At 60.7% G+C, this 42,361-nt stretch carries 35 protein-coding genes and 2 pseudogenes (1 of these 37 running past the window's edge); 23 read left to right on the top strand and 14 right to left on the bottom strand.

Translation table 11 applies throughout. The features are described 5' to 3' along the window. From FH08_RS0138055 to FH08_RS0138045, 3 genes and pseudogenes are all read right to left on the bottom strand, one after another. Positions 1 to 257: pseudogene (locus FH08_RS0138055) on the bottom strand (hypothetical protein); the annotation flags it as partial. Further along, entirely contained in the window at positions 254 to 829 is a 576-nt protein-coding gene (locus FH08_RS0138050) for an RNA polymerase sigma factor (RefSeq protein ID WP_031363367.1), read from the bottom strand. The gene FH08_RS0138050 and the pseudogene FH08_RS0138055, both read right to left, overlap by 4 nt. 244 nt (positions 830 to 1,073) lie before the next feature. Then, the gene (locus FH08_RS0138045) at positions 1,074 to 1,397 is read right to left on the bottom strand and encodes a YXWGXW repeat-containing protein (RefSeq protein ID WP_031363366.1); all 324 of its coding nucleotides are present in this window, start codon (positions 1,395 to 1,397) and stop codon (positions 1,074 to 1,076) included. Between the two features lie 359 nt (positions 1,398 to 1,756). Between FH08_RS0138045 and fliD the strand changes: the two genes are divergently transcribed. Then, the gene (gene fliD / locus FH08_RS0138040) at positions 1,757 to 3,259 is read left to right on the top strand and encodes a flagellar filament capping protein FliD (RefSeq protein ID WP_051888840.1); all 1,503 of its coding nucleotides are present in this window, start codon (positions 1,757 to 1,759) and stop codon (positions 3,257 to 3,259) included. 116 nt (positions 3,260 to 3,375) lie between these two features. On the opposite strand, the gene FH08_RS0138035 is transcribed toward fliD, so the two are convergent. Together FH08_RS0138035 and FH08_RS0138030 are read right to left on the bottom strand one after the other, a co-directional pair. Further along, positions 3,376 to 4,566, bottom strand: a complete 1,191-nt coding sequence (locus FH08_RS0138035; RefSeq protein WP_031363364.1) for an SDR family oxidoreductase — start codon at positions 4,564 to 4,566, stop codon at positions 3,376 to 3,378. Between the two features lie 108 nt (positions 4,567 to 4,674). After that, positions 4,675 to 5,391, bottom strand: coding sequence for a MipA/OmpV family protein (locus FH08_RS0138030; protein WP_031363363.1), 717 nt, complete (start codon positions 5,389 to 5,391; stop codon positions 4,675 to 4,677). A gap of 244 nt (positions 5,392 to 5,635) precedes the next feature. On the opposite strand from FH08_RS0138030, the gene FH08_RS0138025 reads away from it, so the two are divergent. Together FH08_RS0138025 and FH08_RS0138020 are read left to right on the top strand one after the other, a co-directional pair. Continuing rightward, entirely contained in the window at positions 5,636 to 6,364 is a 729-nt protein-coding gene (locus FH08_RS0138025; protein WP_031363362.1) for a response regulator transcription factor, read from the top strand. Next, the gene (locus FH08_RS0138020; RefSeq protein ID WP_081889703.1) at positions 6,365 to 7,732 is read left to right on the top strand and encodes an ATP-binding protein; all 1,368 of its coding nucleotides are present in this window, start codon (positions 6,365 to 6,367) and stop codon (positions 7,730 to 7,732) included. It begins immediately after the preceding gene. Positions 7,733 to 7,769: 37 nt separating this feature from the next. Here FH08_RS0138020 and FH08_RS53765 read toward each other — a convergent pair. Together FH08_RS53765 and FH08_RS0138010 are read right to left on the bottom strand one after the other, a co-directional pair. Beyond that, positions 7,770 to 7,880: pseudogene (locus FH08_RS53765) on the bottom strand (AraC family transcriptional regulator); the annotation flags it as partial. A 326-nt stretch (positions 7,881 to 8,206) separates the two neighbouring features. After that, positions 8,207 to 9,112 carry a LysR family transcriptional regulator gene (locus tag FH08_RS0138010; RefSeq protein ID WP_031363360.1) on the bottom strand — a complete coding sequence of 302 codons (906 nt, stop codon included), beginning with the start codon at positions 9,110 to 9,112 and terminating at the stop codon, positions 8,207 to 8,209. A 46-nt stretch (positions 9,113 to 9,158) separates the two neighbouring features. Between FH08_RS0138010 and FH08_RS0138005 the strand changes: the two genes are divergently transcribed. Continuing rightward, the gene (locus FH08_RS0138005; RefSeq protein ID WP_031363359.1) at positions 9,159 to 9,374 is read left to right on the top strand and encodes a hypothetical protein; all 216 of its coding nucleotides are present in this window, start codon (positions 9,159 to 9,161) and stop codon (positions 9,372 to 9,374) included. Here the strand turns inward: FH08_RS0138005 and FH08_RS0138000 are convergent. Next, positions 9,337 to 10,626, bottom strand: a complete 1,290-nt coding sequence (locus FH08_RS0138000) for an MFS transporter (protein ID WP_051888839.1) — start codon at positions 10,624 to 10,626, stop codon at positions 9,337 to 9,339. The two genes, FH08_RS0138005 and FH08_RS0138000, sit on opposite strands and share 38 nt — an antisense overlap. Positions 10,627 to 11,227: 601 nt before the next feature. Between FH08_RS0138000 and FH08_RS0137990 the strand changes: the two genes are divergently transcribed. After that, a complete protein-coding gene (locus FH08_RS0137990) occupies positions 11,228 to 12,802 on the top strand; it encodes a methyl-accepting chemotaxis protein (protein WP_051888838.1) in 1,575 nt (524 codons plus the stop codon). Between the two features lie 144 nt (positions 12,803 to 12,946). Here FH08_RS0137990 and FH08_RS0137985 read toward each other — a convergent pair whose 3' ends face one another. Further along, positions 12,947 to 14,419 carry an alkaline phosphatase family protein gene (locus tag FH08_RS0137985; protein ID WP_031363356.1) on the bottom strand — a complete coding sequence of 491 codons (1,473 nt, stop codon included), beginning with the start codon at positions 14,417 to 14,419 and terminating at the stop codon, positions 12,947 to 12,949. Positions 14,420 to 15,848: 1,429 nt separating this feature from the next. Here FH08_RS0137985 and FH08_RS0137980 point away from each other — a divergent pair. Continuing rightward, positions 15,849 to 17,276: a cytochrome P450 gene (locus FH08_RS0137980; RefSeq protein ID WP_035568349.1), complete on the top strand. Its 1,428-nt coding sequence runs from the start codon at positions 15,849 to 15,851 to the stop codon at positions 17,274 to 17,276. Between the two features lie 138 nt (positions 17,277 to 17,414). After that, entirely contained in the window at positions 17,415 to 18,251 is an 837-nt protein-coding gene (locus FH08_RS0137975; protein ID WP_031363354.1) for an alpha/beta fold hydrolase, read from the top strand. A 186-nt stretch (positions 18,252 to 18,437) separates the two neighbouring features. Here the strand turns inward: FH08_RS0137975 and FH08_RS0137970 are convergent, their stop codons facing one another. Together FH08_RS0137970 and FH08_RS0137965 are read right to left on the bottom strand one after the other, a co-directional pair. Further along, a complete protein-coding gene (locus FH08_RS0137970) occupies positions 18,438 to 20,117 on the bottom strand; it encodes an AMP-binding protein (RefSeq protein ID WP_031363353.1) in 1,680 nt (559 codons plus the stop codon). Between the two features lie 1,615 nt (positions 20,118 to 21,732). Further along, the gene (locus tag FH08_RS0137965; protein ID WP_031363352.1) at positions 21,733 to 22,650 is read right to left on the bottom strand and encodes a LysR family transcriptional regulator; all 918 of its coding nucleotides are present in this window, start codon (positions 22,648 to 22,650) and stop codon (positions 21,733 to 21,735) included. Positions 22,651 to 22,745: 95 nt separating this feature from the next. On the opposite strand from FH08_RS0137965, the gene FH08_RS0137960 reads away from it, so the two are divergent. After that, the gene (locus tag FH08_RS0137960; protein WP_051888837.1) at positions 22,746 to 23,939 is read left to right on the top strand and encodes an acyl-CoA dehydrogenase family protein; all 1,194 of its coding nucleotides are present in this window, start codon (positions 22,746 to 22,748) and stop codon (positions 23,937 to 23,939) included. Between the two features lie 13 nt (positions 23,940 to 23,952). Then, entirely contained in the window at positions 23,953 to 24,471 is a 519-nt protein-coding gene (gene hpaC / locus FH08_RS0137955) for a 4-hydroxyphenylacetate 3-monooxygenase, reductase component (protein ID WP_031363350.1), read from the top strand. A gap of 35 nt (positions 24,472 to 24,506) precedes the next feature. On the opposite strand, the gene FH08_RS0137950 is transcribed toward hpaC, so the two are convergent. Continuing rightward, entirely contained in the window at positions 24,507 to 25,211 is a 705-nt protein-coding gene (locus tag FH08_RS0137950) for an EthD family reductase (protein WP_031363349.1), read from the bottom strand. Positions 25,212 to 25,341: 130 nt separating this feature from the next. Between FH08_RS0137950 and FH08_RS0137945 the strand changes: the two genes are divergently transcribed. The 10 genes from FH08_RS0137945 to FH08_RS49795 all read left to right on the top strand — a co-directional run bounded on the left by FH08_RS0137945 (position 25,342) and on the right by FH08_RS49795 (position 35,276). Next, positions 25,342 to 25,818, top strand: a complete 477-nt coding sequence (locus FH08_RS0137945) for a hypothetical protein (RefSeq protein WP_235210632.1) — start codon at positions 25,342 to 25,344, stop codon at positions 25,816 to 25,818. Beyond that, positions 25,815 to 26,753: an NADP-dependent oxidoreductase gene (locus tag FH08_RS0137940; protein ID WP_031363347.1), complete on the top strand. Its 939-nt coding sequence runs from the start codon at positions 25,815 to 25,817 to the stop codon at positions 26,751 to 26,753. The genes FH08_RS0137945 and FH08_RS0137940 overlap by 4 nt, the downstream gene beginning before the upstream one ends. Before the next feature lie 174 nt (positions 26,754 to 26,927). Continuing rightward, positions 26,928 to 27,650, top strand: a complete 723-nt coding sequence (locus FH08_RS48945) for an HpcH/HpaI aldolase family protein (protein ID WP_160172545.1) — start codon at positions 26,928 to 26,930, stop codon at positions 27,648 to 27,650. 7 nt (positions 27,651 to 27,657) lie between these two features. Then, positions 27,658 to 29,094 (top strand): FAD-binding oxidoreductase, encoded by a 1,437-nt coding sequence (locus FH08_RS0137930; protein ID WP_051888835.1) that lies wholly within the window; start codon positions 27,658 to 27,660, stop codon positions 29,092 to 29,094. After that, entirely contained in the window at positions 29,094 to 30,113 is a 1,020-nt protein-coding gene (locus FH08_RS0137925; RefSeq protein WP_031363344.1) for an ABC transporter permease, read from the top strand. The genes FH08_RS0137930 and FH08_RS0137925 overlap by 1 nt, the downstream gene beginning before the upstream one ends. After that, positions 30,110 to 31,093 (top strand): ABC transporter permease, encoded by a 984-nt coding sequence (locus FH08_RS0137920; RefSeq protein WP_235210631.1) that lies wholly within the window; start codon positions 30,110 to 30,112, stop codon positions 31,091 to 31,093. The genes FH08_RS0137925 and FH08_RS0137920 overlap by 4 nt, the downstream gene beginning before the upstream one ends. 2 nt (positions 31,094 to 31,095) lie before the next feature. Then, positions 31,096 to 32,970 (top strand): dipeptide ABC transporter ATP-binding protein, encoded by a 1,875-nt coding sequence (locus FH08_RS0137915; protein WP_051888834.1) that lies wholly within the window; start codon positions 31,096 to 31,098, stop codon positions 32,968 to 32,970. A gap of 141 nt (positions 32,971 to 33,111) precedes the next feature. After that, positions 33,112 to 33,804, top strand: coding sequence for a GntR family transcriptional regulator (locus FH08_RS49800; RefSeq protein WP_051888833.1), 693 nt, complete (start codon positions 33,112 to 33,114; stop codon positions 33,802 to 33,804). A 12-nt stretch (positions 33,805 to 33,816) separates the two neighbouring features. Further along, a complete protein-coding gene (locus FH08_RS0137905) occupies positions 33,817 to 34,983 on the top strand; it encodes a thiolase family protein (protein WP_031363340.1) in 1,167 nt (388 codons plus the stop codon). Then, positions 34,980 to 35,276: a hypothetical protein gene (locus FH08_RS49795; RefSeq protein WP_051888832.1), complete on the top strand. Its 297-nt coding sequence runs from the start codon at positions 34,980 to 34,982 to the stop codon at positions 35,274 to 35,276. The genes FH08_RS0137905 and FH08_RS49795 overlap by 4 nt, the downstream gene beginning before the upstream one ends. Here FH08_RS49795 and FH08_RS0137895 read toward each other — a convergent pair. Next, positions 35,273 to 36,883, bottom strand: coding sequence for an AMP-binding protein (locus FH08_RS0137895; RefSeq protein WP_031363338.1), 1,611 nt, complete (start codon positions 36,881 to 36,883; stop codon positions 35,273 to 35,275). The two genes, FH08_RS49795 and FH08_RS0137895, sit on opposite strands and share 4 nt — an antisense overlap. Positions 36,884 to 36,980: 97 nt before the next feature. Beyond that, positions 36,981 to 38,087, bottom strand: a complete 1,107-nt coding sequence (locus tag FH08_RS0137890; protein ID WP_200878845.1) for an LLM class flavin-dependent oxidoreductase — start codon at positions 38,085 to 38,087, stop codon at positions 36,981 to 36,983. A 630-nt stretch (positions 38,088 to 38,717) separates the two neighbouring features. On the opposite strand from FH08_RS0137890, the gene FH08_RS0137880 reads away from it, so the two are divergent. The 4 genes from FH08_RS0137880 to FH08_RS0137865 form a co-directional block, all read left to right on the top strand. Further along, positions 38,718 to 39,839 carry a porin gene (locus tag FH08_RS0137880; protein WP_031363335.1) on the top strand — a complete coding sequence of 374 codons (1,122 nt, stop codon included), beginning with the start codon at positions 38,718 to 38,720 and terminating at the stop codon, positions 39,837 to 39,839. 95 nt (positions 39,840 to 39,934) lie between these two features. Next, positions 39,935 to 41,488: an ABC transporter substrate-binding protein gene (locus tag FH08_RS0137875; protein WP_035568346.1), complete on the top strand. Its 1,554-nt coding sequence runs from the start codon at positions 39,935 to 39,937 to the stop codon at positions 41,486 to 41,488. 59 nt (positions 41,489 to 41,547) lie between these two features. Beyond that, the gene (locus FH08_RS0137870) at positions 41,548 to 42,264 is read left to right on the top strand and encodes an SDR family oxidoreductase (RefSeq protein ID WP_031363333.1); all 717 of its coding nucleotides are present in this window, start codon (positions 41,548 to 41,550) and stop codon (positions 42,262 to 42,264) included. A gap of 20 nt (positions 42,265 to 42,284) precedes the next feature. Then, positions 42,285 to 42,361, top strand: partial view of a dienelactone hydrolase family protein gene (locus FH08_RS0137865; protein WP_031363332.1) — the 5' portion only. The gene runs 1,162 nt beyond the window's last position; the window shows 77 of its 1,239 coding nt (coding positions 1-77); its start codon is at positions 42,285 to 42,287; its stop codon lies beyond the right edge, outside the window.

The raw sequence follows: 42,361 nt of genomic DNA, 5'->3' as shown, positions 1-42,361 counted from the left end.
CGTTTCCATACGGGTTCCTCACGTGGCGACGTCAACGGTGCGGATGCGAGGATGCGCCGGACCAGATCCGATTCGGGCACGGCAACGCTGTGCCTCGAGAGCACGAGATCGAGCGAGCGGGCGTCGGCTAGCGCGGCCAGTACAGCCGGGTCCCGTTGGTCGAGCAGCGCCTGGGCTTCTGCGCGTTCGGCTGCCGGCCAGTGTTCCGGCATGGCGCCATAAGCCTCGGTGAGGCGGCGAAAGCGTTCGGGGGTCATCGGCGTTCCTTTCCAAAGACTTGCTCGCCGCGCTCGCCGGCAAGACGGCTGCGCAACGTTCGGCGGGCGCGCGAAAGCAGGCTTTCCAGCGCTTCGACGCTGACGCCCATCAAAGCGGCTGCCTCGATGTTCGGCAGTTCCTGGTAGTACTGCAATACCAGTGCTTCGCGCTGGCGTGCCGGCAACGCGGCGAGCGCAGCGGCAATGCGCTCGCTGCGCGCGGATTCGTCGAGTTGATCTTCCGGCAGCGGCGCCTGGTCGACGGGTTCGGGGGCGTCGTCGTCGGAGATGACATCCTGACGGCGCCGCAAACGGTCATAACACAGGTTGAGCGCCACGCGGTGCAGCCAGGTGTCAAAGCGTGCCTGGCCGCGCTGCCAGCGCGACGCCTGCTTCCATATCCGTATGAATGCTTCCTGCGCCACGTCGCTCGCTTCGTCACGGTCTCCCAGCATCCGGGTCGCGAGCGCGAGCAGCCGCGGCAGTTTGCGCGCGACCATCTCGCGAACCGCTCCGGGTACCCTGCCATCGATACGGGCCAGCAACTCCGCGTCCGGGTCTTCTTCGTTCAATGTGTTTGATCTCGCTGATCTCGCAGCACATGTTCAACAGCCTTTCGCCGGGTTGGACTGCGGCCCGGTGCGCCAGCGTGGGGACTGCTCAATACACGACGACCGCCGGCCGATAATAAGCCGGCCGCGCGGGATAAACGACGCACGCAGAAAGTGCCGCGGCCGCAAATGCAATGGCGACTAGAGTTTTAAGCATGGGTGCCTGCCTTTACGTGGAGCTACGGTCAACAAAGCTGGGCCTGATCTAACGGGCCCAGTGACCTTCGATCCAGCGCCAGTTCGGTCCGCGTTGCACCCAGTGACCAGGCACCCAATGTGCGCCGATCCGTACCGGCCGCCAGTGGCCTGGCACCCATTCGTAGCCGCGGCCGGCCCAGCGCCAGTGGCCGCCATCCCACACATAACCGGGACGCGCTACGGGCACGACTTCCGTGCGCATCGGCGGTGGCGCGATGATGATCGTTTGCGCGAATGCCGGTGCGCTGGCTAGCGCGGCCAGGGCAGTGACGACGGCCAAAACGGCTTTTACCGCGAACGTGCGCGAAGCCCGTTCTCTTAGTATTTTCATAACGATTCCCTGGAGTAGATAAGACGCTCGATGCCAATGCTGTCGAGTGCTTAAACGCGGGCTCCCGGGAAATCCGTCGCACGATCTTTGAGTTTTTTACGTGGGCTGAAACAGGCCGTAATACCGCGATGCGCTCGTTAATACGAAGGTGGGTAAGCGCGCGGCTTTCCCTTATCCCTGTTCATTTGGTTCCGAATCGACACGCCATCGAGTCAGGAGTTTTCGAAATCTTCTGACAAATAATTGAAAACATTCCTAAAGTATTGTGTCGGCTTACCGTAATATATAAGTAATTGATCGTAACAATAGCGATGTCGATCAGCCCAACCCGGAGATAACCCAAAGGAGTTCCAGTTTCCATGTCTGACGCAATCAAGTCCGCGGGACAATCTCTAATCAACGGCTCGACCGGCAAGAACACCGACGTACCCGCGCTTGTCGCGGCTATCGTCAACGCGCGGGTGGCCGGATTCAACGCGGCTAACGCCGCAAAACAGAAGACCAGCACCTCCCAGCTGACCGCTGTCGGTTCGTTGAAATCGGTCATGTCGCTGCTGCAAAGCGCGCTGGCGACGCTGTCAGACGGCACCGCGTTATCCGCTGTCACCGCCAAGGCCGACGGCAAGGGCATCACGGCTACGGCAGGCAAGGGCACCACCGCGGGCAGCTATGCGATCCAGGTCACCAACATCGCGGCATCGCAAAGCATCACCTCGGGCGGGTTCGGCGCCAAGGAAGCGCTCGGTACCGGCACGCTGAAACTCTCCGTGGGCGCCTCGGACGTGTCGATCAAGATCGATTCGTCGAACAACACGCTGAGCGGCATTGCCGCCGCGATCAATTCCGCCTCCGGCAATCCGGGCGTGAGCGCGACGGTGATCACCGGTACGGACGGCGCGCATCTCGTGCTGCACTCGTCGACTACGGGTGTGGCGAACGGCATCTCGGTGGAGGTCACGCCGGCCAGCGAGGGCGACAACACCGGCTTGTCGAAGCTCAATGTCAGCTCGTCCACATCGACGGTCGACCCCTCGGACCCGGACAAGACCGTGGCGCCGTACACGACCATAGGGACATCAGCGAACTGGAAGCAAACCGCCGCCGGCAAGGACGCGTTGCTGACGGTGGCCGGCACGGAGGTCAGTAGCCCGGGCAACAGCGTGACATCGGCTATTGCGGGGTTGTCGATCAACCTGACATCGGAGTCCGTGGGCACGACCCAGACGCTGAGCATCAGCTCCGACACGAGCGCTCAGCAGACCTCGATCAAGGCCTTCGTCACGGCGTATAACAACTTCATCGGCATGGCTGCGTCGCTGACTTCGTTCGACAAGTCGCAACCGAAGGGCTCGCAAGGCGGTCCATTGCTCGGCGACTCGATGATGAACACGGTCAGGAATGCGCTTGCAACTGCGATCAGCAAGGGCGTCCCGAGCGCGGCCGACGGGACCAAGGGGATGGTGAACCTGGGGTCTATCGGTATCACGCTGCAAAAGGACAACACGCTGAAGATCGATGAAACCGCGTTGAGCGCGGCGCTGGCCAACAAGCCCGGCACCGTCAACACGCTGTTCAATTCGAAATCCGGTCTTGGCGCGGAGATGAACAAGACCCTCACGACCTTTCTCAAGAAAGACGGCCTGCTCGATACGAGGACAACGTCGCTCAACAAGGACCTCGACAACATCAAGGTACAGGGCACGAAGCTGGATGCATTCGCCACGCAACTGACGAACAGCTACAACGCGCAGTTCACTGCACTCAATACGCTGATGGCGCATATGAGCAGCAATGCGAGCTATCTGACTGCGTTGTTCGGCGGGGCCAACAGTGCGGGCGCACTGGCCGGAAACAAGGGTTGACGAGGAACACGCCGAGCGATGAGCGGCGGTAAAAACGAACCGGGGGCGTCCTGTCAGGACGCCCCGGTTCGTTTTGCGATGAAGAAGAAAACGCGTGCGCTGGTTACTTGCGCTGCTTACTTAAAATCCCAGCGCATCTGCTCGACGATGCCAATGCCGCGCGACGTCCGCACGCATTCGCTGACATAGTCTATAAACGGCAAGGGCTCGAAGCCGATCTCGTCGCGCAGGCGGCGGTTATCGAACTGGTAGTCCAGGTTGGCGAACCCGGCATAGATACCCAGCGCATGTTCGATCAGCCGCGCCGCGCCCGAGTGCTGACGCCCGACCACATCGCACGCGATCCTGCGGAAATCGCGCGGTGCGCAGATGGAGTAGCGTTTCCCCGATATGCCCGTAGCCTCATCCATCGCGCCGATGATCTGGCCAATGGTCGGCGCCTCCGAGCCGGCCGACACGTGGTAGGTGTCGAACGCCAGCTTCGGCTTGACGGCGAGCAAGGCCAGCGCGCGGGCGCAGTCGTCGACCGAGACAACATCGAGCCGGGTCATCGCTTTTGCGCTGAAGCGCCGCGCGTCATGCACCACGCGAAACACCCAGAAGATGCTCGGCGAGGGCAACGTGCCCAGCACCGTATGCCCGACGACAATCGATGGCCGCACCACGACCAGCGGCAGCGACGGGTAGTAGAGGCGCAGGAGCCGCTCGACATCGCGCTTGCTTTGCGTATAGGGCACGAGGTGGTTCGTCTCGCTCTCGTTCTCGCCAAATCCGAATGTGGACTCGGACACGACCGGACTGCATTGCGTACCGCAGGCCATGGCCGTGCTGACGTGCAGGAAACGCCGCAGCACTTTGCTGTCGGCGAAGTGCGATGCAAAACGCAGCGTGTCGCGCACGTTGATATCGAGTACTTGCGAGTTCATCGAGAACGACGCCATGGCGGCGCAGTTGATCACATGCGATGCCTCCGTCAATCGCGCGAGGTCCGCTTCAGTAAAATCGCCGCCCAGGTCGCCCACGATCACGTTCGCCTCGGTCAGCCGTTGCGCGCGAACGTACGGCAGGCCGCAACGTATGGCGGATGCACGCAGGCGGGTCAGTGCCTGCTCCGCATTCGCCGCGCGCACAAGACAGACGAGACGTTCGATCAGGCCGGCATTCATGAGCGTCACCAGCACCGTGCCTCCGATAAAACCGGTAGCACCGGTCAGCACCAGTCGATTGATGCCCACCACATGCATGCGCGTGGACGCCGTGAGGCTGTCTTGCCACGCGGTGGACAGAGGGGTTTGCCATGCAAACATAGCGTTCTCCATGCAGAAGCAAAATGAGTAGCGGGTAACAGGGGCGGGGGAGCGGATGGTGCCGCGCCCGCGATGCCCATGACATCGCCGCGCCTGATATCGCCGGGTCTAATATCGATACGTCACTGCAGTCGTTGCGAAATAAGCGTTCTTCTTCTGCACGATCGGGCTATCCGCGGACGAGCCGAGAATGCGCGTCACGCCGCCCGATGTCCGCAACGACCATTTCGGCGTAAACGAATAGGTCCACGCAGCTGACACTGTTGCCTGATCGATGCCGGCTTTCACCGAGTACGGCCGGAAGGCGCTGCTTGCGGACTGCGCTTCCGTAACGCCGAAGAACGTCTGCGTATACCGCCCGCTGCCCGCGTGCAGGCTGCCCGTGATGCTGATGTCGTTGGTCTCTGTGTGCAGTACCGGCTTCGTCACGTCGAGGTGCCCGCTGACGCCGCGCGTGGTGTGCGTGAGCGGCTGGTCGAGCGTTACGCTGATGGTCGTATCGCCGAACACCGTGGCGCCTACCTGGAAGTGCATCATCAGCGAGCCAGGAATGCGGCCCATGCCCTTCAGGTAGTTGGAGCCGGGCAGGTCGGCGCGATTGCTGTCGCTGCGGCCGAAGTCATAGTCAAGCGCGGTCGCGACAAAGATGCCGTTTGCGAAGGTCTTCTTGTAGCCGGCACCTTCGAACGGGCTGATGAAAAAGCCGTTGGAAAATTCAGCGGAGAAGACCGGAGCGACCAGGCCACGATAGTCCTTGCTGCCGAGGTAACGCGGTGCAACACCGGTGCCCAGTCCGAACGTGTAGAAATTCTCGGCATGAGCCATGGAGGAACACGTCAGGCCAAGCAGCGGGAGACACAAATAGGAGAGGCGTTTGCGCACGGTCAGGTCTTTTTCTAAGAGAGAAGCCGCAGTCTAGGGACGCGGTTGACCGGCGTCTGTTTTGAAGTTTCGCTAAATTGTGCTCAATTGTGTTCAAGTGTCCGCGAGTGTTGCGCACGGCCCTTTCACACGCGCGCGAGGATAGAATCGGCGACTGCTAGTGCTGCCCGATTGCGGAGAAAAACAAATGAACGAGGTCTCACCCAAGTACAACGTGTTGCTGATCGAGGACGACGATCGCCTCGCGCAACTGATCGGGGAGTATCTGGACAGCTATGAATTTGCGGTGACTATCGTGCGGCGAGGCGACACTGCGGTCGCCGCTGTGCGCGAGCACAAGCCGGCGCTGGTGATTCTCGACCTGATGCTGCCGAACATGGACGGTATGGAAGTGTGCCGGCGTATTCGCGGTTTTTCGAGCGTGCCGGTGTTGATCCTGACCGCTCGCGTCGATGTCTTCGACCAGGTTGCGGGACTGGAAACCGGCGCGGACGACTATGTCGTCAAGCCGATCGAACCGCGTGTGCTGGTGGCGCGCGCACGTGCGCTGCTCAGGCGGTCGCAGCCGGCTGAGGAAATCATGACGCCGGCCACGGCTGCCGGCACGCTCACGTTCGGCGAACTGGTGATCTCGCCGCCGAACCGCACCGTGACGTGGCGCGGCCAGGACATCGACCTGAAGACCGCCGAGTTCAACCTCCTCGTGATCCTCGCGCGCGCCGCCGGCACCGTGCTGAGCCGCGACGACATCCTCAAGCAATTGCGCGGCATCGAATTCGACGGGCTCGACCGTACCGTCGACTCGGGAATCTCGCGGCTGCGGCGGCGTTTCGAAGACGCGTCGCCGGAGCCGCACAAGATCAAGACAATCTGGGGCCGCGGTTATCTGTTCAGCCCGTCGGCGTGGGAGGATTGAATGCTGCGTTCACTGATCCGCCTGTATTTGATTGTGCTGCTCGGCGGCGGCGTCGCCATTGTGTTTGTCAATGAATACTTCTCGCAGCTCTTCCATGAGAGGGTTACCGCGAACGAACGCGAGAACGTAAAAGCTTATGCGTTCGTGCTTACCGATTACCTGGAACGTCACCCCGGTGAGCAGCGGGCAGCCGCGCTGGCTGAACTGCAAAAACACGGCGACGAGGGTTTCAGCCTGCTCACGATGAAAGACGTGATCCCGCTGCTCGATCGTGAGCAGTTGCGCGACCTGCGCGACGGCAAGCTGGTGCTCAGCATGGATGGTAAGGATTACTACCTGCCGTTACCCGATGGCACGATCGTCCACGCCCACCCCGATGAGCCCGGCAACCTTGACATCAAGGCACTGGCATACGCTCTGGTCGCACTCGCGACGCTGTTGTCCGTCGTCTTGTGGGTTCACTATCACTGGCGCGACTTGAGGAAGCTCGAGGCCGCCGCGCGCGCGTTTGGACGAGGCCAATTGTCGACCCGCGTGGCGTTATCGAAGAAATCGAATATCTACGATCTTTCGAATCAATTCAACGAAATGGCTGGGCAGATTGAAGCGTCGATCCTGCATCAGCGCGACATGATGCATGGGATCTCGCATGAGCTGAAAACGCCGCTTGCGCGGCTCGAATTCGGCCTCGCGTTGTTGCAGTCGCCCGAATCCCCGGAGCGCCAGCGCGAACGTCAACTTGCGTTGCGCCGTGACGTGCGTGAACTGGATGAACTGGTCACCGAACTGCTCACGTTAAGCCGGCTTGAACAAGGCGCGGCGCATATGGTGCTGATGCAGGTATCGGTGAGCGAACTGCTGGACAGCGTGGCCGCAAGCATGGCCAACGACGTCGCTGACCGTGCGCTGAGCCTGTCTGTTACAACGTCCGGCGCACCCGCGAGCCATGTGTGCGATCCGAAGCTGGTCGCAAGGGCATTGTTGAACCTGATCCGCAACAGCACCCGCTACGCGCAGCGCGCCATTTCGCTGAGCGCATGTTTGGGGCCGGCGGGCGCGCTCGTGCTGATCGTGGACGACGACGGTCCGGGTATCCCGCTTGCAGAGCGGGCGCGTATCTTTGAGCCGTTTCATCGGCTGGATGCAAGCCGCGACCGGCACACCGGCGGCTTCGGGCTTGGGCTGGCGATTGTGCGCCGCGTCGCGTTGGTACATGGCGGCGAGGTGCGGCTGGAAGAGGCTGCTTCCGGCGGCGCACGTTTCCTGATCACGTTGCCATCTATGCCCTTGCCGGCAGCGGGAGCCACTTCAGGCAGTACGACGGGTGCCCGTGACAAGAGAAGGCCGGTGACCAACCCGATGGTCTGATGGTCTATGCTACGTCCAGCAAAACAACATTCGATCATCATGACGATGCCGGAGGTTTGCCCAATGCCTTCTTGAACATGGCGATGAATGCGGTGACCGACTCGTAGCCGAGATTTTCCGCCACTTGCTGAACGCGCGCACCGGTCGACGCTGAAAATCCAGCTTTAACCGTTGCTCGTCTTGTGTGTAGCGCAAGCCATTTGTGAGACCCCTGGCATCGCGAGCAATCCCGCACCTAACCGGCGCGCGAATTCATCGTTTAGCGCGGGGGAGCACCCGATCCAACCCGAATCGTCAAATTTTGTCAAATCTAGGCCGGCATTGTTTCCTTTCGGCGCGAATGCGAAGACACTAGCTTCACCCTTCCGAGGGTGTGTCCCGCGACGATGGTGATCCTCGTCGCGCTTAAGTCCCATCCCGCCTGGGTGGGACTTTTTTTTCGTGCCACTCATTCCACAGCGAACAGTGTGTCGACTAGCGGCTTGTAAAAGCCTGGCTACTGCGAAACAGATCACGTGCGATCGAACAGAAAAGAGCCGTCGTCTGCCCTTCATCCTGAAGGCGGCGGCTCATGATGATCGGCGACGTGGGGCCGGGTTCGGGCAGGTGCCGGTAGACGACGCCATGCACCCTTAACCCGTCGACGCTCTCCGGTACAAGCGACACGCCCACTTGCGCCGCAACGAGCCCAAGCGCTGTCTGCAACTCCCGCACTTCGTGGACGGCGGCAGGTTCAAGCGCATGATCGCGCAACGCCGATAACTGCTGGTCCGCATAACTCGGGCGCGGTGAGCTCGGATACACGATCAGCGTCTCGCGAGCTACATCCGCAAGCGTCAACTCCACCGAAGCGTCCGCTAACGGATGATCTTCCGGCAGCGCGGCAATCATCCGTTCCTCGACCAGCACTTCGCGCGTCAGTTGCACGTCGTCGAAACGCAGTCGTCCAAAGCCGACATCAATCCGTCCGCCCTTTAACGCGCCGAGTTGTTCGAGCGTGAACATTTCGATCAGCGACAATTCGATCTGCGGAGCGGCCTCGCGAAAAGCCCGTATGACCTGTGGCAGTGCACCATAAAGAGTAGACGGCACGAAGCCGATCACGATGCGTTCTGCGAGTTGCGCGAGCCTGCGCGTGAGCGGCACGAGCTCGTCGCTTTCATCGATCAGGCGCTTTGCCTGCGTGTAGAAAACACGGCCCGCTTCGGTCAGGCGCAAGGGCCGCGAACCGTGTTCGAACAGCGCCAACCCGACGTTTTCTTCTATCTGCTGGATCTGCCGGCTAAGCGGCGGCTGCGTCATGTGCAGACGACCGGCCGCGCGCGTGATGTTCATTTCTTCGGCTACCGCGATGAAATAGCGGAGTTGTCGCAGCTCCATGCAGACCTCAAACGGTTAAAGATCCAGCGATATTGCGAAGATTGCAATGGAAGATGTCGGGCGCCCGCGTTTCACAGGCGCACAGGCCGTGATTGTGGCACGGGCAATGAGCGAACCGGCAAACAAGGCGTCTGCCGGCATGAAACCGTTTATGGGCGCGCAGTGGATTCGGGATCTGAAAGCGCAGGGCATTCGCTCACTGTGGCCGCTGGTCAACGCTGCGATCAACGTTCCTTGGCGGCTTGCTGGACCGCAGCGCTAAGCGATGGATTAGGAGCTTTATCGACAATGTTTGTCCTCAGGATCCAGTTATAAATCGCGCCAGCGATCATCAATGCCGAGGTGCCGAAGAACACTTCACGCATGCCGAAATGCCCTCCGACGAAACCGCCGGCAAGCGGTCCGACCACCTGCCCGGTATATTGGGCAGACGTCGAATAACCGAGCATATTGCCTGCAACCGACGCCGGCACGTTGTGCCGGATCACGCTTGCGACGCAAGGCAGCAGCCCGCCAAGCGCCAGGCCCATCAGGAAGCGCAGAACCACCAGTTGCCAGCCCCGCGTGACAAACGCTTGCGGGATGAGCAGGATGCCCGCCACCGCAAGGCAGCCGATAATGACGTTCCAATGCCCGATGCGATCGGCGAGCTTACCCAGGTACGAGGCCGAGAGAATGCTGCCCAACGCCGCCGCCGACATCACCAGCCCGGCGACAAACGTGACCTGGCGGACATCGACTATTTGCGCCACGTAGACCGTGATGATCGGCTCGATCGACATGTTTGCCAGCATCAGGAGCATGCCAGTCACCAGCATGGCGACAGTCGGCCGCTTGTCCGCGATCTCAGCCCAACTGCCACGCCGCTTTCCCTTCTTGTTCAAGCCCGGGTGACGCTCGTTCTTGACGAAGAATACGGTCGCCAGGAACGTAACAAAAATAAGGGCGCCCGAGGCGAGAAATGTCGACCGTATTCCGATCAGCGGCGGCAGCGATCCACCAATGATCGGGCCGACCAGATTGCCGGCCATGATGCCGGAAGACAGGACGCCGAGCGCCCAGCCGCATCGGTCTTTCGGCGTCTGGGTGGCGACCAGCACGGTGGAGCCGGACGCAAAGCCGCCAAGCAAGCCTGCGAGAAGCCTGAGGCCGACGAGTTGCCAGACGTTATGCGCCATCCCCATCAGGGACATGATGATGGCCATGCCGAGGCTGGCGCGGATCAGCATCGGCTTGCGGCCGTAGAGGTCGGCAAGCTTTCCCCAAAGCGGCGCGGTCAACGCGGCAGTAAAAAAGGTCGCGCCGTAAGCGACGCCGGACCACTGGACGATCGCGGCGTGATCCTTGACGCCTAGCTGCTCCACGTAAAGCGGCAAGAACGGCAACATGAGCGTCATGGCCACAATGGTCGTGAACGACCCGAACACGCAGACGATGAGGTTGCGCCGCCAGTGAGTGAACTCCTCCGCTTCCGGAGGATTGTCGTGACGTGCGCTTGCCGTTTGTTTGTCCATCATTGTGTCCGGGTCAGCGTGGGCGGTTGAGTGTTCTCTAGCGGCTCCTTGAGGGCCGGAGCAACCGCCTGGCGCAAAGTGAGGAAGCGAGTGGGCTTCAACCTGGATCCTACGGCGTGAGCGGTGGCGCAGCCAGACCGCTGCCTATACCGGTATCGCGACTACCCGGCACCTTCGCATCGCCTTTCTCAGTGTTTTTTTCAAGTGAGGCAGGTGAGCGATGCGCGTGGACGGCTAAAGATCAGCCGCTATCCGCCGATAAATAGGGGAAGTTTGCGTTTTTCTGCCAACTGTCATTTCGCAAGCAATTCAATGGACGGCGGCCAAGCTGCATCGAGCAGGCAGATGCTTTGACGATTGCTCGAAAGCGCGACTGCCCATCCTCGAATTTGCGCCGCAATCCGCACGCGAACGCATTTTCCAATGCAACGTGAGTCCTCGAAAAGCCGACGGCGTGGCGATTGAGGCTGGCGCCGGCACGTCTGCACGGCACTCGATCACAGGAATTGAAAGACAGCTAGTTGAAAGAATTCCCTGCCGTCATGTGGTCCGCTAAAGCAGAAATCGCGTGTTATAAATTTCAATCTACAAGGTCATTTTGATGAGCCAGTTCAAAGTTGTGACCCGCCTGTCAGTCGCTTTCGGTGCGTTACTAATCCTTCTTGGCGTAGTGTCTGTCGTTGGCTTGTTCGGCATGTCAAGAATCAACGAGGCGCTGACGAGTATTGTCGACCGCTCCACGGAGGAAATGACGCTTGCCCAGACCATGCGCTCCTCCCTCGACCAACGTTCCATCGCGCTGCGCGACATGATGCTGGTCGATAACGACGCCGACATAAAGGCCATCGTGGAGAAAATAAAGCACGAAGAAGGGATCTATGCGGACGCGTCGCGCGCCGTGAATGACATCTTTGTGTCGAGCGGGGCAATCACGGATGCGGAGCAAACACTTCTTGCAAAGCTGAAAGACGATGAAGCCTCCACGCGACCGCTCATGGCCAATGTCGTTCAGCTCATTCTTGCAAATGACAAAGCCTCGGCCGGCAAGGCTTTACTGCAAGATGTCGTACCGAAACAAACTCAATGGCGCGGCACGCTTCGATCGTTGATCGAGCTTGAGAAAACGACGATGCACGACAAGGCAAACCAGGCCGAGAGCAGCTATGCGCAGCTCAGGGTTGCGATGATCGGCGCCGCGTTTGCCGCGTTGATCGTCGGCGTGATCGGCGCGTTGCTGATCACGCGCAGCATCCTGAAGCAACTCGGCGCGGAGCCCAGCGAAGCGCAACGTGTAGCCGGCGAGATCGCGGATGGAAACCTCAGCGTGCCGGTAGTGATTGCACGCGGCGCAAGCGGGAGTTTGATGGCGTCGCTCGAGACAATGCGTGCGCAACTGAGCAGCATCGTCGCGGGGATCAAGACATCGGCCGATTCGATCGCAGTCGCGGCCAATGAAATGGCGCAGGGTAACGTCGATCTGTCGCAACGCACGGAGGAACAAGCGGCTTCGCTTGAACAGACCGCCGCGAGCATGGAAGAGCTGACGTCTACGGTTAAGCAGAATACCGACAACGCGAAACAGGCAAACATGCTTGCCCAGAGCGCGTCTGACGCAGCCACTGCAGGCGGGCAGGTGGTTGAGCGCGTGGTGACCAAGATGCGGGATATATCGGCTAGCGCCTCGAAAGTCGGTGAGATCATCACCTTGATCGAAGGCATTGCGTTTCAAACCAATATCCTTGCGCTGAACGCGGCTGTTGAGGCTGCGCGCGCAGGTGAGCAAGGGCGCGGTTTCGCGGTCGTGGCCGGCGAAGTGCGTACGCTGGCGCAACGCTGCGCGAGCGCAGCCAAGCAAGTGAAGGATCAGATTGGTGAGTCGCTCGATCACGTCGATACGGGTTCGGGTTTAGTAGCTGAAGCCGGCAAGAGCATGAACGAATTGTTGAGCTCGGTTAAACAAGTGACCGACATCATGGGCGAAATCTCGGCCGCATCGTCAGAGCAAAGCACCGGCATCGAGCAAGTCAGCCTTGCTGTTGGACAGATGGACGAAGTCACGCAACAAAACGCAGCGTTGGTCGAACAAGCAACGGCGGCAGCGCAAGCAATGGCCGACCAGGCCAAGAGCTTGCGCGAAGCCGTCGGTGTATTCAGGGTAGGGGTGGCAAGCCACTGAGGCCGCCTGGAAGCTGAGGAGGGGCTGCAAAGGGCCAAAGGGCTATTGGCGAGAGTCAGTTCGCCGTGCGTCGTGAATTAAAACGGCTCTGCAATTTGCTCCGCGGCCCCGACGGCAGATGAACGTCCAGAGAGGCCGTTCAATCTAGCTCGCTGGCCGGGGAAATCCCAGCGTATCCGCTTTCGCTCTCAGGTCGGCAAGGCGGTCAGACGGCGCAGGCGTGACTTGTGCATTGTCTACACCCGACACCGAACTTGATGGGGCAGGGGCCGTTGCACCCGCACACAGGCCACCGAATGGACCTTGAGCCACCGTGATGGCCGGCACATCCGTGCGCGCCGCGCTGCTGAAGTCGAGCGCATAGGCGAGGTTGAAGGTGGCCGGATCTGTGCCGCGAACACCGAGCGGCGCCAACCCGAAACGCCATTGCAACAACTGATGGATCGAACTCGGATCGAACGGAAAGCGCGTCACCGTACCGGCCGGCACCCGCGGGCCAAGCAGCGCGCACGGTACGCGAAAGCCGAGCCGCCCGTCGTTGCCGAGCGCCAGTTCGTCGTTGCTGATGGGCCTGATCGGCGGCGCCGCATGTTCGAGAAAGCCGCCCCACTCGTCATACACGATGATCATCAACGTGCGGCTCCAGTTCGGGCTGCTGGAGAGCGCGTTGTAGATCTGGCCGAGAAGCGCTTCTCCATTACGGATGTCCGCGTGCGGGTGATCGTCGCTCGAAATGCCTTGCGCTTCACCCGTAAAACTTGGATCGACCATGCAGAACGGGGGCAGCGTTCCCGCCGCAGCGTTGGAGAGGAAATCGGAAAACAGATGGGATATGCCGAGATACTTTGCGCCGTAGAGCGCAGTGAAAGGCACGTCGTGATAGTAGTAATTGCACCCGACGTTCGCCGCGCTGAGCCTGTCCCAAATGGTCGGCAGTACCGACGTATCGATGCTGTCGTCCAGCCGGTCCGTCGCGCCGCTGTGCAGGTAGATCCGGTTCGGGTAAGTGCTGGTCAGCACACCGCTGAAATAGAAGTCGCTCACCAGGTAGCTGCTCGCCACGCCGCTAAAGAAGTTCAGGTCGGATTGCGCGTAATAGCCGATTGGCAGCAAATCGCCGCGCACGTCGCTGGTATCGGGCGTCAGCAACCACCCATTCATTGCTCCGGAAGCGAGCTGGGTGCGCCCGCCTTGATAGCTGTGGTTGGGGTCCTCAAAAGCACAAGCCTGATAACCGTAAGACGGGTTGGCCGACAACAGAAAGGGTGTTTGCGCCGCGCCGAAAGCATCCGTGAACTGCTGGCTGGCAGGGCGGCCCTCGGCGCCGGGGACCCAGCCGAGGAAGTGGTCGAACGAGCGGTTCTCCATCGTCACCAGTACGATGAAATCAATCCCGGAGCTTGCCGGGTCAGGCAATGCCGGCCTTGGAAGGCTGTATCGATTACCCCCGTCGGGAGACGGCACATCGACGATCGACGCCGCCTGCGCACTTCCGTTCGGGACGTTCGGGCCGTCTCCACCGCCACAACCGGGAAGCGCAAGGGTTCCGGCAGCCGCGGCAACGCCTGCAAGGAAACTGCGACGGTCAAAACCGCGCCCTCTGGTTCCGTTGCTCATCTCGATCGACTCCCTATGGCTGGCAGATCCGGGCGTGCGCTGCAGGTCGACACTGTCGACGAGGAGGCCGCTCGTGTGCGCCGGACGCTTTTCGACACTTCTGGACAATTGGCTCGGTCCAGAAGCACCGCAGGCGCCGATTCGTCGCAGACTGGAACATCTCGACGAATGCCGTAGCACAATCTGGACCGCGTTTCGGCGTTGGAGTATTCGTGTGCGAGTACTCCGACGCCAGAGTGCAGGAAGACGACGCGTGGGTGGTCCATCGAGGCTCGAGGAATACGGCTGCCGATGACAATCAACTATCCCCGTTTGGGCAACCTCTTCGCGGGCGTCGGCATTTCGCGCAGTCGCTAGCCGCGCGCGCCTGATCAGTTGTGGCCAATGTCTGACAATTTGCAGGAAAACGGAATTAGTTGGACTGCGTGTCATTACGAATCAGAGACTTGAAACGAATTCGGTCACGCGCCAGATGACGCGAGAGCGAATGCATTGGACTTGCCGGATTTGTGACGCAAATTTGTTAGACCAGCCGAAGGGGGGGGCGGCCAGTCTTGCGCCGGTTGGGAACGGCTGCGTGCTGCCCAGGAACCGCCGGTCACCATCGCCATCGGGCCGCTGCTTCGGCCGAGGACTTGCCGTCCGATACGGCTGCTCGAATGGCTGTTCCACTTTCGAAACTGCCGTAGCGCCGGCGCCGGGTTGAAGGACAGATGTGGGTCCGTGAACTGCCTTTAGATCATCGCGTCGAAACCGCTCACAGCACACTCGTTATCGGCATTACATCGCGCTCGAATTTCCCCGACATGTATCGCTGAAAGTCGCAGATGTGGCTGAGCTGTTTTCGGTTTCCCACCAAACCGTGTACCCGACTTCTTGCTCATCAGCCAAAGAAGGCATAGCGCGGCCTCGATAGGTCACTACGCCCCCGAACTCTACGTGAGTCGATTTCGCCGGGCTTAACTGACTTCCCTGTTCCATTGCTCCCCAGACCCCAAGCTGCTCGTGAGTCTTCATTGGGGGTAAAGCGACCCTTAAACTTCGCGAATCATTCGACCGCGACTTTTTCAACAACATCGACCGAGTGCCGCCTACGGCCGGTCTGCCCAGCAGGCGCGTTCACACCGCTCAGCGAAGGATTCCGAACGATTGCTCTTAGTGAAGTGATCGCGGAAAACACTTTCAAACTCGGGTCATTTGCCAGAAATGCAAGTTGCTGCTAGAGCCGGTGATACCAAAACTGCGGTGGCGACCCAGCATGTCAACGCTTAAAAAACGTCATGTGGTCTATTTTTAGTTCTAGCACGGCGCAGCTTCCTTGCTTCACTGGCGCAGAGCACCTATCCGGCGCTTGACCCATGGTCTATGCTCATTGCAGGGCGCTCCTGTGCACGCAGGATCCCCGCACTACGTGCGACGCGGAGGGAACATGGCGGAGGTTCGGTCGGGCATCAGCGAAAACCTGCGGACACTCGCCGATCTTCCGTGCCCGCAAGGCTTGCCCGGGTTAGGGAATTTCTTTCAGTTGGCGCCGGCGAAACTGCATCTGACGTTAGAGGAATGGGCGGCGAAGCTGGGCTCGCCATTCAGGGTCCAGCTTGGCACGATTCCAATGACAGTTTGGACGCAGGCGGAGCTTTTCCAGACGGTCATGCGAGAACGCCCCAACCGATATCGACGCTTTGCACCGATCGAGTCAGTGATGGCGGAGCTTGGTGGCAATGGGCTATTTTCTGCTGAAGGCGCCGCATGGGAGCCTCAACGTCGGCTTGTTATGCAGGCGCTATCAATTTCAAACATAAAGAGCTTTTATCCAACGCTTGCGGCAATCACGGAACGTCTACGCGCGAGATTGCAGCGCGCCTCGTCCGAGGGGCGAACAGTGGAAATGACGGATGAGCTCAAGCGTTACACGGTGGACGTGACGAGCGCCCTCGCATTTGGCGAAGACCCACACACGCTCGAACAACAGCACGGTGTCATCCAGGAACACCTTGCGCTCATACCGCCGGCGCTGATGCGTCGCGTTGTTGCACTTTTTCCGTATTGGCGCTATGTCAAGCTGCCGAGGGATCGCCGGTTGGATCAGGCAGTCGTGGAGATACATAAGTACGTTCATAAGATGATTGAACGTGCGCGTGACCGTATGCAAGCACTCCCGGGAGGGTCCCCGCGCAACTTGCTCGAGGCAATGCTTCTGGCACGAGAGCTTCCCGACTCGACAGTGACTGACGAACAGATCGTTGCGAACGTCCTTACCTTGCTCGTTGCCGGAGAAGACACGACGGCCAATTCCATTGCATGGGCTGTTATGTACCTTGCAGCAGATACCGATTTGCAGTTTCGAATGTTCGAGCATTCACGTGGCGTTCTGGGTCAGTCGACAGTTTGCCCGAGCTACGACGCATTAAAGCATCTTGACCTGTGCGAGGGCGTTTGCAATGAGGCGCTTAGGCTACGCCCAGTCGCCGCGATACAGACGTTTGAACCACTAACGGACGTGTGCCTTGGAGGCGTTGCGGTGCCGGCCGGTACGCGGATGCTCTTCCTCACGCGCCCCGCCATGCTGGATCCGCAGAACTTTGTGCATCCAGAGTCGTTCAATCCTGATCGATGGAGACATCCTCATGATCCGTCAGACGGAGCACACGAACTCCGAGCTTATCTAACATTCGGTGCAGGACCGCGAGTCTGTCCGGGACGTCATCTGGCTAATGTGGAAATGAGGCTCGTTATGTCGATGCTGACGGCACACTTTAAAGTCGCAATGGCGGTCGACCCGGCGTCGATCAAGGAGGTTTCCGCCTTCACAATGGTGCCAAGCGAAATGCCTGTAAAACTTCAAGCCCGTGCGTGACTTCAGTCGGTGAACCGTCTACCGAACTGCCGCGGGCTGCGTATATCTATCAGCTATTGGACGCAGCGCCGCGCACAATCTAACGCATCAGTCTGAATGACAGTTTGCCGTCAGTTCACTTCTTGCTCCTGGAGGGTTATGAAAGAGACATCGGTCCGCGTCGACGGAATCAACTCGCCCCTGCTGGAGGCGGGTCCGAGAGAATCCCTAGAAGCGGTCGTTTTCGTGCACGGCAATCCGGGGTCGATTGCTGACTGGACGCGACTCGTGGCCAGCGTGGGTGAGTTCGCCCGTGCCGTGGCCATGGACATGCCGGGTTTTGGCTCCGCGGACAAACCTGAGGAGTTCGACTACAGCGTAGGTGGATATGCTCTTCACCTGGGGCGGTTGCTGACTGAGTGCGCTGTGGAGCGTGCTCATCTCGTCCTACACGACTTTGGCGGCCCGTGGGGACTAGCATGGGCTGCCGCGAATCCCGGCGCCATTGCGAGCGTCACATTGATCGACACCGGCGTTCTGCTTGATTATCGATGGCACTATCTCGCGCGCATCTGGCAGACGCCTTGGTTAGGCGAACTGTTCATGGCCGCGACAACGCGTACAGGGATGCGGCTGCTCCTTCGGCATGGAAACCCACGTGGCTTGCCAGTGGAATACGTGGATCAGGCATTCGACAGTTTCGATGCCGCCACTCGCCGCGCCGTGCTGCGGCTATATCGCAACACCCGCGCGACAAATGGAGCCATGCAAGACATCGCGAAAGCACTCCGCCCGTGGGATCTGCCAGCTCAAGTGATATGGGGAGCCCACGACCCCTATATTTCCGTGGACTTCGCCGAGCGACAGCGCGCGGTTTTTCCCCGAGCCGAGGTGTTAATCCTGCCAGACAGCGGGCACTGGCCTTTTATCGACGATCCCGACGCCGTCGCCAACACAATCTTGCCGTTCCTGCGCAGGCAGTTGAGGGCAGGCTGAACCGATTTGAGCCACTGGCCGCGAATAGACCGGACGATTGCGACCAGTTGCGTTGTCGAAGTCGGTAGTCGAAGGGCGCGATCAAATGGCTCTTCAGCGACGGGACTGCCTGTCGACCATTGGCGGCTTCTGCCGAGTACCCGGCAATGATGGTTTGCGCAAGACATCAGCCGTGGGTATGGGGAATTAGATTCGATTCACTAGTTGGTCTCGCAATTGCCGCCGCAGCACTTTGCCCACTGGCGTTTTCGGCAGGTCCTCTAGGAAGACGACACGCTTGGGCACTTTGTAAGAGGCCAAGCTTTCGCGCGCAAACTCGATTACATCCGCCTCGGTCAACATCGGGTCATTTTTTACAACGAAGGCGACGGGTGTCTCGCCGGATTGCGAATCCGCGACGCCGACCACCGATACCTCCAGGATGCCGGTATGGCGAAAGAGCACGCTCTCGACCTCGTTCGGGTAGACGTTGAAACCGGAGACCAGGATCATGTCCTTCTTGCGATCCACAATCTTGATTACGCCATGTTCATCCATGATCCCGATATCGCCAGTCGCGAAAAATCCATCGTGACCGATCACGAGGGCGGTTTCCTCCGGACGGTTGAAGTACCCTTGCATGACGTTGGGCCCGGCGACGCAAATTTCGCCTGGCATGTCGGTGGGTACCGCCGTGCCGTATTCGTCGCGGATTTCGATACGCATTGAGGGGAGCGGCACGCCGATCGTACCGTTGAAGGTGGTGAGTGTCACGGGGTTGGCCGTCACCGCGCCGGAGGTTTCCGAAAGCCCATAGGCTTCCAGCACAGGGCGGCCAGTTATTTTCTGCCAGCGTTCGGCCACTGCCGGAAGGGTCGCGGTGCCACCGGCGATCGTAGCGCGCAAGGCCGAGAACTCGAGCGAGCGGAAGTCCTCGTTGTTCATAAGCGCTGTGAACAGCGTGTTGAGGCCGCCAAAGACGGTAGGCTGATGCGTGGCGAAGTCCTTCACGAGGGCAGGAATATCTCGCGGGTTCATCACCAAAACGGCGCGGGCTCCAAAGTGGATGCAGACCATACACTGGCACACGAGCGCCGACACATGGTAAAGAGGCATCGCAATGATGGTGGTTTCCTCTCCCAGTCGGAACGCCGGCTTGCACCAGGTGGCGAACATCAGCACATCGGCCAGCACGTTGCCGTGGGTGAGCACTGCTCCTTTGGGCTCACCGGTGGTACCACCGGTGTATTGGAGGAACGCTCTTGTCCCGTGGTTCAGCGCCGCCTTACTGAAATCAGTGGCCGGGTGGGCTGTCATGGCGGCCTTGAAGGTTACCGCGCCTGCAATCTTCCAGCCGGGGACGAGTTTCTTCTTCTTTCGGACGATATAGTCCACTACGACAGATTTCGGGAACCTCTGCATCTCTGCCACGCGCGCGACGATGACGTGCTCAATGGCGATATGGGTCAGCGCATGCGCGACGGTGGCGGCGAAAATCTCCATCACCACGATTGCTCGCGCACCGGAATCCTTGATTAACTGCGTCAGCTCCGCTGAGGTGTACAGCGGGTTGACGTTGACGACGGTCAGCCCGCTTCTGAGTGCGGCGAACATCGCAATGGGATGTTGCATGCAGTTTGGCAACATCAGCGCGAGGCGATCCCCCGGCGTTAGCCCAAGGTCATTCTGAAAATAGGCAGCCAGGCGCGCTGAGTTGTCGTCGAGTTGACGAAATGTGAGGTCCACTCCGAACTGGTGAAAGGCGATTTTGTTGCCGAAGCGAGCGACGGCGTGTTCAAGGAGGGCCGCCACCGAGGGGTAACCCTCGAAGTCGATGTCCGCCGCAACCCCTTCAGGGTATTGCGAGAGCCATGGCAAGTTAGACATTTCGACCTCCGCTGCAGATAACCGCGACGTTAACTGCTTCTACTTCTATCCTAGGTCTTCCAGCCGGCTTCTTTGAATTTGTTCGGATGTCCGTCACTTCGCGATTCCTGCAGTCTGCATCGAACATACGAAATCACTTTTCTGCGAACACACGAATTCGCGACCAATCGACAAAGTCGATAGTGAAACAGTTTCGCATATGGTGTTTTCCCGGTAAGGCAGACGACTTTCCGTATGAGCACTCAAAGTATTTTCGCCACTTTTTCAAGTGTGCTTTAGCGCAATTGACCGGATCGTTACCAGTGCCGCATGCACCAGTAGGTTACGGCCGACGGAACAGCAGGTTCCCTCTCTGGCTAACAGCGCCGTGTGAAACAATCACTCACGCGACATCACATCGCACCATAACGAGTAAGAGTTGGCCGACGGCAGCGCCATAGAACCGATAGTCGAAGTTCTTCAATGATCTAAAGGTACCGGTTACCGAAGCGCTCATGTACGTTCGGGAGTATTGCCGTCATGCAAGCTGCCGAACTGCCAAACCCTGAGCAGTCTCATAGCCAGAATGCGAATGCCAAATGGTATGACATCACCCGTCACCTTGAGCCCAAAATTGCCGACGCGAGAAATGAGTTTCGGTGGCATGTTGCGCAGCAACGAGGCCGTGTTCCGCGAAACCTGATGGGCGGCTTAGCGCCGCTTAGCCGTCGTTTCTCCAGTTCGTTGTCAATGCCCGCTCCGGCCGATGACCTGCCTTACGAGCCGCTAGACGGAAGGGCCGTTGTACCTTGCAAGCGGCCGTTGCAACCACACAGCGACGGCCGGCAGTCGTGGGTCGACAAGGGTCTATCGCTTTTGTCGGGAAGACCATCTACCTGCGCACTTCGGGTCGCTCAGCGGAATACTGCGTAGGGTGAGACTCATTTCTGTCTGTGACGAGAGGAAGTGGCCACATGGGGCCACTTCCTAACGTCGCTGCCGGGGCCAGCGAACTCCGAACGTTTTCTGGAGATCCGTTCAATTCGATGTATTCGTGTCCGGCTAATTCTGGCGCGAGTCCAGGTAATTTCGGTTCCCTGCAGATTTTCATCAGACTCCAATCACACTTCACTAGCACTTCAATAACACGGCGCGCAATGTCGAGGTTCGACGTGTGCGGCTGGCTTGATCGTGGAACTGGTCGAAAGGGGTGCCGAGGCGGGTCGTTGCGCAACTCCGCGATCTTGCAATACGTCGGCAGCGGGCATTGGTAGCGGCCTGGCGGGATTCGTTAAGTTATACAAAGCAGTGCCCAACTGTCCTGCTGCGATCCCGTCGTCGTACTCGTCAGGGCTTTGGGCGTGCGCGGGCGCTGTCAAACAAAATGCAGCGCATATCACGGTCAAAAGACGTTTCATTTCCCTCTCCCTCTCTCTTGCCGCAGGATACCCGTACGACAGAGCGTCTGACCTGGGTCATCGGCGTTTTCATTGGAGATCGGATACTTGCAACGTCGCCGCATCCACCGCAAAATCTTGCTCGACAGGCTTGTCAAGCAAGACTCGTGACGGACAGTAAATTTATAGCCGCTCCTCTTTACAAAAAGGGGCGAGGACGCGCTGCAGGGAGTAACGCTTCATGGCTGCACGGCGAACATATCCATGAGGACATCGCGCAGCCACTGAATGCCGGCATCGCTTGAGAAGCGCACATGCGTGTGGATTTTCACTTCGATGGCCGGCAAATCGAACGGCAACGCCAGCAACCGGAACGCATGACCGCGATTGAAGCGCTCGGCAATGCTGCGTGGAAAGATCACCGCGAGATCCGTGGTCCGGACAATCTCCGGCGCCACGATGAAATGCGGCAGCCGCAGCACGATCTCGCGCTCCATGCCGAGTTCCGCGAGCCATTGCTCGATCATTCGGTGCCCGGTGGCGTTCGTGCTTGCATAGACGTATCGCAAACCGGCCAGATCCTGCTTCGACGCCTTCTTCCCCTTCAGCGGATGTCCCGCGCGAACCAGGCACACGTGCTCGTCGGAAAACAGCGTGTCGCCTATACAGCCTTCCTCAAGCCCCGGCACGTAGCCGAGCGCGAGATCGATCTCACCCGCACGCATGGCCGCGCCCGCGGACTCGGACGCGAGTTGCACGATCTCGAAGCGAACCTTCGGCGCCGTGCTTTCCAGCGCGGCGAGTAACGGCGGCAAGAAGTAGAACTCCGACATATCCGACATCGATATCTTGAACACGCGTGACGCAGTGGCGGGATCGAAGTGACCGTGCGCCTGCATCGCCAGGCTGATGATGCCGAACGCTTCATCAAGCGGACCATGAAGGCGGATCGCAGCCTCGGTTGGCACCATGGTTTGCGGCGTGCGAACGAACAGCGGATCGTCGAACAACGTGCGCAGGCGCCGCAGCGAATGACTCACGGCAGGTTGCGTCAAACCGAGCCGTTCGCCTGCCGCGGTGAGGCTGCGCAAGTCCCAGATCGCAAGGAATACGCGCAGCAGGTTGAGGTCCGTGAGGCCGCTATTCGTTTGGTTCATGGCATCCATTATTGGTGCGAATTTGACGCATGGGTGGGGTGATTCTATCTTGATGACACGCCATTTCACCGATACCAACACACGCCGGAGCCCCGATGAATCTCGTAGACGATCCCAAGCTTGCGACCCTCACCCGCGCGTCGAGCGCAATCGCCAATCCGCTCGCGCTGGACGATGTCATAGCGGAAATCGCCGCGCGCCGCGATGAATTCGATCGACTCTCGCATGTTCCCCGCGACATGATCGCGACCATGAAGCGCGCCCGGATCTTCCGCGCCAGCACCCCGAAATGTTTTGGCGGCGACGCGCTCGCACCCGCTGATTTCCTGCACATGCTGGAACGCATTGCGGTGGCGGATGGATCCACGGCATGGGTGGCCGCGTTCGGCTCGGCCAATGTCTATCTCGCGGCGTTGCCCGTTGAAATCCAGCGTGAAATCTATGCAGACGGCCCGGATCAGGTATTTGCCGGTGGTCTTTACCCAGTGCAACCCGCCGTCGCCGGCGCGGGTGGCTGGACCGTGAGCGGCCAATGGCATTTTGCGAGCGGCTGCAAGGGCGCGGACTGGATCGGCGTGGGCATCGGCGGGGCGCCCGCGGGCAGCGACAGTCCGAACGCCGGCAAGCCGTTGACGGCGGTGTTTCGCGCGGAAGAAGTCGAGATCGTCGATAACTGGAACGTGGTCGGCATGCAGGGCACGGGTAGCCATGACCTGCGCCTGAAAGACAAATTCGTCGCCGATCCGTGGACGTTCGTTCGCGGCGGCGGCGCGGTGATCGATGAACCCTTGTACAAATATCCGGCCGTTTCGTATCAGGCGGAAGTCCATGCCGCGGTCAACGTCGGACTGGCACGCGCGGCGCTCGACCTGGCTGCGGAGATTTCCGGCGGCACGAAAACCACGACCGGCGCGCCGCGTCTGGCGGATCGCGCGTACTTTCGCATCGAGCTGGGCCGTGCCGAGGCGCAATGGCGCAGCGCCCGCGCGTTCTTTTATCAAGCCTCCGAAGATGCCTGGAACTCGATCATGGCGGGCAACGCGGTGACGCCCGAGCAAACGAGCCTGTTGCGCCTGAGCGCCACGCACGCCGCCCATGTGTGCGCGGACGTGGTCCAGCACGCTTACCGGCTGGCCGGTGTCGCGGCAATCTACCGGAACCACCGGATGCAGCAGCTCGTTCGCGACTCCATGGTCGTCACGCAGCACGCCTTTTTGGGCGAAGCGACCTATGACGGCGCCGGCGCCATTTTCGCGGGCATCGCGCCCACGATCACGCCGTATCCGTAAGCCAGGAGAGAGCATGAACGAAGTCGATAACCGCAAGCTGTTCCGGGACGCGATGGCGCATCTGTCGGCGGCGGTGAACATCATTACGACCGATGGGCCGCATGGCCGCTGCGGCATCACGGCAAGCGCGGTCTGTTCGGTAACGGATAGCCCGCCTACTATGCTTGTCTGCGTGAACCAGTCGAGCGCCGCGCACGCGGTGTTCGCGGGGAATGGGCAGGTCTGCATCAATGTGCTGCCCGGCAATCAGCAGGAGCTTGCGCAGCACTTCGCCGGCATGACCAGGCTGCCGATGGCCGCCCGCTTCGAGCAGCAGGCCTGGACTGCGGGGCTCCTTGGGACGCCTGTTCTAACCGATGCGCTCGCGAGCCTGGAAGGGCGGATTGTCGAGCGCAAGACCGTCGGGTCGCACTCGGTGATGTTCGTGGAAATCGCCGATATGGTGGTGCGCCACGACGGCGACGGCCTGATCTATTTCGATCGCGATTTTCATCGGCTGGCGCGGGTGGCGAGGGCGCCGGTTGCTTGCTGAACGCGTGCGGTTCGATCGCCATGCTTGGCCGCAGGTCAGCCGTCCGCGAAGTCACGCGCGACGCTGATCATCGGGAAATGCAGGTTCGCGCCGCTGAACGCCGGGAAGTTCTTGAAGTCAGCGCGCATATCGTGGCGCACCGGCGACGCCAGCGCGGCGTTCAACGCGTCGGGCGAATCGAAGACGACTTTGTTGCGTTGCATCGCGTTCGATCGTGCCACCGGTAGCGCGCCGCGATAGTCCATCCGCGTGTAGATCTCGATCTCCCGAATGCCGGGAAAGCGCGCCATGATCGGCGGATGACTATCGATGTAATGACCCAGCCACGCGTTCAAATCGTCAGCCGGACCCTCGTAGCTGACCAGGTAGGTGCAGCGAGGAGCATCGGCCGGTTGCGAGCCAGGGTCGGGCACCGGGAACCGCCTCACGGCCATGACCTGTTGCGTCAGGTCGCATTCTTTCAACCCTGTCAGGTTCAATAGCGCATGGGCGCTGCCGCCTTCGCGCAACACGTTTTCGAGCGCATCGATGCTGTCGAAATAAAACTGCAGCGTGCAACGCGGCGGTTTCTCCGCGTGCAGGTACGGGTCGTTCGCGCCGCCTTCCACGGGCACGTGAACCACGGCGCGCTTGATGCCGGGGAAGGTCGCGGCAAGATCGTAGATCCCTTGGGCACTAACCGTTTGAGCCACGTCGGCCGTGGCGCGCTCGGTCGCAATCAGAAAGAGGCAGACATCCATGAATTTTGCTTCCGGTTGGACAGGCTGAAACAACTTGGAAACGTCGCTTGACGAACCCTGTTTCCGATAATAATCTGAATTCAGAATGTTGCAAAAAGCTTTGAGCGTAATTTTTTCGCTCAAGCCATTTTTGAAAACTGTCCGGGAACTCAAGGTGATCGACGCACATTGTCATAGCAGCAGCATTCGCGTTCAGGCTGACGCCCAGCGAGCATTTGTACTGATGGCCGACGGCGAGCGCCAAGGCCGATGGGCGCTGGGAAGCTGGAAGCGCAGAACGGTTGGGGCGCAGACGTTCGTCGGGGAGTCGGTGTTCACCGGCGCCGACACCTGGGTCCGGATTCATGCGGATCCGGTTGCTTTGACGATCGATTACGAAGTCGGCGGCAATGAAGACGGCCTGCGATTCCGCAACGCTGCTCGCGTATTCGATGGTCCCGCGTTAGGACATCCCGAAGGCACGGCGGTCATCACGCTTTTCACGTGGCGGCTTGCCACACAATCCGACGACGCATGGGCGCAAATCTGTTCGACGCACGAAACCGAGATGTTCCTGATTCGGGCGCTGCTTGAATCGGGCCGTGACGGCGACGCCGCAACGGCATGAAAGCGATCCGGTATTCGCAATACGGCTCACCCGATGTCCTCGAACTCGTTACGCTCGACGACCCGGTCGCGGGACCGAACGAAGTCCGTGTTCGCCTGAAGGCCGCGGGGGTATCGCCGATCGATGCAAAGCTGCGCTCCGGCGCATTGCAACCGCATTTCTCATTGACCTTTCCGAAGATTCCGGGACGTGACGGCGTAGGTGTCATCGATCAAATCGGGGAGGGGGTGGCAGGGTTTTCCATAGGCGATGAGGTGTGCGTCGCGGCCGACCCGACACGCAGCGGAACCTACGCCGAAGCGATCGTTTGTGCTTCGACACGCGTGGTCAAAAAGCCGCCTGATCTCTCGACCGCGCAAGCCGCCGCGTTGCTTCAGCCCGGCGTCAGCGCATGGATTTCGATGTGCAGGACCGCGATGCTTTCAGAAGGCATGAGCGTGCTGATTCATGGCGGCGCGGGTGCAGTTGGCGGGCAGATGATCCAGCTCGCGCGCCATCTTGGACTGGACGTGACAACGACCTGCCGCGCGGAGAATATCGACTATGTGCTGGGGCTCGGCGCGCATCGGGCGGTGGCATACGATCGCGATGATTTCGGCTTGCTGGGTCATGTCGATGTCGTGTTCGATCTGATCGGCGGCGAGACGCATGCGCGGTCATATCAGGTGCTGAAAGCGGGCGGTCAGCTCGTCTACCTTACTGCCATGCCGTTTGAAAATCAGGCCGAAAAATACGGCGTCACCGTCACGCGCGCGATGATCTCTGACGCACCGGAAGCGCTTCACGCCGTCGCGCAACTCGCTGTCGAAGGGGTGCTAATACCCGCCGTAATGTCCACGCTCCCACTCGCCGCCGCCGCCGATGCGCACCGCCAGTTCGAAGCGGGTCACGTCTCGCGCGGCCGGATGGTGCTGAACATGGAGGCCGGAGGATGAAATCGCTTGACGCCCAATTTTTAACCCAATAATCTGAATTCAGAATGTCGTAAACACAGTTTCAGGTCAGGTGATTGATCGAGTTTCGACCGCGCGTTCCAACCCCGTTTCTGAAGAAGTCCTCCCCACTATACGATGCAAAAAATTCTCGATGTCCGCCCGGTGCCCCAATCGATGCAAACTGCATTCGCGGAAAAACGCGCTTTGTCCTGCGTGTGGTTTGCAATGGGCAGCACGCCGCTCGTGGAAATCGGCATGACGGCCGCGCCGGATCTGATCGTGATCGACCGGCAGCATGGGTTGTGGGAACGCACCGCGCTCGAAGCGGTGATCGGTCAGGTGCGGTATCAGGTTCCGGTGATCGTGCGCGTGGGCGAGAACTCGGCTCAGGCGATTGCAGAAGCGCTGGATGCGGGCGCGGCGTCGGCGCTGGTTCCGTTGATCGAATCCGCCGATGAAGCCCGCCGTGCCGTCTCCTTTGGCCGCTATCCGCCCTTCGGACAGCGCTCGGCGGGCGGCGTTAGGCCGCTGATTGCCGGCATGGCAGCGATAAAAAACGACGGTGAGCGGATCTCGATCGGCGTGATGATCGAGACGGCTGCGGGCGTGGAGCAGGTCGAAGCGATTGCCGCCGTGGAAGGTCTGGGCTACCTGTTTATCGGTACCGGCGACCTGTCCTTGTCGCGAGGTGACGTCGCGCCGGACGTGATCGAACAGGACTGCGCGCGCATCTTGCAAGCCGCCCGCGCGAACCATCTTCCGTGCGGGATCTACACCGGGTCGACGCAGGACGCGCTTGCCGCTCGCGCGCTCGGTTTCGATTTCGTCGTGGCTGCAAGCGACATCGAAGTGGTGCGAGCCGGCTTCGAACAAGCCGTCACGGCCCTTAAAGACTGAGCCGATCATGACGTCATCCACGATCAGCTTCGTCGAACGATTGGTGGCCGAGTTGGGCGCCGACGTAGTCACGCCCGGCGCCGATCTCGGCACCCGGCGGGTGCGGGACTGGAGCGGAACGCCGGGCGCTGAACCCATTGCGTTGATCCGGCCGCGTTCGACAAGAGAGGTATCGCGGGCGCTCGCGTTTTGCCACGCCAACCAGCAAGCGGTCGTCACGCAGGGTGGGTTGACCGGCCTCGCGGGCGGCGCCAACCTGTTCGGCGGCGAAGTGGCGCTGAGCCTGGAACGGATGAGCGCGATTGAAGAAGTCGATACGGTCTCGGGCACGATCACCGTGCAGGCGGGCGCGGTGCTGCAACGCGTGCAGGAAGCCGCCGATGCTGCCGGCATGATGTTTCCGCTCGATCTCGGCGCGCGTGGCAGCTGCACGATCGGTGGCAACCTCGCGACGAATGCAGGCGGAAATCGCGTAATCAAATACGGCATGGCGCGTGACCATGTGCTGGGTCTGGAAGCGGTTCTCGCCGACGGCACCGTGATCAGCGATCTCCACAAGATGATCAAGAACAACAGCGGTTATGACCTGAAGAACCTGCTGATCGGCAGCGAAGGCACGCTCGCGGTCATCACGCGTGCGGTCATGCGGCTCGCGCCGAAACCGCTGGGGGTATCGACGGCATGGTGCGGACTGCCTGACTTCGCGGCCGTCACACGTTTGCTGCAGCATGCCCGCGCGCGGATGTCGGGCGGGGTCTCGGCGTTCGAAGTGATGTGGCCGAGCTATTACGACTACGTGCTGGCGAATATCAAAACCGTGCGCGCGCCGCTCGACACCACGCATGCGTTTTATGTGCTGCTGGAAAGCATCGGTTCCGATGCCGAACGACAAGCCGAAGACTTCGAAGCCATGCTCGGCGAGATGCTTGATGCCGGCGTGATAGAGAACGCATCGCTTGCCAGTTCCGCCGCCGATGCCACCCGTTTCTGGGCCGTCCGCGACGCGCCCGCTGAATTCCCCATCCTTCTGCCGGGGCTCATTGCGTTCGACATCAGCTTTGCGATCGCGGATATCGGCAAGGTTGCCGAGCAATGCGAAGCCATGCTGCATGCACGCTGGCCGAATATGCGCACTCTTGTGTACGGCCATCTCGGCGACGGCAACCTGCACGTCATCGCCCATCTGGAGAATGCGCCGCCCGATCTCCACGAACACGTCGATGCCGCCGTCTACGAACTCACGCGCGAATGGCATGGCGCGGTGTCCGCGGAACATGGAGTTGGCGGCAAGAAGCGCGCGTATCTGGGCTACACCCGCGACGCCGGCGCGATCGGCGCAATGCGCGCGATCAAGCGCGCCCTCGATCCTTTAAATCTGCTCAACCCCGGCAAGGTGTTCGTTGACGCTGGGCCGGCCGCGTTGAGCACCACTGGAGCGCTGTGATGCTGCGGCTGATCTCTACCGTTCTCTCGCGCCGGCTGATTGCCGCGATCCCCACGCTGCTGATGCTCGCGCTGATCGTGTTCGTCGTGCTGCGGCTCGTTCCCGCCGACCCGCTCGCGATGATGCTGCCGCCCAACGCCACGCCCGCCGATGCGGCACTACTGCGCCATCAGCTCGGCCTCGATAAACCGATTCCCAGCCAGTTCCTGATCTGGCTCGTGAATGCGCTGCACGGCAACCTGGGGGCATCGATTTCGTTCCAGCAACCGGTCGCCACGCTGATCGGCTCGACCTTGCCCGCGACGCTTGAACTTTGTCTCACGTCGCTCGTCATCTCGTTGATCATCAGCGTGCCGGGCGGCGTGTTTGCGTATGCCGTCACCGATCGCCGCGGCGAGTTGCCGGTCGGCTTCGCCGTGGTGTTGATGCAGTCCGTGCCGTCGTTCCTGTGGGCCTTGTTGCTAATCGCGCTGCTCGGTGTGTACTTACCCGTGCTGCCGTTTTCCGGGCGCGTAGGCGACGGCATTCCGATGCCGCATCTCACCGGCTTCCTGTTGATCGACTTCCTGGTGAAGGGCGAATTCAGCGACTGGCTAAGCGCGGCGAGTCATCTCGTGTTGCCGTCGCTGGCGCTTGCATTTGGTTTTGCACCGCTCGTGATCCGCGTGCTGCGCTCCAGTCTGCTCGACCAGCGCAATGAATCGTATGTGGGTGTGGCGCGATTGCGCGGGGTATCGGAGAGCCGGATCCTGTGGCGTCACATGCTGAAGAACGCGGCGTTGCCCGCGCTGACCATGATCGGCGTGCAGTTCGGTTTCCTGTTCGGCGGCGCGTTGCTCGTCGAGATGATCTTCTCGTTTCCCGGCGTGGGCAACTTGATGGTGCAGGCGGTGCGCAACAACGACCTGGTGTTGATCCAGGGCATCGCGATCGTGTTCTGCGCGCTGATGCTGGTGATCAACGCGATCGTCGACACGCTGTACGTGATCATGAATCCGCGCTTGCGCAAAACAGCATGAGCACACACGACATGTCCACGACCCCGCTGAATTCGAAGCACGATATCAAGGCTGACATGCTGCACGAATCCACTTCAGTCGACCCATCGCCGGAAGCGGCCGCGCCGGTTGCGGCGGGCATAGGCAAATCGGCCCGCGCGCGCCGCAAGCCTTCTGTCAATCTCTGGCTCGGCGGCGCGATCGTGCTGGGCGTGTTGTTCTGCGCCGTGTTCGCGCCGTGGCTCGCGCCGCATAATCCGCTCGATCAGGATCTGCTGCACATGTTGTCGCCGCCCGCATGGATGGCCGGCGGCGACGCCGCTTTTCCGCTCGGCACGGACAGCCTCGGCCGCGACGTGTTATCGCGCTTGTTATACGGCAGCCGTATCGCGCTGACGGTTGCGGTGATTGCCGCGTTTGGCGCGGGTATTGTCGGCAGCGTGCTGGCGATTCTCGCTGGCTATTTCGGTGGCTGGGTCGATCGCAGCATCAGTTATCTGGTGGATCTGTGGATGTCGTTTCCGCCGGTCGTGTTGTCGCTGGTGCTGATGGTGAGTCTCGGCGTCGGTATAGAGAACGTGATCCTGTCGATCGTGCTGGTGGACTGGACGCGCTTTTGCCGCGTCGTCCGATCTGAGGTGATGGTCGTGCGTCAGCGTGACTATGTGCTTGCCGCGCAACTGCTCAACTTCACGCACCTGCGGATCATGCTGCGGGAAATATTGCCTGCTGCGCTGCCGTTGATGATCACGCTGTTCTCACTCGAAATGGGGGTTGCGATCACCGTTGAAGCATTGCTGAGTTTCATCGGCTTGAGCGTGCCGGCCAATGTAACCGCGTGGGGCGTGATGATCGCGGATGCACGTGTGTCCATGCATGAGTCGTTGTCGGGGCTCTTGTTCCCGGTGCTTGCCATCGTGATCACGGTGCTTGGCTGCAACCTTCTCGGCGACGGGCTGCGTGTCGCGCTCGATCCCCGTATGCGCAGCAAGGGAGAATGATGATGGCGACACCAATCACTGAAACGGTGCTGCAACTGGATGGCGTGACGCTGACCGCGAAGCTGGGTGGCCAGCCGGTCGCGGCGCTGCGCGAGTTGACGTTATCGATAGGTCGGGGTCGCGTGTTGGGCGTGGTCGGTGAATCGGGTGCGGGGAAAAGCATGCTGGCACGGCTGATCTCGGGCCTGTTGCCAAGCGGATTCACGGTGACGAGCGGCGGCATGCGCTTTGACGGACAGGACATGCTTGCGATGTCGAAGGCAAAACGCCGCGCACTTCTCGGCCGGAAAATCGCCTTCATCCCTCAGGAACCGCTGACCGCGTTGAACCCGCTGTGGACGATCGCCGATACCTTCAATGAACATCTTGCGCGCGTCGGCGTGCCGTCGAACGAACGGTGGGAGACTGCGCGCAAGGCGCTTGAATCGGTGCAACTGCCGGTACCCGCCGAGATGCTCAAGCGCTATCCGCATCAGTTATCGGGCGGACAATGCCAGCGCGTGCTGATCGCGATGGCCTTCGCGAGCAACCCGGCGCTGCTGATTGCCGACGAACCCACGACCGCGCTCGATGTCGTCACGCAAACCCGCGTGATGCGCATGCTCGCGGAACAGCAGCGCGTGCATTCGACCGCCGTGCTGCTGATCACGCACGATCTGCGGCTGGCAGCCCATGTCTGCGATGACGTCGCCGTGATGTATGCCGGCGATCTGGTCGAGTACGGCCCGGCCCGCGATGTCCTCGATGAACCGCGCCACCCGTACACGCGTGCGTTGAAATACGCGACGCCCGATCTCACCGGACCGCGGCGCCGCTTGCCGGTACTCGCTCAGCAAATGCCGGGCTTGTCCGCGCTGGCCGGTATCGCCGGGTGCCGTTTCGCGCCGCGTTGCCCAAGCGCCGGCGCCGCGTGCGCCGCTGTCCTGCATGACCGCGTGGCGCCCAATGGGCATCGGGTCGCGTGCAGCGAGGCGTGCGAGCATGCGCCGCTGGCAGACAATTCGCAGGCGCCGCTGTTGCCGCCTGCGCCCGTCATGGGCGCGCAACCGGTGGCGGAATTGCGCGAGGCAGCGCTGACGTACACGAGCCGCAGCGGTGTGTTCGGGCAGCGCAAGACTTCGTTCCATGCCGTAAAGCCGCTGTCGCTGCAGATTTTCCCCGGGGAGTTCGTGGGGATCGTGGGGGAAAGCGGCAGCGGCAAGACATCGGTGGCGCGGCTTTTAATGGGTATCGAACAGCCGACCGACGGTCGGGTGATGATCGGAGGCGAAGATTTGACCCACGGCAGCGCGGAGCGCGTGCGGCGCGCACGCGAGCAGGTACAGATTATCTTTCAGGATCCGCAGTCGGCGCTGAACCCGCGCCGCTCGGTTGAGCGGCTCTTGACGCAGGCGCTGGAAGCGGCCGGCGTGGCGCCGCTCGATGCAAAGCAGCGGCTCGCCCGCGCGCAGTCGGTGCAACGTGACGTGGGTCTTCCCGCCGATACCCTCACGCGTTTTCCCACGCAGTTGTCGGGCGGTCAGAAGCAGCGCGTGAATATTGGCCGTGCGCTGTGTGCGTCGCCGCAATTGATTGTCGCCGATGAAATCGTGTCAGGGCTCGATGTTTCCGTCCAGGCGCAGATCCTGAATCTGCTGCTGGAGTTGCGCCGCGAGCGGCAGATTGCACTGCTGCTCATCTCACATGATCTGTCCGTGGTGCGCTACTTGTGCAGCCGCGTGCTCGTGATGCGTCGCGGCGAAGTGGTGGAGCAGGGGTTAACCGAGGAAGTGTTTGCCGCGCCGCGCCATCCGTACACGCGCGCGCTGATCGACGCGGTGCCGAGCGATCATGCTGGAACGCCATGGCCCCCCGCCGGCCTGGAGGAAGCGGCATGAAGGTTATGAGCAGCAAGCGCGGCGAGCTTTGAGGGGCTGGCCGGATTCCAGCCGGTACAATTATTGATAGCGTGACACTGCCGCCATTGCGGCGGTATACGAATCGTGACGAAAACGCGCAACAAGACAACGGAGAGAACCATGGCAACCGCCGACCCGACGGTTATCAAGCAGCCGCGACGGACTGCGCTGCGCCCGGCCACATTGATGGAGTCGGTGTATCAGGAAGTATTGGGCCGCCTTCAACGCGGTCAGATCGGCCCCGATGACCGCGTGCTCGACTACGAGATCGCCGAGGAATTCGAGTGCACACGCATGCCGGTTCGTCAGGCATTGCTGCGCCTCGTGAATGAGGGGTACCTGGTCGGCACCACGCGCGGGTTCGTCACGCCGGTGCTGACGGGCGAGGATGTGCGCGAGATCTTCGAAGTGCGCCGCATGCTCGAGCCGGGCGCGGCCGCGGCGGCGGCCGCCGTGCTCACGGATGAACAACTCGCCGGCATGGGCGCGGCTTATCGCAAATGCCGTCGCGCGTTCGAGCGCAAGGACATTGCGTTGATGACCGAGGCCAACGTCGAGTTTCGCGCGATCTGGCTCGAAGGCGTGTTGAACATGCGCTTGAAAGGCACGATCCTGCGTTTCGCCGATCACACGCGCCAGGTGCGTCATGGAACCATGACGAAACCGGGCACGATGAAGCTGATCACCGACGGCATGCAGGTGTTGTTGAAAGGCTTCGTGGATCGCGATCCCGTGAAGGTGCGCTCGGCGACCCAGGGTTTTATCGACGACGCCGAACAGCAGTATTTTCTCAACAGCGACGATGCGGTCTGACGCGCCCACGCGATGAACGACTTCGCAGGGGTGTCGATTGTTGCAGCGGTCGAAGTACCGTACACGCGTCACGCAGCGGCCGGCACGAGCACAGCGGGTTTGCTCGCTCAGGCTTTGAAGGCTGCGCTTTTGCAGGCCGAATTGTCGACGAACGAAGTCGATGGTCTTGGTGTGGCATCGTTCACCTTGCCGCCCGATCATGCTATCGACTTCGCGTGGCGCACCGGTTTGCGCGTGGGCTGGTGCATGGACGATTGTCACGGCGGCGCGAGCGGGATCAATCTCTTGCAGCATGCGGCGCGCGCCATCCAGGCCGGCGACGCAAGCGTGATCGTCCTGGTCAGCGGGGACCATTTCGAGGCGGCGGATTTTACGTCGCTCGTCGAGAACTACAACGTGACGACGCGTACGCATCTGCGGCCGTTGAACACGGGCGGGCCGAATCCGCTGTTCGCGATGCTCACGCAACGCCAGATGCGCGCCTTGCAATTGACGCGCGAGGACTACGCGGCGCTGTGCATCGCGCAACGCGAGTGGGCGTCGATGAATCCGCTGGCTGTCTATCGTGAGCCGTTGACGCTTGAAACCTATCTTGCCGCGCCGCTCGTGGCAGAGCCGCTATGTCGCTTCGATTGCGTGCCGGTGGTATCAGGCGCCAATGCCTTTGTGCTGACCTCGTCGAACCATCGTTGTGCTGAGCATTCACCGGTTCGTATCCGGGCGCTGCGTGCGTCGTATAACGTCGACCATCAGCACGGCGACGGACTTGTCACGGGTCTTGCAGGCATTCGTGATTCCCTCTGGCGCGACGCCAACCTCCAGCCCGCCGATATGAACCTCGTCTCGGTCTATGACGACTATCCGTCGATGATCCTCGCGCAACTCATTGACCTCGGGTTCGCCGATGACCAGCCCACCCTGCATGCGTTGATCCACGACCGTATTGCGCCACGCCGTTTGCCTGTGAATACGTCGGGCGGCCAGTTGTCGGCGGGACAGGCGGGTGCTGCTGCAGGCATGCATGGACTGGTCGAAGCGATCATCCAGTTGCGTCACGAAGCGGGCGTGCGCCAGGTGGACGACGCGCGTTTCGCGGCGGTGAGCGGTTACGGCATGGTGCAGTATCGATACGGCATGTGTGCGAATGCCGTGGTGCTCGAGCGAGGAGTCGCGCAATGAATGGTTTTGCTTGCGTTGCGTGCGCTCAGGTGGATTTCCCCCGGCGTTTGCTGTGCCCGTCGTGCGGGTGCGATGAGTTCATCGAGGTCGAGGCTTGCAAAGGTCGCGTTGAAGACGTCACGGCTTTGCATCATCGGGCGGGGAAGGCGGGTGAGGATATCGCGTACATTGCGACGGTGCTGACTCAAGCCGGGCCGCGCGTCATTGCGCGGCTTGAGCGCTTGCTTGCACCGGGCACCGTCGTCTCGCTTCGCGTCGAAAGCGACGGCGCCATTGTTGGTTCCAGCGACTAGCTCACGCGCTTCTTGAACGAGCGCAAGTCAAAGCATTCCGGCGCGTTCAACGGGTCTGCACCGAACGCGGCAAGCTGCGTTTTCTGCACCTTGTTCGTCGATGTCACCGGCAACGCGTCCACGAACGCAACATAACCCGGCGCCTTGTAATACGCGAGCCGTTCCAGGCACCACGCCTGCAACGCGCGTGCGGTCGCTTCAGTGCGTACGGTTCCCGGCGACACGATCACGCACGCCATCACTTCCTCATCGCGCAGGGAATCGGGCGCGGCAATCACTGCGGTCTGACGCACATCAGGATGATCGAGCAGGCACGCTTCCACCTCCAGCGCCGCGATATTTTCCCCCGATCGACGGATGATGTTCTTCTGCCTGTCGACGAAATGAAGACTGCCGTCTTCGCCGCGACGCACGATATCGCCCGTATGAAACCAGTCGTGCTGCCATGCGGCTTCTGTTGCGGCATCGTCTTTTAGATAGCCGCGGAAAAAGCCGAGACGCGGATGCGATCCTTCCCGACGCACCAGCATGTGGCCCGGCACGCCGAGCGCGACTTCGTTGTATTCGGCATCGACAAGCCTCACTTCCATGCCTGGGCGCGGCCGGCCGAAACATCGCGTGCCTGCGTGACGCGGTTCGCGGCTCGATGCGATCACCAGGGCACCGCCGGTCTCGGTCATGGCCCAGCCTTCAATGAGCGGAAAGCCGAAGCGCTGCTCGAACACCTGCTGATGTTTTGGATCGACGTTCGCGCCGTAGCCGAATCGGACCGAATGCGTGACGGGTTTATCGGCTTCCATGCCTAGCAAGATTGCCGGCATGACACCGAGATAATGGACGATCGTCGCGCCGCTTTCAGACACATCGGCCCACCAGCTTCGCGGATGAAACCGGTCGAGCTGGATCACGCAGCCGGCCGACAGCACCATGGCCATGGTGGAGCAGGCGAGCGCATTCATGTGGAATAACGGCAGCGGTGTAATCAGACGCTCGGCGCCCGGACGGACTTCGCACAAGCCGCCTTCCGTGATGTAAATCTCGCCAATGGACAAGAAATAGCGGTTGTCGAGAATGCAGCCCTTGGGCTTGCCGGTGGTCCCGGACGTGTAAAGAATGGCGCATTCATCGTCCAGGGACGGTGCGGTTGTCGTGCGGCTTGGGCCTTCAATCCTCGGCAGCACGGAGGTGTTTGCATCGGCAACGGGGACTTTGTCCTGGAGTGCGGCATGCAGGAGCGGCTTCGTCGTATCGATGCCAACCGCCAGCACGATCTCGCTGTGTTCGGCCACATACGCCATTTCATGCGGACGCGAGTCGGCGTTGAGCGGAACCACGCTGATGCCGAGCGCATTGAGCGCGAAGAAATGAACGAAGAACTCGGGCCGGTTCTCAAGCAATAATGCCACGCGCATACCCGCGCGATAACCGGCATCGCGATAACGTTCAACCTGTTCATCGATTCGTGCCAGTGTCTCTCCGTATTTCAACGTCAGCGGTTCGGGCGTTGCGTAATGCTTCCGAGCGGAGGCGGGAATGTGCAGAAAGTGGTTGCCGGGATACTGCAGTGCGGTTTGTTTGAACGCAAGATAGGGAGAGGTCAATGTCATAGGGTGGGAGTGATGTAGAGCGTTTGGACGAGCGCTTCCCGAACGAGCGCGTAACGTTCGTTCAGACAGAAGCGCTGTATTCAACTAAAGCAGAGGGTCAGTCGGTGTCGTTGCGCAAACCCGCTTCGCGCATCAGGGGCATGACTTGCTCGCAGAAAAAGGGCAGTTCATCGGCGTAATTCACAAACGTCAGGGCCGCACCGGCGAACCCGCTTTCATGAATCTTGATGAGTTGATCTACGATATGCACCGGCGTGCCGACCAGCGGAAAGCTCCCGGTCCCGGCTGCAAAACGCTGCCGATACTCGGTGAACGCACGGTCGTCGTGACTGTGGCTGAAGCCCTTCTTCTGCTTCATGTGATAGTCGAGCGCGGCTTCGTCGGTGTGTTCCACGGAATAGCGATGGTAATAGTCCTGCGCCTCCTGATCAGTCTCGCGACACACAACATGCGCCACGGTGTACACGCCAATGTCGCGTCCGGCCGCTTGTCCACGGCCACGAATATCCGCGACATGTTCGCGGCCGGCGTCGAGTTCTGAAAACGTGGTGAACAGATAGTCGCAATACTGTGCCGCGAAGTCGCGTCCTGGCGCACCGAACGCGGCGTTCATCGTGACCGGACGAGGCGCCTGCAAGGGCACGGGCCGTGAAATAGCGCCTTTCAGGTGATAGAACTCGCCCTCGAAATCAAAGGGTTCCGCCGACGTGTAGAGCTTCATCAGGATCTCGGACCATTCCGCCGCCTGTTTATAAGCCTCCGGGTTCAGCTTCACGCCGAACATGTCGAATTCGTCCGGGTTCCATCCACACACAATGTTCAAGCCCACGCGGCCATGACTGACGTGGTCAATGGTTGCCAGCGCTTTCGCCGCATACAGCGGATGCACGAGCGGCACGTGAACCGTCGAAAACAACGCAATGCGACGCGTCACCGCTGCAAGTGCCGCGGCGAACGTGAAGGTCTCGAACGACCACTCACGAACATGCGTGGTGCCGTTGAAGCCGCGCCATCGCGCGATGGGCAGGAAAAAATCCATGCCGCCAAGATCCGCCGCGATGGCGGCGCGCTGCACGTCGTCCCATGTCGCGCGCCATTGCTCGGGCACGGTCGTGAACGAGAGGCCACGATCCGCGTTGGCTGCAAATACGCCGAGCTTGAACGCGTGAGCGAGTCGCATGGGATTCGCGGTGAGTTCGGTCAAGACATGCTCCTTGAGATCGAGGGCGGTTATTGGAGAATACTGAATTCAGAAAAATCGCATGTCAAGGGTCATGTTCAATGCGTTGTGCCGGTGCGAAAACCGGTCGTGCCGGGGCATGATCGGCTGCAGGAAAAGTTCGCCGCGGTGCAGTGAGGTTTGTCGGCGTCTTTTTACGGTTCAAAGTCGGCTGTCTCATCCGGAGTAGCGAGGGCGCTTGATCGAAAAAGGCGCTGTATAGGTGCAAATATGGCTTAATCGCTGCACTTTGATTGGATCCATGCCGCGATAAGACTACCCCGACGCCTCGCAAAAACCGCATCCGACATATTCCGTTTCACGCAGATCACGTCGGGAGGCGCGAACAATCCCGATCCATTGACTGAGCATCCCAGTCCTTCCCGCACTTTCCTCGCAAAAACATTTTCGGCAAGTTCTTGACGTCCAATTTTTGCTGAAATAATCTGAATTCAGAATGTTGATGTGCCATAAACATTCATGTGTCATGGAAGCTGCCGCTCCAGGGACCTGCGTGGCGCGGCGAGTTCTACCCCGAAGTCCGAAGTCGCGAACAAACGAAATCGCGACATCAAGAAATCTCGTCATCCACCCACGATCTTTAACGGAACCCAAGTGAAAACACCTCTTATTGCTGCATCGCTCGCTGCGTTGTGCGCGAGCGGCTCTGTGTGCGCTCAAAGCAGCGTGACGCTGTACGGGATCATCGACGAAGGCCTGACCTTCTCGAACAATCAGCTTGGCGCGAAGGCGTATCAGATGCAAAGCGGTATTTCGCAGGGCAGCCGCTGGGGGCTTCAGGGTGCGGAGGATCTGGGGGGCGGCTTGTCGGCGATCTTCCGGCTCGAGAACGGTTTCGACATCAACTCGGGCAAGCTGGGGCAACAAGGCCGTGAATTCGGCCGCGCCGCTTATGTCGGTTTGTCGAGCACGACCTTGGGAACGGTCACGCTCGGCCGTCAAAACGAAATGATGGGCGACTACGTGGGCCTGTACACCGCGAACGGCAACTGGGGCATCCTGTTCCCGCACCCGGGCGATCTCGACAACACCGGCATCGACTTCCGTATCAACAATGCCGTCCGATACACCTCGCCGATCATCTCGGGCATCCAGGCATCGGCGCTCTATGGATTCGGGAACGTGGCGGGCGCTACCAACCGCGACGCGGTCAAGTCGGTCGGCGTGAAATACGCGGGCGGTCCGATCGCACTGGCAGCGGCGTACACATCGATTGATCACCCGGCCGAAGCCGTGCCCGAGGGCGTGTGGACAGCGACCAATACGGTCGATGGCAACTACGGGATTGCTGCGTCGAAGTACCAGTCGTTCGGTATCAGCGGGCAGTACTCGTTCGGCAACGCAAAAATCAGCGCCGACTATACGAACACGAAATTCCTCGGACTGGACCCGACGGTCGGCGCCAACATCAGCGGCCATGTATCGTTTAACATTTTTGAAGTCGTGGCGAGCTACTACGTAACCCCGTCCTTGCAACTCGGCACCGGATACAGCTATACGGAAGGTCAGGTCTCGGCGACTTCGCAGAAGCCGAAGTATCACAACTTCGATGCGATCGTGGACTACTTCCTGTCCAAACGTACCGATACCTACCTGCAGGCCACTTACATGCACGCCGCGGGTGACGCTCAATACGCCGATCTCGCGCCGGTTTTGCAGCGATCGAGCACGCCCAACCAGATTGAAGTGCGATTGGGGCTGCGCCATCGTTTCTGACCGTCAATAATTCATCTTCACGCGTGCTGCGAGTCAGGTCGCGGCACGCTTTTGTGCATCTTCATCCGGCGAGATGCCGGGACACAGGAGTTTCGATGGACAGTTTCGAGATCGACGCGAAGCGCAGGCAATGGTTGTTGGGCTCGCTGGCCGCAGGGGCCGGCCTGATACTGCCGTGGGACATCGCGCGTGCAGAGGGTTCGGCCAGCGATGACGTATTGAACATTGCGTATATCTCGGACGTGCCCACCTGGGACCCGACGGCGATCACGGTGCCGCAGGCGCAATCCATCTACGAGACGGTCTTCGATTCCCCGTTGCGCTACTCGCCCAAGCTGAAACTGGAAGCGCGCCAGATCACGGCGTGGAAGTGGCAGGACAAGACCGACCAGCGGCTCGAAGTCACCTTGCGCGACGACATCCTGTTTCATGATGGCTCGAAGCTGACGACCGCCGACCTGAAATACAGCCTTCACGATCGTCCGTCCGCCGACAAGAAACTGGCTGTTGGCGGCATGTTCCAGACGCTGAAGGACGTCGAGATCATCTCGCCCACGCGCGCTGTGCTGGTGTATAGCAAGCCGACGCCGGCCGCCCCGATCTATCTCGCGTTCCTGGCCGGATATATCTTGCCGAAGGCGTACATGGAGAAGGTCGGTATCGACGGTTTCCTGGCGAAGCCAATTGGCGCCGGGCCCTACAAACTCGTCGACTATCAGCGCGGTTCGCGCATCGTGCTCGAAGCCTTCGATAAATACTGGGGCGGTGTTCCCGCGATCAAGAACGTCACGTTCCAGATCACGACGGAACCGTCGGCGCGGGTGGCCGCGGTCGAGTCCGGCCGCGCGGGGGTGGCCGTGCAGATCCCGCTGCGCGAGGCGCAGCGCCTGGCGAAGACGCCTGGCATCACGACGAAGATCTATCCGTATAGCGAGATCTACATGTTGCGCATGCCGAACTACGTCAAGCCGTTCGACGACGAAAACGTGCGCGCGGCCATGCATTACGCCATTGATACCGCTGCGCTGTCCAAAGCGTTCTACGGCGGCGAAGCGGTGCCGTTGTCGGTCACGGCCACGCCCGGATCGCCTGCGGACGTACCGGGCTTCAAGATCGGCTTCGATCCGCAACGCGCACTCGCGGCGCTCGCGAAGTCGGGGTACGGCCCGAACAAACCGGTGAAGGTGCCGTTCCTCACGACCAACGGCACGTTCCCGAGCGACTACGACATGGCGCGCGCCATTGCCGGCATGTGGCAGCGCGTGGGCATCCAGGCCGACCTCACGCAGACGACCATGGCGAAGGTCATCGGCGAGATCCAGGCGACCAAGATGAGCGGCGTGCTGCTCTATAGCTGGGCCAATTCGACCGGGGATCCCGAGAACTACACGGGCCGCATTCTTGATCCGCGCCTGCGTTTCTCCGCGTGGAAAGACGACGCACTCGCGCCGCGCGTGGAAGCCCTGATGACTGAAGTCGATGACGACAAGCGCATGGCCGGGTATCGTGCGCTGAGTCAGGAAGCATCGGAGAAATCGTGGGTCGTGCCCTTGCTGCAGGCGGTGACCACGATTGCGTATCGATCGAATATTGATGTGAAGACTTTCGATAGCGGTTATATCCTGCCGGTCGAATACAAGCGCAAGTGATTCGGGTCCCTCGATTCGAGTCCCTCGATTTAAGTCCCTATCAAACCAAGGAGCATGCGATGCAGATTGAAGATTCCGTCGTCTTCGTGTCAGGCGCCAATCGCGGCTTGGGCGCGCGCTTTGTCGCGAGCCTTCTCGAAGGCGGCGCGCGCAAGGTGTATGCCGCCGCGCGCGATGGTCACGCCGTTGCGACGGGCGACTCGCGGATCATCCCGATCACGCTCGACATCACGGACCCGGCGCAGGTGGCGCAAGCCGCGGCAACCGCAAGCGATGTCACGCTGCTGATCAACAACGCCGGCATCAACCGGCTCGATCGAGCCATTCTTTCCCGCGACGACTCCGCTGCACGCGCCGAAATGGAGGTGAACTACTTCGGTACGCTCGGCATGTGCCGGGCGTTTGCGCCCGCGCTGATCGCCAATCGCGGCGCGGTCGTGAACATGCTGTCGATTCTCGCGCGCGTCGGGTTGCCCATGATGGGTTCCCTGTGTGCATCGAAGGCGGCGGCGTTACGCATGACGGAATGCCTGCGTGCGGAACTCGCGGAGCATCATGTGCGCGTGCTCGGCGTGCTGCCCGGCGCGATTGATACCGACATGAGCCGTGACTTTCCGCCGCCGAAGCTGTCGGTGACCGAGGTGGTCGACGCCGTGTTCGCCGCGCTCGCGAACGGTCCCGACGAGGTGTATGTTGGCGCGATGGCGCAAGGCGTCAGTGCGGGTCTCGCAGCCGATCGCGGTGCGGTACAGAAGCAGTTCGCGGGCTATCTTTGAACATGGACAGAGGAGAGATGATGAGCGGTCAGACAATCCAGGTGACAGCGCAGGACGGCGGCCAGTTCGCGGCGTATCTTGCGAAGCCGGCGCAAGG

Origin of the sequence: Caballeronia sordidicola (genome assembly GCF_000729995.1) — a bacterium.
Lineage (GTDB): Bacteria > Pseudomonadota > Gammaproteobacteria > Burkholderiales > Burkholderiaceae > Caballeronia > Caballeronia sordidicola_A.
Note: the sequence above shows the minus strand (reverse complement) of the source record. Positions and strands in the feature narration are given on the sequence as shown.

Coding starts and splice junctions, on each gene's coding strand:
- FH08_RS0138045 (WP_031363366.1), bottom strand. CDS start 1,397: ATGAAAATACTAAGAGAACGGGCTTCGCGCACGTTCGCGGTAAAAGCC.
- fliD (WP_051888840.1), top strand. CDS start 1,757: ATGTCTGACGCAATCAAGTCCGCGGGACAATCTCTAATCAACGGCTCG.
- FH08_RS0138035 (WP_031363364.1), bottom strand. CDS start 4,566: ATGTTTGCATGGCAAACCCCTCTGTCCACCGCGTGGCAAGACAGCCTC.
- FH08_RS0138030 (WP_031363363.1), bottom strand. CDS start 5,391: ATGGCTCATGCCGAGAATTTCTACACGTTCGGACTGGGCACCGGTGTT.
- FH08_RS0138025 (WP_031363362.1), top strand. CDS start 5,636: ATGAACGAGGTCTCACCCAAGTACAACGTGTTGCTGATCGAGGACGAC.
- FH08_RS0138020 (WP_081889703.1), top strand. CDS start 6,365: ATGCTGCGTTCACTGATCCGCCTGTATTTGATTGTGCTGCTCGGCGGC.
- FH08_RS0138010 (WP_031363360.1), bottom strand. CDS start 9,112: ATGGAGCTGCGACAACTCCGCTATTTCATCGCGGTAGCCGAAGAAATG.
- FH08_RS0138005 (WP_031363359.1), top strand. CDS start 9,159: ATGGAAGATGTCGGGCGCCCGCGTTTCACAGGCGCACAGGCCGTGATT.
- FH08_RS0138000 (WP_051888839.1), bottom strand. CDS start 10,626: ATGGACAAACAAACGGCAAGCGCACGTCACGACAATCCTCCGGAAGCG.
- FH08_RS0137990 (WP_051888838.1), top strand. CDS start 11,228: ATGAGCCAGTTCAAAGTTGTGACCCGCCTGTCAGTCGCTTTCGGTGCG.
- FH08_RS0137985 (WP_031363356.1), bottom strand. CDS start 14,419: ATGAGCAACGGAACCAGAGGGCGCGGTTTTGACCGTCGCAGTTTCCTT.
- FH08_RS0137980 (WP_035568349.1), top strand. CDS start 15,849: ATGGCGGAGGTTCGGTCGGGCATCAGCGAAAACCTGCGGACACTCGCC.
- FH08_RS0137975 (WP_031363354.1), top strand. CDS start 17,415: ATGAAAGAGACATCGGTCCGCGTCGACGGAATCAACTCGCCCCTGCTG.
- FH08_RS0137970 (WP_031363353.1), bottom strand. CDS start 20,117: ATGTCTAACTTGCCATGGCTCTCGCAATACCCTGAAGGGGTTGCGGCG.
- FH08_RS0137965 (WP_031363352.1), bottom strand. CDS start 22,650: ATGAACCAAACGAATAGCGGCCTCACGGACCTCAACCTGCTGCGCGTA.
- FH08_RS0137960 (WP_051888837.1), top strand. CDS start 22,746: ATGAATCTCGTAGACGATCCCAAGCTTGCGACCCTCACCCGCGCGTCG.
- hpaC (WP_031363350.1), top strand. CDS start 23,953: ATGAACGAAGTCGATAACCGCAAGCTGTTCCGGGACGCGATGGCGCAT.
- FH08_RS0137950 (WP_031363349.1), bottom strand. CDS start 25,211: ATGGATGTCTGCCTCTTTCTGATTGCGACCGAGCGCGCCACGGCCGAC.
- FH08_RS0137940 (WP_031363347.1), top strand. CDS start 25,815: ATGAAAGCGATCCGGTATTCGCAATACGGCTCACCCGATGTCCTCGAA.
- FH08_RS48945 (WP_160172545.1), top strand. CDS start 26,928: ATGCAAACTGCATTCGCGGAAAAACGCGCTTTGTCCTGCGTGTGGTTT.
- FH08_RS0137930 (WP_051888835.1), top strand. CDS start 27,658: ATGACGTCATCCACGATCAGCTTCGTCGAACGATTGGTGGCCGAGTTG.
- FH08_RS0137925 (WP_031363344.1), top strand. CDS start 29,094: ATGCTGCGGCTGATCTCTACCGTTCTCTCGCGCCGGCTGATTGCCGCG.
- FH08_RS0137920 (WP_235210631.1), top strand. CDS start 30,110: ATGAGCACACACGACATGTCCACGACCCCGCTGAATTCGAAGCACGAT.
- FH08_RS0137915 (WP_051888834.1), top strand. CDS start 31,096: ATGGCGACACCAATCACTGAAACGGTGCTGCAACTGGATGGCGTGACG.
- FH08_RS49800 (WP_051888833.1), top strand. CDS start 33,112: ATGGCAACCGCCGACCCGACGGTTATCAAGCAGCCGCGACGGACTGCG.
- FH08_RS0137905 (WP_031363340.1), top strand. CDS start 33,817: ATGAACGACTTCGCAGGGGTGTCGATTGTTGCAGCGGTCGAAGTACCG.
- FH08_RS49795 (WP_051888832.1), top strand. CDS start 34,980: ATGAATGGTTTTGCTTGCGTTGCGTGCGCTCAGGTGGATTTCCCCCGG.
- FH08_RS0137895 (WP_031363338.1), bottom strand. CDS start 36,883: ATGACATTGACCTCTCCCTATCTTGCGTTCAAACAAACCGCACTGCAG.
- FH08_RS0137875 (WP_035568346.1), top strand. CDS start 39,935: ATGGACAGTTTCGAGATCGACGCGAAGCGCAGGCAATGGTTGTTGGGC.
- FH08_RS0137870 (WP_031363333.1), top strand. CDS start 41,548: ATGCAGATTGAAGATTCCGTCGTCTTCGTGTCAGGCGCCAATCGCGGC.